Here is a 45331-nt window from a genome sequence, read left to right as displayed (position 1 = left end):
CACCGACTGGAGCCCGGCCGCCGGGCTGACCGCCTGCCTGACGCCGTCGGGCCACATGCTGGGCTCGGCCTTTGTGCGGCTGCGCAGCGCGCAGACCTCGGTGCTGTTTTCGGGCGACATCGGCCGGCCGCACGACCTGGTTCTGGCCGCGCCCGAAAAAATGGCGGGGGCCGATTACCTGGTCGTTGAGTCCACCTATGGCAACCGCCAGCATCCGCACACGGACCCGCTGGTCAAACTGGCCGAGGTCGTCAACGCGGCGGCGGCGCGCGGCGGGGCGGTGATCATTCCGGCCTTTGCCGTGGGCCGGGCGCAAACCCTGCTGTATTGCATGCATTTGCTCAAGGCCAAAGGGGCAATCCCCGATCTGCCGGTTTACCTGAACAGCCCGATGGCGGCCAATGCCACCGAGATTTACCGCCACTACCGCAGCGAACACCGGCTCACGCCGGCCCAGTGCGAGGCCATGTTCAAGGCCGCGCACATCGTCAACAGCCCCGAAGAGTCAGAGGCGCTGAACAAGAAAAAAGGGCCGATGGTGATCATTGCCGCCAGCGGCATGGCCACCGGCGGGCGCGTGGTGCACCACCTCAAGGCCTTCATGCCGCACGAGCGCAACACGATTTTGTTTGCCGGCTACCAGGCCGGTGGCACCCGGGGCGCGGCCTTGCTGGGAGGGGCAAAATCGGTGCGTATCCACGGCGCCGAGGTGGCGGTGCGGGCGCATATTGAGTCGCTGGACAGCTTTTCGGCCCACGCCGATGGCGGCGAGATCGTCGACTGGCTGCGCGGTTTTTCGGCGCCGCCGCAGCGCAGCTTTATTACCCACGGCGAGCCGGATGCCGCCGATGGCATGCGTCAGCGCATAGAGCGCGAACTGGGGTGGGCTTGCCAGGTGCCCGACTACCTGGAAACCGTCACGCTCGACTGAGTGGGTGTGTCCTGGCCTTTTCTACTGAAGAACGGAGTTCATCATGTACCACCATATTCTGGTGCCGCTGGACGGCAGCCCGACCTCGCGGCGCGGTTTGAGCGAGGCCATCAAGCTGGCCGGCCTGACCGGCGCGAAGCTCAAGCTGCTGCACTACATCGACCCTTTTTCCTACGTCGGCGGCTTTGAGTCACCCAGCGTCTACCTGGTGGACCTGCTGCCGGTGCTGCGCGAGTCGGGCAAGGCGATTTTGAAAGAGGGGCAGGCGCTGGCCGCGGCGCAGCAGATCACGGCAGACACGGTATTGATCGACGACGCCAATGACCGGCTGTGTGATCGGGTCATCGCCCAGGCCCAAGACTGGCCGGCCGACCTGATCGTGATGGGCACCCACGGCCGCCGCGGCGTCAACCGGGTGTTTCTGGGCAGCGACGCCGAGCAGATTCTGCGGCTGGCCCCGGTGCCGGTGCTGCTGGTGCGCGGTGTGGACGACGAGGCTGACGGCGCGGGCGACCGGGCGGTTTGAATCGTGACCGGCCCGGCGTGGCGCCGCGCCGCATGAAAAAAGCCACCCGAAGGTGGCTTTGCGCGGCAAGGCGGGAGGCTTATTTGAGGCCCGCCGCCGCACGCAGCGCCTGCGCCTTGTCAGTTTTTTCCCAGGTAAATTCCGGCTCGTCGCGGCCAAAGTGGCCATAGGCCGCCGTCTTTTCGTAGATCGGGCGCAGCAGGTCCAGCATCTGGATGATGCCTTTGGGACGCAGGTCAAAGAATTCGCTGACCAAGGCCGAGAGTTTTTCGTCAGAAATCACGCCGGTGCCTTCGGTGTACACCGTCACGTTCATCGGGTGCGCCACGCCAATCGCGTAGGCCACCTGGATCTGGCATTGCCTGGCCAGGCCCGCCGCCACGATGTTTTTGGCGACATAACGGGCGGCGTAGGCGGCCGAGCGGTCGACCTTGCTCGGGTCTTTGCCGCTAAAGGCGCCGCCGCCGTGCGGGCAGGCACCGCCGTAGGTGTCCACAATGATCTTGCGCCCGGTCAGGCCGCAATCGCCCTGTGGGCCGCCAATGACAAAGCGGCCGGTCGGGTTGATCAGGTACTTGGTGTCCTTGAGCCACTCCTTGGGCAGCACCGGCTTGATGATTTCTTCAATGATGGCTTCGGTGAAGCTGGCCTTCATCTTGTGCTGGGTCTCGCTCTGGTCGGGGCTGTGCTGGGTCGACAGCACCACGGTGTCTATGCTGTGTGGCTTGCCGTCGACATAGCGCATGGTGACCTGGCTTTTGGCGTCGGGACGCAGAAAAGGCAGGCGGCCGTCCTTGCGCAACTGGGCCTGGCGCTCGACCAGGCGGTGCGCGAAGTAAATCGGCGCGGGCATCAGCTCGGGCGTTTCGTCGCAGGCGTAGCCAAACATCAGGCCCTGGTCGCCGGCGCCGATGTTCAGGTGGTCGTCGCTGGCGTGGTCCACGCCCTGGGCGATGTCGTTGCTCTGCTTGTCATAGCAGACCATGACCGCGCAGCCCTTGTAGTCGATGCCGTAGTCGGTGTTGTCGTAGCCGATGCGCTTGATGGTGTCGCGCGCGACCTGGATGTAGTCGACATGCGCGTTGGTGGTGATCTCGCCGGCCAGCACCACGAGGCCGGTGTTGGTCAGGGTTTCGGCGGCGACGCGCGAGCGCGGGTCCTGCTTGAAGATGGCATCGAGAATGGCATCGGAAATCTGGTCGGCCACCTTGTCGGGATGGCCTTCAGAGACGGATTCGGACGTAAAAAGAAAATCGTTCGCCATTGCGTACACTCCATGAAGTTTGTCGGCGCGTTGCCGGCCTGGAATGCCTCGGCGAACGCTTTAGCAGTTTGGTTTAATGTCGCCCTGCAAGTTGTTCAGTAACTCGGCGACAGGCTCAATTATAAGGCACTGCGTTTTCAACCGGTTTCGCCTTTCAACACCCTTTACATGTTCTGGTTATTCCGATTTTTCTCCTTCTGGCCGCTGGCCGCCCTGCAGGCGCTGGGCGGCGCGCTGGGCTGGCTGGTGTGGGCCCTGAGCCCGCGCTACCGGGCGCAGTTTCGCGCCCATGTGGCGCAAGCGGGCCTGCCGTTTGAGCTTGCCCGCCCGGCCATTGCCGAGGCCGGGCGTTTTGTGGCCGAGTTGCCCCGGCTCTGGCTGCGGCCGCCGGGCGAGTCCTGCCTGCACCATGTCCGGGTTGAGGGCCAGGCCCATGCGGCGCAGGCCTTTGCGCAAGGCCGGGGCGTGATTTTTTTCGGGCCGCACTGCGGCAGTTTCGAGCTCGGGCCGCAGGCGCTGGCCGAGCTGTACGGCCCGGCGCAGGGCCCCATCACCGCGATTTACCGGCCGGCGCGCAAGCCCTGGCTGGCCCGGCTCGAGCGCATTGCGCGTGACCGCCCCTATTTGCGGGTGCTGCCGGCTTCCCTGAGCGCGATTCGCCAGCTGCACAAAACCCTCAAGTCGAATCAGGCGGTGGCGCTGCTGACCGACCAGGTGCCGCCCGAGGGGCTGGGCGTCTGGGCGCCGTTTTTTGGCAAACCGGCCTACACCATGACGCTGGCGGCGCGGCTGGCCCTGCAAAGCGGGGCGACCCTGCTGCCGGTGAGCTGCGAGCGCCTGCCGCAGGGGCGCGGCTATGCGCTGAAAATCTGGCCCGCCGTGACCGGCCCCGACGCCGCTGAAAAGGGCGAGCTGTTGTCGCTGGTAAGCCGTATCAACCAGGCCATCGAGGCGATTGTGCTGAGCCAGCCAGGCCAGTATCTGTGGGGCTATGCGCGCTACAAGACGCCGCGCGTTGAAGCCGCTTCGGCCCGGACGCCAGGCAAGGAGGCCGTTTGAAAACGCCTGGCCAGTGGCTCGGCCAGCTCACCACGCGGGCCGGCATTGCCCTGATGCAGGCGCTGGCCTTTTTGCCGCTGTCCTGGATACGCGCGCTGGGCAGCGTGCTGGGCTGGCTGCTGTATGGGCTGGTTGGCTCGCGCCGGCGCGTGGTGCAGGCCAATTTTGCGCTGTGCTTTCCGGCGCTTGACGAAGCCGCGCGGCGCCGGCTGACGCGCCAGACCTTTGTTTATTTTGCGCAAGCCTGGCTGGACCGTAGCTGGCTCTGGCACGCGCCCCAGGCCTGGGTGCGGCGGCGGGTGCGGCTGACCGGCGCGGTGCAGGAGCTGGCGGGCAACGAGCCGACGGTGATTTTTTTGCCTCATTTTGTCGGCCTGGACGCGGCCTGGGCCGGCGTGGCGCAGCAGCTGCCGCGCTCATCGACCACGATTTACACTGACCAGTCGAACAAGCTGGTCGATCAGTGGATACTGCGCGGGCGCCAGCGCTTTGGCCATCTGCGCCTGTTTGGCCGCGCCGAAGGCGTCAAGCCGATTGTGGCGGCGCTGCGCCAGGGCCAGCCGCTGTACCTGCTGCCCGACATGGACTTTGGCCCCGACGAGTCGGTGATGGTGCCGTTTTACGGGGTGCAGGCAGCCACCGTGCCGTCGCTCTCGCGCTTTGCCCGGCTCGGCCGCGCCAAGGTGCTGCCGTTGCTGCCGCGCATCACCGCCAGCGGCTACGAGGTGCAGGTGCTGCCGGCCTGGCCGGACTTTCCGTCGGACGACCCGGTGGCCGACACCGCGCTGATGAACGCCCGGCTGCAGGACTACATCGCCAGCATGCCGGCGCAGTACTACTGGGTGCACAAACGCTTCAAGACCCGGCCCGAGGGCGAGCCGTCGCTGTACTGAGCCCGTCAAGGCGGCTCATTGGCCCGGTTTTCAGGAAAAATTGGCCGCCAGCCCAAACAGAACGCGCATGAGCAGCTATTATTTTAATAGCATGTCAGTGCAGGAACTGCTGCAGGTAATCGGCCACCAGCGCCGGCTGCTCATGCACGATCCAGTGGGTCGCGCCCGCCACGCGCAGCAGCGTCATCCGCGGCACATGCTCGCCCAGGCCGTCCAGCAGCGCAGGCGGCAGGGCGATGTCGGCGTCGCCCCAGACCACCAGTGTCGGCAGGTCCACCCGCAGCATCGCTGGCGGTAGCGTCACGGCGGCGGCCGCCGGGTCGTGGTGCGGCGGGCCGGGACGCGGCGGGCGCAGCGGCGAGGCGCGGTAGTAGTTGCAGGGCCCGGTCAGGCCACGCTGCCAGATGGCGCGGTACTGCGCCCGCACGCTGTCCGTCAGCCAGGCCCGCGGGCCGGTGGTGGCGCCCATGCTGGTAAAAAACTCCCACAGGCGCCGAAAGTCATCCTCTGCCAGCAGCGCTTCGGCGTCGGGCCGGATCAGGAAGTTCATGTAGGCGCTGGCCGCCTGCTGCGCGGGCGAGTGCTGCAGCTCGCGCAAGAAAGTCCCCGGGTGCGGCGAGTTGATGATGGCCAGTTTCTGGATCAAGCCGGGCTGGCTCGCCGCCAGGTTCCAGGCCAGCGCGCCGCCCCAGTCGTGCGCCACCAGGCAGGCTATGTTGCCACCGTGCAGGTCAATCAGCGCGGCAATGTCCTGCACCAGCGCCTTGGGCCGGTAGGCCGCCACTTGAGCCGGCGCGCTCGATGCTTCGTAGCCGCGCAGATTGGGCGCGAGGCAGTAAAAGCCGCCGTTTTCGGGCCGGGCAAAGTGGGCCAAGAGGCCGTCCCAGACAAAGGCGGCCTCCGGGAAACCGTGCAGAAACATCAGCACCGGCCGGCCTGGGGTGCCCGCGCTGCGGCACGACAGGGTGATGCCGTGGGGCAGGGTGTGCAGGCGGGTGGTGATCATGTTGCTATTGTTTTAATAGCTGTTAGCACTCGTTATGCCTGGGCTACAGCCATTATTTACCCTTTATCGGCGCCATGGGGCGGGTTCTGGGCCGGTTCGGGGCTGGCCGGCTTTTCGGGCGGCTTTTCGGGCGGATGGGCCCAGTCCCACAAATGCTGGGCCACTTCTTCCACGCCGCGCTTTTTCAGCGCGGAAAACAGCTTGACGTCGCCGCCACCGGCCTGCAGCTTGACGATTTGCAGCGCCTTGGCGGCATCGGTCTTGTTGAGCTTGTCGGATTTGGTCAGCAGCACCAGAAACTTCAGGCCTTCTTCGACCCGGGGCCGGATCACGTCGAGCAGCACCTCGTCGAGCTCGGTCAGCCCCAGGCGCGGGTCGCACAGCAGCACCACGGCTTTCAGGTTGTCGCGGGTCTGCAGGTAGTTGCCCATGACCTGCTGCCAGCGGTATTTGGCTTCCTTGGGCACGGCGGCATAGCCGTAACCGGGCAGGTCGGTCAGCACCGCATCGGTCACGCCCTGCTTGCCCAGCGTGAACAGGTTGATGCTCTGGGTGCGGCCCGGCGTCTTGGAGGCATAGGCCAGCCGGTGCTGCTGCGTCAGGGTGTTGATGCAGGTCGATTTGCCGGCGTTGGAGCGGCCCACAAACGCGATTTCGGGCACATCGAGCCGCGGCAGGTGCTTGAGTTCGGGCGCGGTGGTCAGAAATTTGGCGGTGTGCAGCCAGCCCATGGCGATTTTCGGGTCGGGTTGGGCGGGGGGCGGCAGGGCGGAAGTTGAGGTCATGGCGGGCGGTCCCTGGGGTCGGAAGCAGGCAATTGCGGGCAGTGGGGGCACTGGCGCGCGGTGTCGGGCACGGGCCAGCGCAGGGTGGCTGGCGAGAAAAGCCAGGGGCAGACTGGCGCGGCAAGACCCGCATCGGCAGACCGGCCTCCAAGCCATTGTAAAATCAGAAAGTTATAAGTTTTGTGCGCCAACCAATTAAAAAACCGATATGAAGCTGTTTGTTCCTTCCCTCCTGGCCGCCTTGCTGGCAATGTCTGCCGTGTCGTCATTTGCCGCGGGCGAGGCCGCATCGGCCGCGCACGGCGCGGCATCCGCCCCGGCGGCAGCCCATGCTGCCGCACCGGCCAAGGCCGCCAAGCCTGACCTGGTCAAGGGCGGCGCCAGTTTTGCCGCCGTCTGTGCCAGCTGCCACGGCGCCGACGGCAACTCGGGCACGCCCGCCAACCCCAAGCTGGCGCAGCAACACCCCGAGTACCTGGTCAAGCAGTTGCAGGAGTTCAAATCCGGCAAGCGCAAAAACGCCATCATGCAGGGCTTCGCCTCGGCGCTGTCTGACAGCGACATGAAAAACATTGCCTACTGGGTCACCGCCAACAAGGCGAAAACCGGTTTTGCCAAGGACAAGGAGCTGGTCTCCCTGGGTGAGCGTATTTACCGCGGTGGCGTGGCCGATCGACAGATTGCCGCCTGTGCCGCCTGCCACAGCCCGAACGGCGCCGGCATCCCGTCGCAGTACCCGCGCCTGTCGGGCCAGCATGCCGACTACACCACGGCGCAACTGACGGCTTTCCGTGACGGCGGCCGCAACAACAGCCAGCCCATGAGCCAGGTCGCCGCCAGGCTCAACGACCGCGAAATCCGCGCGCTGGCCGACTACATCGCCGGCCTGCGCTGAGCACTCGGGCCGGCCGGGGAGGCAGGCCCTGATTGAACCTACGCCTACAAAAGCAATCACACCAAAGGCGGTCTTTCCGATGAAAGCCCGCCTTTTGTTTTTTTAACCGACACTTTCGGCTGCTGCAGACCGCCCCTATTTCAGGCCAGATCCAACACATGACAGTTTCCACCGAAGGCATGACAGTTCACTGGGGCTCCCGCACCTGGCGCGCCAGCGTCGAGTTGCTGTCGTCCATGCGCTTTTCGATCTCGCTGCTGACCGTGATCTGCATCGCGTCCATCATTGGCACGGTGCTCAAGCAGGCCGAGCCGCTGGCCAACTATGTCAACCAGTTCGGGCCGTTTTGGGCCCAGGTGTTCAGCCTGCTGAGCCTGAACACGGTCTACAGCGCCTGGTGGTTCTTGCTGATCCTGGCCTTTCTGGTCGTCTCTACCTCCCTGTGCATCGCCCGCAACACCCCCAAAATCCTGGTGGACCTGCGCCAGTTCAAGGAAAACCTGCGCGAGCAAAGCCTCAAGGCCTTTGGCCACCGCGCCGAAACCGAGCTGGCCGAAACACCCGAGGTGGCGGCCAGACGCGTCGGCCAGACGCTGGTGCACAGCGGCTGGAAGGTCAAGCTGCAGCACCGCGAGGCCTCGGGCGGCTGGATGGTGGCTGCCAAAAAGGGCGCGGCCAACAAGCTCGGCTACATCGCCGCGCACAGCGCCATCGTGCTGGTCTGCGTGGGCGGCCTGCTCGACGGCGACATGATGGTGCGGGCCCAGATGTGGCTGGGCGGCAAGTCGATTTACACCGGCGGCGGCCTGATTGCCGATGTGCCGGCCCAATACCGCCTGAGCGACAGCAATCCGACCTTTCGCGCCAATCTGCTGGTGGCCGAGGGCACGCGCGCCAGTACCGCCATCCTGAACCAGCCCGGTGGCGTGGTTCTGCAGGACCTGCCGTTCTCGATCGAGCTGAAAAAATTCATCGTCGAGTACTACTCCACCGGCATGCCCAAGCTGTTTGCCAGCGACATCATCATTCACGACAAGGAAAGCGGCGAGCAAATTCCGGCGCGCGTCGAAGTCAACCACCCGGCCCGCCACAAGGGCATAGAGATTTACCAGTCCAGCTTTGACGATGGCGGCTCCAGCGTGACGCTCAAGGCGGTGCCGATGAATGCAGCCAGCAAGCCGTTTGAAATCCAGGGCACGATTGGCGGCTCCAGCAACCTCTCCAACGGCCCGGAAAAGCTGACGCTGGAATACACCGCGTTGCGCGTCATCAACGTGGAAAACTTTGCCGCCGGCGGCAGCATGGGCAGTTCGCCGGACGGCTCGGGCGCCGACGTGCGCAAGGTCGACTTGCACCAGGCAATTGACAGCCGGCTCGGCGCCGCCAACAAGACCGTGACGCAAAAAGAGCTGCGCAACGTCGGCCCCAGCGTGAGCTACAAGCTGCGCGACGCGGCCGGCCAGGCACGCGAGTTTCACAACTACATGCTGCCGGTCAAGGTGGACGCCGCCGCCAGCAGCCCGGCGGTGTTTTTACTGGGCGTGCGCGAAAACCCGGCCGATGCGTTTCAGTACCTGCGCGTTCCGGCCGATGCGGAAGGCGGCATGCAGACCTTTTTGCGGCTGCGCGCGGCGCTGGCGAATCCGGCGCAGCGCGAAGCCGCGGTGCAGCGCTATGCGCGCCAGGCGGTGGGCGCAGACCGCCCCGATCTGGCCACGCAACTCGGCGCGTCGGCGTCGCGGGCGCTGGCGCTGTTTGCCGGCGCCGGCCCCGATGCCAGGGCTGACGCGGCGACTGGCGGGGCGGTCAAGACCGCGGCCGGCCTGCAGGCGGTGTCCGATTTCATGGAGGCCAATGTGCCCGAGGCCGAGCGCAACCGGGCCGGTGAGGTGCTGGTGCGCATCCTCAATGGCGTGCTGTTCGAGCTGACCCAGATGACGCGTCAGCAGGCCGGCCTCAAGCCGCTGCCGCTCGATGAAAGCACGCAGGCCTTCATGTCGCAGATGGTGCTGAGCCTGTCGGACGCGCATTTTTACCCGGCGCCCATGGCCTTTGAGTTGAAAGACTTCACCCAGGTGCAGGCCAGCGTGTTCCAGGTGGCGCGCGCGCCGGGCAAAACCATTGTCTACCTCGGCTGCGCCTTTTTGATTCTGGGCGTGTTTGCCATGCTGTATGTGCGCGAGCGCCGGGTCTGGGTCTGGCTGGCCCCGCACAATCCGGCAGATGGCGGCGCGGCGGATCCGCAGGGCAGCCACGCCACCATGGCGTTGTCGACCAACCGCAAAACCATGGACGGAGACAAGGAGTTCGAGATGTTGAAAACCAAACTGTTGAAGGTGGCCCCATGAACACGACGAGCATCACCACCACCACCACCCTGACGGCGCAGCCCCACGCCGAGCGCAGCGGCGGCGGCAGCACCACGCTGAGCCTGCATGAAGGCTATTTTTCCAGGCGCAACCCCTTTGACTGGGTCTTTGCGCTGGTCGTGGCTTCGGGCTTTTTGTATGCCTTGGCGCGTTACGGCGCGTTCATGGATGTCTACGAAAAAGGCATCTTGCTGGCCGCCATTCCGGCCGCAACGGCCATGGGCTGGTTCTGGCGCCCGCTGCGGCTGCTGATGCTGCTGGTGGCTGGTTTTGCGCTGCTGGGCATCGCGTCCTATCAAGGCGATCTGGCGCGGGCCGATCAGGTGTTCTGGCTCAAGTACTTCCTGTCCAGCCAGTCGGCGATTTTGTGGATGAGCGTGCTGTTTTTCATGAGCACGATTTTTTACTGGCTGGGCATGTTCAGCAAAGGCCAGAGCGGCACGCTGGAATCGCTCGGCTCCAGGATCGCCTGGGTCGCCGTCGGCATGGCGCTGACCGGCACCCTGGTGCGCTGGTACGAGAGCTACCTGATAGGCGCCGACGTCGGCCATATTCCGGTCAGCAACCTGTACGAAGTGTTTGTGCTGTTTTGCTGGATGACGGCGGCGTTTTACCTGTACTTTGAAGCGCAGTACAAGACCCGCGCGCTGGGCGCCTTTGTGATGCTGGTGGTCAGCGCGGCCGTGGGCTTTCTGCTCTGGTACACCGTGGTGCGCGAAGCCCATGAGATCCAGCCGCTGGTGCCGGCCCTGAAAAGCTGGTGGATGAAGCTGCATGTGCCGGCCAACTTCATCGGCTACGGCATGTTCTCGCTGGCGGCCATGGTGTCGCTGGCCTACCTGATCAAGCAGCAGGCGGCAGAAACCCGCTGGTACCGGCTTACGCCGCTGTGGCTGCTGGGCGTGGTGCTGTGTTTCGTGCCGATTGTCTTTCGCCAATCGCCGCTGCAAGCGGGCGGCAGCCATTACTGGGTCGGCTATCTGCTGGTCTCCGGCCTGATTGCCGCCGGCATCCTGCTGGGGCGCCAGCGCATTGCGGCGCGCCTGCCGAGCTTCGAGGTGCTGGACGACGTGATGTACAAGGCGATTGCCGTCGGCTTTGCGTTTTTCACCATCGCCACCGTGCTGGGCGCGCTGTGGGCCGCCGAGGCCTGGGGCGGCTACTGGAGCTGGGACCCGAAGGAAACCTGGGCGCTGATTGTCTGGCTCAACTACGCGGCCTGGCTACACATGCGGCTCATGAAAGGCCTGCGCGGCACGGTGGCGGCCTGGTGGGCGCTGACCGGCCTGGCCGTGACCTCTTTTGCCTTTTTGGGGGTCAACATGTTCCTGTCGGGGCTGCACAGCTACGGAACCTTGTAGCGCGGCGCTGAATCCTTGTAAGAAGTTGCTGCGTACCCAGACTAACCTTTAACGACATTGCAAGGACAGCACCATGCTCATCAAGACGAACGCCAGCGGCTTTGACCACCCGACGCCCAGTGAAATCACCGCGCGGGGCGCTTACCAGCGCCGCCGCGACCTGATCAAACTGATGGCGACCGGGGTGGCCGGCGCTGGCCTGGCCAGTTGGGCCGGCCGTCAGGCGCTGGCGCAAACCGTGCAAAAACCGGGCAAGCTGGCGGCGCTGGCGGCCGGCAAATCCGCCGTGCCCGGCGCGGTGACCATGGAAAAAATCACCGAGTACAAGGACGCCACCAGTTACAACAACTTCTACGAGTTCGGCACCGACAAGGCCGACCCGGTCAAAAATGCCCACACGCTGCTGACCAAGCCCTGGTCGGTGGCGATCGAAGGCCTGGTCAAGCAAGCCCGAAGCTACACGCTCGAAGAGCTGCTCAAGCTCAGCCCGCAGGAAGAACGCATCTACCGCCTGCGCTGCGTCGAAGGCTGGTCCATGGTGATTCCCTGGGTCGGCTATTCGCTGTCCGAACTGATCAAGAAGGTGGAGCCGCTGGGTAGCGCCAGGTACGTCGAGTTTGTCACCCTGGCCGACCCCAAGACCATGCCCTTCGTCGGCTCGCGCGTGCTGGACTGGCCCTATGTCGAAGCGCTGCGCATGGACGAAGCCATGCATCCGCTGGCAATGCTGACGTTTGGCATGTATGGCGAGGTGTTGCCGAACCAGAATGGCGCGCCGGTACGCATGGTGCTGCCCTGGAAGTACGGTTTCAAAAGCGGCAAGAGCATTGTCAAAATCCGCTTTACCGACAAGGAGCCCAAAACCGCCTGGAACAAGGCGGCGGCCAACGAATACGGGTTTTACTCGAATGTGAACCCCGAGGTGGACCATCCGCGCTGGAGCCAGGCGAGCGAGCGCCGCATTGGCGAGGACGGGCTGTTTGCCAAAAAGCGCAAGACCCTGATGTTCAACGGCTACGAAGCGCAGGTCGGCCAGCTGTATGCGGGCATGGATCTCAAGAAGAACTTCTGATGGCTGCCGCGCCCAAGCCCTTGCAGCGCTACCTGCTGCACCCGGCGGCCAAGCCCCTGCTGTTTGTACTGTGCCTGCTGCCGTTTGGCTGGCTTTTTTACGGCGCCTTCACCAACCAGCTGGGCGCCAATCCGCAAGAGGCACTGATCCGCGCCACCGGCGACTGGACGCTGCGCTTTCTGTGCCTGGTGCTGACGGTCACGCCGCTGCGGGTCATTAGCGGCACAGCGGCGCTGGCGCGTTTCAGGCGCATGCTGGGCTTGTTTGTCTACTTTTACGTCATCGTCCATCTGCTCAGCTACAGCTGGTTTGACATGGGCTTTGACGTACCCGACATCGCCAAGGACATTGCCAAGCGGCCCTTCATCCTGGTCGGGTTTTCCTCGTTTGTGCTGCTCACGCCGCTGGCCGCCACCTCGTTCAATGCCGCCATCAAGGCCATGGGCGCCCAACGCTGGCAACTGCTGCACAAGCTGGTGTACCTGATTGCCGGCCTGGCGCTGTTGCACTTCTTCTGGATGCGCGCCGGCAAGAACAACTTTGCCGAGGTGTTCGTCTATGCCGCCATCATCGCCGTGCTGCTGGGCTGGCGCTTGCAGCAATACTTGAAGAAAAAGAGGCCGCAGCCCACGGTTATCGCGCGCAGGCAGCTATCATAAAAATAGCAAACTGAGGCCCTGGCTTCAGACCAGCTGCTCATGGCGCATCTGGTCGGCAGCGCTCTCGCGGCGGCGAATCAGGTGGGCCTGGCCGCCATCCACCAGCACCTCGGCGGCGCGACCCCGGGTGTTGTAGTTGCTGGCCATGCTCATGCAATACGCGCCCGCCGACAACACCGCCAGCACATCGCCCGCGCTGACCGCCAGCTGCCGATCACGGCCAATCCAGTCGCCGCTCTCACAGACCGGGCCCACCACGTCGTAGCTTGCGGCTGGGGCCTGGCTACCGGGGACCACCGGCACGATGGCATGAAACGCCTGGTACATGGCCGGGCGCGGCAGGTCGTTCATGGCGGCGTCGATGATGCAGAAGTTCTTTTGCTCGCCGGGTTTGAGGTAAAGCACCTCGGTCAGGCAGACGCCGGCATTGCCGACCAGCGAGCGGCCGGGCTCTATCATCAGTTTTTTGCCGCTATGGCCACGCGCATCGAGTTTGGCCAGCAGTTGCCGCCACAGCGCGTCGGCCTCGGGCGGGGTGTCGTTGTTGTAATTGATGCCCAGTCCGCCGCCGAAGTCGATGTGCGCCAGCGCAATGCCGGCGGCTTCTATGCTGGCAACCAGGTCCAGCACCCGGTCCATCGCGTCCAGGTAGGGCGTGGTTTCGGTGATCTGCGAGCCGATGTGGCAGTCGATGCCCACCACCTGCAGGCCCTTGAGCGAGGCCGCATGCCGGTAAATGCGCAGCGCGTCTTCATGCGCCACGCCAAACTTGTTGCCCTTCAGGCCGGTGGAAATATAGGGGTGGGTTTTCGGGTCCACATTCGGGTTGACGCGAATGCTGACGGGGGCCTGCAGCGCCATCGCCAGGGCGATGTCGGACAGCACGTCGAGCTCGGCTTCGCTTTCGACGTTGAAGCAGCCTATGCCCGCCGCCAGTGCCTGGCGCATCTCGGCGCGGGTCTTGCCGACGCCCGAGAAAATGATTTTTTCGGCCTTGCCGCCCGCAGCCAGCACCCGCTCCAGTTCGCCGCCCGACACAATGTCAAAGCCGCAGCCGGCCTGGGCAAACACCTGCAGCACGCCGAGCGAGGAATTGGCTTTCATGGCGTAGCAGATTTGTGCATCGCGGCCGGCAAAACCGCGCTGGTAGGCGGCCAGCGCCGACAGCATGGCGGCCTTGGAATAAACAAACAGCGGCGTGCCATGCTGCTGGGCCAGGGCCGACAGGGCCACCTTTTCGAGGTGAAGCGAGCCCTCGCGGTAGGCGACAAACGGTTGGCCGGGGAGCGTTGCGGCCTCGACCTGAGGGGCTTGGGTGGAAAAGTGATTCATCGGGCGGCCGAGGCAGGGGAGGCAGGGGACGTGGGCGCGGCCGCAACGGGCGCCGGCGCGGTGGCGGGCGCGGAAACGGGAAGCTGGGGTGGCACCGGCAGGAACAGCGGGCCTTTTTGGCCGCAAGCCGCCAGCGCCGCGGCGCCCAGCGTCGCCGTGACAAGACCATGCCGGGGGCTACAGGCGCGAATGCGGCCTAAAATTTGATGCAGAGAAACCATGACAGGATTGTAATGACGGACCTTCAATACCAGGACCTGGCCGAGAGCGCGCTGAAGGCGGTCGAGGTGGCCTGCGACCGGATCAACGATGAAACCGATGCAGACCTGGACAACCAGCGCACTGGCGGCATGATCACGCTGACGTTTTCAAACCGCAGCCAGATCATCATCAACCTGCAAAAACCGCTGCAGGAAATCTGGATGGCCGCCAGAGCCGGCGGGTTTCACTATAAATTCAATAGCGGGCAATGGACGGATACCAAGGACGCCAGCGAGTTTTTTGCCAATTTGTCGCGCTATGCGAGCGAGCAGGCGGGGCAGGCGCTGTTGTTCAGGCCGCCCGGCAGCGAGCCATAAAAAAGGCCCGCATCGCGGGCCTTTTTCTACGCAGCCCCGGCGCTCTGAGCCTCAGTTCTTGAACAGGTCCAGAATGCGTTTCTTCTCCTCGGAGGGCTGTCCCGCCTCAGCCGCCGCGTTCGGGTCGGACGACTGGCCGGTGCTGGCCGCCGCCGGGTCTTGCGTGCCCACGCTGCTGACGCCGGCACCGCGGGCATATTCGTTGTAGTACCACTCGCCGCCAATGTTGACCACGCCTTCGGGCGCCGTGTACTCGGAGACCGGAATCCCCTTGAGCGCGTACTCCATGAAGTTGATCCAGATCGGCAGGCTCAGGCCGCCGCCGGTCTCGCGGTCGCCGAGTTTTTTCGGGGTGTCGTAACCCATCCAGACCGCTGCCGTCAGCGTCGGCTGAAAACCGACAAACCAGGTGTCGATCGAGTCGTTGGTGGTGCCGGTTTTGCCAAACAGGTCGGGCCGCTTGAGTGTGGCCTGGGCTTTGGCGGCCGTGCCCGAGCGCGCAACTTCCTGCAGCAGGCTGTCCATGATGAAGGCGTTGCGGGCATCAATGACCCGGGACGACTCGTCAAGCACCGGTGGTTGGGTGTCAAGCAGCACCTTACCGCGCTGATCGCTGATTTTGGTGATCAGGTAGGGGTTGACGTGGTGGCCACCGTTGGCAAAAACCGAATAGGCGGTGGCCATCAGCATGGGGGTGACCGAGCCGGCGCCCAGCGCCATGGTCAGGTAGGCCGGGTGTTTTTCTGCCTCGAAGCCGAAATGGGTGATCCAGTCCTGCGCATACTTGGCGCCCACCGACTGGAGGATGCGGATGGAGACCATGTTTTTGGACTTCTTCAGGCCGGTCCGCATGCTCATCGGGCCGTCGAAGTTGCCGTCGTAGTTTTTCGGTTCCCAGGGTTGGCCACCGGTGACGCCAGCGTCAAAAAACAAGGGGGCATCGTTGATCACGGTGGCCGGCGTGAAGCCCTTTTCGAGCGCGGCCGAGTAGATGAAGGGCTTGAAACTGGAGCCCGGCTGGCGCCAGGCCTGGGTCACATGGTTGAACTTGTTCTTCTGGAAATCAAAGCCCCCGACCAGCGCGCGCACCGCGCCATCGCGCGGGTCGAGCGCCACAAAAGCGCCCTCGACCTCGGGCAACTGGGTGATTTCCCAGGTGTTTTTCGGCGTTTTGGCCACGCGGATCAGGGCGCCACGGCGAATCCGGATGTTGGGGCCGGCCTTGTCGGCCAGACCGGACTGCGCGGGTTTGAGGCCTTCACCAGTGATTTCCACCGTTTCGCTGTTCTGGCGCATGGCCACAATCCGCCTCGGGCTGGCTTCCAGCACCACGGCCGACATCACATCGCCGTTGTCGGGGTTGTCGGCCAGCGCGTCGTCAATCGCATCTTCGGTTTCCTGCGGGTTGGCCGGCAGGTCGATGAATTTTTCCGGACCGCGGTAGATCTGCCGGCGCTCGTAATCCATGATGCCCTTGCGCAGGGCCTTGTAGGCCACCGTCTGGTCGGTGGCGCGCAGCGTGGTGTAGACATTCAGGCCGCGGGTGTAGGTCTCGTCGCCATACTGGTTGTAGACCAGCTGGCGCACGGTTTCGGCCACATATTCGGCGTGCACCCGGCCAGCGTCGGGCCCGGTCCTGACCTTCAGTTCTTCTTCCTTGGCCGTCAGCGCCTGATCGGCTGTGATGAAGCCGTTGGCCTGCATGCGCTCAATAATGTAGAGCTGGCGGGCGCGGGCGCGCTTGGGGTTGATGATGGGGTTGTAGGCCGAGGGCGCTTTCGGCAGGCCTGCCAGCATGGCGGCCTCGGCGATCGACACGTTTTTCAGGGGCTTGCCGAAGTAGGCCTCGGAGGCGGCGGCAAAGCCGTAGGCCCGGTTGCCCAGAAAAATCTGGTTCATGTAGATTTCCAGAATCTGGTCTTTGCTGAGCAGATGCTCGAGCTTGAAGGTCAGCAGGATTTCGTAGATCTTGCGGGTGTAGCTTTTTTCGGCCGACAGGTACACATTGCGTGCCACCTGCATGGTGATGGTCGACGCCCCCTGGCTCTTGGCCCGTCCCAGGTTGGCCATGCCGGCGCGCATCACGCCCATGTAGTCGACCCCGCCGTGCGAGAAGAAGCGGGCGTCCTCTATCGCCAGTACTGCATCTTTCATGACCTGGGGAATGTCCTTGATCGGGGTCAGGTTGCGCCGTTCTTCACCAAATTCGCCAATCAGAACGCCGTCAGAGGAATAAACGCGCAGGGGCAGCTTGGGCCGGTAATCCGACAGCTCGGAAATGTCGGGCAGGTTGGGGTAGGCCACCGCCAGCGCAACGGCCACAAACAGCACAACGCCGACGATTCCCGCCAGCAGCAGACCGACGCTCCAGGAGAAGGCTTTGAGCAGCCACCGCGACCAATTGGATTGCTGCACGGGAACGGATTTTGGCTCGGAAGAGGAAGGCGTGGAGGGCATGTAGGCAGTCGTGATGTCGCGCAGTTATTATAAAAATCCGGATGCCCAAAGGTATCAGGAATGGTCCAAAACTCGATACTTTTACGTTTGCAGGCAGTACTTTGCCTCAGCTTGCATTTTGCAGGAGGCGCTAAAAGCGTCTGCTTTTGACAACGCTGAAGGCGAAGAGGACGGGGAAAATCCTTACTGCACAAAGAGCTTACTGCTACTATTCAAGTGATTTCTTAAGTATGCAGGGCTACATATTAGCCGTCATTTGGGGACCGCCTTGATCTCTCTGGGATCGTTATTCAACCGCCAGGAACCCGCGCTGCTGGGCCTGGATATCAGTTCGTCCAGCGTCAAGCTGGTGGAGTTGAGCCGCGACAAGACCGGGCAGCTGGTGCTAGAGCGCTGTGCGATCGAGCCGCTGGAACACGGCTGGATCACGGATGGCAATGTCGAAAAGTTCGACGAGGTGGCCGATGCCGTGCGCCGGGTCGTCAAAAAGAGTGGAACCCGGACCAAAAGCGTGGCCATGGCCTTGCCGGCTTCGGCGGTCATCACCAAGAAAATCATCTTGCCTGGTGGCCTGACCGATGCCGAACTGGAAATCCAGGTCGAATCCGAAGCCAATCAATATATTCCGTTTTCACTCGACGAAGTGAGTCTTGACTTCTGCGTGGTAGGCCCAAGCGCCAACTCCAGCGGCGATGTGGAAGTGCTGATTGCCGCTTCACGCAAGGAAAAAGTGCAGGATCGCCAGGGGCTGGCCGAGGCGGCAGGGCTCAAACCCATTGTGGTCGACGTCGAGTCCTACGCCTCCCGGCTGGCGACGGCACGACTGATCGAAAACCTGCCCAACAAGGGTATGGATACCATGGTCGCCTTGTTCGAAGTGGGTGCGTTAACCACCAGTATGCAGGTGATACGCAATGATGATGTACTTTACGAGCGTGATCAGGCATTTGGCGGTGCGCAACTGACTCAATTGATTGTGCGCCAGTATGGCTTTTCATCCGATGAGGCAGAAAGCAAGAAGCGCAGCGGTGATTTGCCGGAAGACTATGAGTCCAGCGTGCTCAAACCTTTTGTGGAGAGCATGGCGCAGGAAATTGGCCGCGCCCTCCAGTTCTTTTTTACCAGCACGCCTTACAACAAGGTGGACTACGTGATGCTGGCGGGCGGGTCATCGGCATTGCCTGGCCTGTCCGATTCGGTCATTCAGCAGACTTCTTTTGCCTGCCTGCTGGCCAATCCTTTTGAGGGGATGGAAATCGGCAGCAATGTGCGGGAAAAGAAGATGCGGCGTGAGGCCTCCTCCTATCTGACCTCCTGCGGCCTGGCCCTGCGGAGGTTTGTTCAGTGATTCTTGTCAATTTGCTCCCGCACCGCGAAGCTGCGCGCAAGCGCAGGCGGGAGGTATTTTTCGCGACGCTGGGCATTGCCGCGCTGATTGGCCTGTTGATCTGTGCGGGGGTGTACTCCTGGTACCTGGCCCAGATTGAAAGCCAGCGAGGCAAGAACACCTTTCTGAAAACCGAAATCGCCCGGCTGGAAAGCCAGATCAAGGACATCGCGACCTTGCAGGCGGAGATTGCGGCACTGCGGGCGCGGCAAAATGCGGTGGAAGATTTGCAGGGCAACCGCAACCTGCCGGTCTACCTGCTCAGCGAACTGGTCAGGCAGTTGCCCGATGGGGTGTATATCAACAGCATGAAGCAGGACAACCAGACGGTCCTGCTCACCGGCGTCGCCCAGTCCAATGAACGGGTGTCGGAATTGCTGCGCAACTTGTCCAACAACAGCCCCTGGCTGACCAAACCCGAGCTGGTGGAAATCACGGCCAGCACGGTGGCGCTGAGTCAGCGCGATCAACGCCGCGTTTCCAATTTTTCCATGCGGGTAGGCCTGAAACGGGTCAGCGATCCAAAGGCTGCCAGCTCCGCCCCCGCAAATTCGGCGTCCGCTACCGCCATGCCCGCCGTCGCCGCCAAGCCTGCGGCTTCCGCCGCAGCCAAGATGTGACACGGGTTTGAACGAGACCGAACATGGCAAAAACTCCCAAAATTTCCATCGACTCCAGCGCCGTTCAGGCAAGACTGAAGGCGCAGTTTTCCGGACTGGACCCCAACGATCCACCGTCCTGGCCGGCCTTGCCGCGCTATCTGCTGTGCGTTGGCCTGGCCGTGTTTGTGGTGGTGGCGCTCTGGTTCGCATGGCTGAAATCTTCCGATGAGGAATTGACCGCCGAGCAAGCCACTGAAATGCAACTGAAGGAAGACTACAAGAAAAAACTGGTCCAGGCCGTCAATCTGGATGCCCTGAAGAAGCAGCGCGAGCAGGTGCAGCAGTACGTGACGCAGCTCGAAAAACAGCTGCCCAGCAAGGCTGAAATGGATGCCCTGCTGTCTGACATCAACCAGGCCGGCCTGGGGCGCAGTCTGCAGTTTGAACTGTTCCGGCCTGGCCAGGTCAGCGTCAAGGAATATTACGCCGAGTTGCCGATTGCCGTGCGGGTGACCGGTAAGTATCACGACATGGGGTCTTTTGCGGCCGATATCGCCAATCTCTCACGCATTGTGACGCTCAACAACATAAGCATCGTGCCCTTGAAGGATGGCAACCTGACCATGGATACCACGGCCAAGACCTTCCGCTACCTGGACAGTGACGAGGTCGCCTTGCAGCGCAAGACTGTGCCGGGAGCCAAAAAATGAGGCGTATTCACTATGCCGTCGCAGCGGGGCTGGTCTTGGTCCTGATCGGCATCTCCGGTTGCGGGTCGTCCGAGCAGGAGGAGTTGCAGCAGTGGATGACCGAGCAGCGCAATGCGACCAGGCCCCGGATCGAGCCATTGCCGGAGCCGACCAAATTTTCGCCGCAAGCCTACAACCAGGAGGCGTCGATTGAGCCCTTCAGCAACCAGAAGCTGACGCAGGCTTTGAAGCGCGATGCCAACCAGGTCTCTGCCAATGCGGCCCTGATTGCGCCCGAACTGAACCGCCGCAAGGAACCGCTGGAGGCGTCCCCGCTGGATGCCGTGGTGATGGTCGGCAGCCTGATCAAGGTGGGTCAGCCAGTGGCTCTGGTTCGGGTAGACAACCTGATCTACCAGGTGCGGGTCGGCAACTATCTGGGCCAGAACTATGGCCGCATCACCAAGGTCACCGAGACCGGGATCACCTTGCGGGAAATCGTGCAGGACGCGGCGGGCGAATGGACAGAGCGGCCGGCGACATTACAGCTTTTAGAGGGAACAAAATGAACAAGCAGACATGGGTATCAGAGGCGGGGTCGGTGCGCAGCGGCCTGCAACGTCTGCTTGGGCGAGTGGTCGGGAGCGCATCGCTGGTCGTGGCATTGTGCGCGGCCAGCGCGCCGACGCTGGCGCAGGCGCAGAATGCCATCGAGGCGGTTTCGGGTTCCATCCAGGGCGGCACCGAGGTGATCCGCATTGATCTGGCCCAGCCGCTGACCGCCTTGCCGACCGGCTTTACGATCCAGACCCCAGCGCGCATTGCACTTGATTTTCCGGGGGTCAGCAACTCCATGGGGCGCACGGCGGTGGACCTCAACCTCGGCAACCTGCGTTCGGCCAATGTGGTGCAGGCCGGCGAGCGCACGCGCGTGGTGCTTAACCTGAAAACCCCGACCGCGTACAAGGCCGAGATCCAGGGCAAGTCCTTGCTGATTACCCTTGAGCAGGCGACGGCGGCGGCCCCTTCCGTGGCTGCCGCGCCGGTATTTGCCGAAAGCCGCAACCGGGACACCCTGCCGCTCAAGGACATTGATTTTCGCCGCGGTGCCGATAGTGCGGGGCGCATTATTGTCGGACTGGCCAACAACCAGGTCGGGGTGGACATTCGCCAGCAAGGCCAGACACTGGTGGTCGAATTTCTGAAGACTGCCTTGCCCGAGGGCCTGCGTCGCCGTCTCGACGTGGCCGATTTTGGCACCCCGATTCAAACCGTGACCACTTTCCAGTCGGGCGACAAGGTCCGCATGGTGGTCGAGCCCAAAGGCGCGTGGGAGCACAGTGCCTACCAGAGTGACAACCAGTTTGTGCTGGAAGTACGCCAGCAAAAGGTCGACGCCAACAAGCTGACACAAGGTCCTGGCTACAACGGCGAGAAGTTGTCGCTTAATTTCCAGAACATTGAAATCCGCTCGCTACTGCAGGTGATTGCCGACTTCACCAACTTCAACGTCGTGACGTCCGACACCGTCACCGGTTCGGTCACCCTGCGCCTGAAAGACGTTCCGTGGGACCAGGCGCTGGACATTATTTTGCAGGCCAAAGGACTGGGCATGCGCAAATCCGGCAACGTGTTGCTGATTGCGCCCAAGGACGAACTGGCGGCCAAGGATAAGCAGGAACTGGAATCCAAAAATTCCATTCAGAGTCTCGAAGCGGTTCGTACCCAGGATTTCAAGCTTAATTACGCAAAAGCGGCGGATATAGCTGCAAGCTTGCAAGGAGCAGGCGGTCCGGGTGCCACCAAAATATTGTCTACTCGTGGCAGCGTGATTGCTGAATCGCGTACCAACCAGCTGTTCGTGACCGATATTCCATCCAAACTTGAGCAGGTGCAGGAACTGATCGCCAAGCTTGATGTGCCAGTGCGGCAGGTGCTGATCGAAGCACGCATCGTGGAGGCCAGCGATACCTTTGGAAAATCGCTGGGCGTAAGGCTCGGGGGGCACCCGTTTTCGCTCAATGGAGGAAAAAATAATTCTTTCGGAAGTAGCTATGTGAGTGGTGTTGCGGGAACCACGGGGGGCGATTTTGTACAGCTTCCCGGCGTAGGTCAAAACGGCTTTCCGGCGTCCACCTTCGCCATCTCGCTCTTCAACTCGGCGGTCACCCGCTTGCTGAACCTCGAGATTTCCGCCGCCGAGGCCGACGGCAAAGGCAAGATTGTCTCCAGCCCGCGAATCGTGACCGCCGACCAGGTCAAGGCGCTGATTGAACAGGGTACCGAACTGCCCTACCAGCAGGCGACCTCCAGCGGTGCCACTTCGATTGCCTTTCGCAAGGCCAATCTGAAGCTCGAGGTGACGCCACAGATCACGCCAGAGGGCAACATTATCCTGAATGTGGATGTCAACAAGGACAGCGTCGGCCGCTCCACGTCCAACGGTTTTGCCATCGATACCAAGCATATCCAGACGCAGGTGCTGGTCGAGAATGGCGGAACGGTAGTGATTGGTGGCATTTACGAGCAGAACGACAGGGAAGATGAAACCAAGGTGCCGTTGCTGGGCGATTTGCCGGCCATCGGCAACCTGTTCAAGACCCGGACCCGCACCGCCACCAAGACCGAACTGCTGGTCTTCATCACGCCTAAAATGCTGACCAACGGGGCGGCCCTGCGTTAAGCGATGTGGCGCGCCCTATGGGCGCTGTGGGCGAGCAAGGCGGCGTCGCGGAGCGGCGAGGTGTCTTTTTCTGCCGCGCTGCGTCACACCGGGGCAGGGCGGCTCTGTTACCCTCGCCTTGAGCCGACGACACCCAAACTCAAGTGACTGAACACCCGTTGAAAATCGCCTGCGTGGGCCTGCCCGGCTCCGGTAAATCCACCGTGGGCAGGCAATTGGCCCGGCGGCTGGGCTTGCGTTTTGTTGATTCGGACCAGGTCATCGAGCAGCGCATTGCCTGCTCCATCCGTGAGTTTTTCGAACGCGAAGGGGAGGCGGCTTTTCGCGATCTGGAACAACAAGTGATGGATGAGCTGACCCAGGAAGGGTCGTGCGTGATCTCCACTGGCGGCGGGGCGGTGCTGCGTCCCGCCAATCGGGCCCATTTGCGCGGACGCACCCAGGTGGTATATCTGCACTCTGCCCCGGAAGAGGTGTTTCGCCGCTTGCGCCATGACCAGAACCGGCCATTGCTGCAGGTCGCCGATCCGCTGAGCCGTTTGCGCGATCTTTACACGGCCCGCGACCCGCTTTATCGGGAAACCGCGCAGTTTGTGATTGAAACCGGGCGCCCTTCGGTCGCCACGCTGGTCAACATGATCGTGATGCAACTGGAGCTGGCGGGCGTGCTTTCTGCGCCTTGATGGCCGCCTATTCCCGGTAGCCGCGGCAAAGTCCGTTGTGCCCGCCGGGCTGGTTCGAGCCTCTACACTTGCAGCCATGCAAGCAAATCCTGATCTCCCGCCAGCCCAGGTCCAGATTGATCTGGCCGAGCGCAGCTATCCCATCACCATTGGTCCAAAACTGCTGGGCAATGCGCTGACTTATCAGTATTTACCCAAGGCGCAAACGGCGCTGGTGGTGACCAACACGACTGTCGCACCGCTGTATGCGGCGCAGCTCATGCAAACCCTGCAAGCGCGCTATGACAAAGTGCTGCTGGTGACCCTGCCCGATGGCGAGGCGCACAAGGACTGGCCGACCCTGCAGCTGATTTTCGACGCCTTGCTGGAAAACGGCTGTGACCGCAAAACCGTGCTGTTTGCACTGGGCGGTGGCGTGGTGGGTGACATGACTGGCTTTGCCGCGGCCAGCTACATGCGCGGCGTGCCCTTTGTGCAACTGCCCACCACCTTGCTGGCTCAGGTGGATTCCTCGGTCGGCGGCAAAACCGCCATCAACCACCCGCTGGGCAAAAACATGATAGGGGCGTTTTACCAGCCGCAGCTGGTGGTCTGCGACCTGGATGTGCTGCAGACCCTGCCGCCGCGCGAACTCAGTGCCGGTCTGGCCGAAATCATCAAGTACGGGCCGATTGCCGACATGGCGTTTTTCGGCTGGATCGAAGCCAATCTGCAAGCGCTGCTGGCCAGGGAACCGGCCGCGCTGGCGCATGCCATCCGGCGCAGTTGCGAGATCAAGGCCTGGGTGGTCGGGCTGGACGAACGCGAGTCGGGCCTGCGCGCCATCCTGAATTTTGGCCACACCTTCGGCCACGCGATCGAATCCGGACTCGGTTATGGCGAATGGCTGCATGGCGAGGGCGTGGGCTGCGGCATGGTGATGGCGGCGCAGTTGTCGCAGCGGCTGGGGCTGGTTGACACGGCTTTCGTCGAGCGCCTGACCCGGCTGGTGCAGGCGGCGGGTCTGCCCGTGAAGGGGCCCCGGCTGTCGGTCAGCGACAACGCTGGCCGCTATCTGGCGCTGATGCGCATCGACAAGAAATCCGAAGCCGGTGAAATCCGCTTTGTGCTGATTGAGGGTCCCGGCAAAGCTGTGCTGCGCCCCGCGCCCGACGCTCTGGTGCGGGAAGTCATTGATGCCTGCTGTGCCTGAGCCGAGGCAGCGGATTCCGATATTGATTGCTATTAAAACAATAGCTGTGTGTGCATGTTCTGTAAAGGCTGGCGGCCAGTTTGTTCACTAAATCATGACCCTGGCAGCCTATGCCTGTGACCCGGCTCTGTCGCGCGGCCGGCGCTACCCTGAACCCGCCGCGCCGACCCGCTCCGAGTTTCAGCGCGACCGCGACCGGATCGTGCATTCCACCGCGTTTCGCCGGCTGGTCTACAAAACCCAGGTCTTTCTGAACCACGAGGGCGATCTGTTTCGCACCCGCCTGACGCATTCGCTGGAGGTGGCGCAGCTCGGCCGTTCCATCGCCCGCACGCTGCGGCTCAACGAAGACCTGGTCGAGGCGATTGCCCTGGCCCATGACCTGGGGCACACGCCGTTCGGCCACGCCGGGCAGGATGCCCTGAACCAATGCCTGAAAAACCACAACCCCGACAGCGCCGGCTTCGAGCACAACCTGCAGAGCCTGCGGGTGGTCGATGCGCTGGAAGAACGCTACCCGGCCTACAACGGCCTGAACCTGAGTTTTGAAACGCGGGAAGGCATCCTCAAGCACTGCTCCCGCCGCAACGCCCGGCATATCGAGGCGCGCGAGCCGGGCGGCGTGGCGCAGCGCTTTCTGGCGCCTGCCACAACTGCCGGGCGGCCCAGGCCGCAGCAACCCAGCCTGGAGGCCCAACTGGCCAATCTGGCCGATGAAATTGCCTACAACGCTCACGACATTGATGACGGGGTGCGCTCCGGTTTGCTGAGCCTGGAGCAGCTCGATGAGGTGGAACTGTTCAGCCAGTACCGCCGCGAATCGCTTGGCGCGCATCCTGGTCTGCAGGGTCGGCGCCTGCTGTTTGAAACCATACGGCGCATGCTCAGCGCGCAGGTCTACGACGTGATGGATGCGACCGGATCGGCGCTGCGGCAGGCCGCGCCGTCCAGCGTGCAGGACGTTCGCCAACATGCTGCACTGGTCGGCTTTTCGGGCAGCATGGCGGTGCAGTCGGCGTCTCTCAAGCGCTTTTTGCTCCAGAATTTGTACCGCCATCCGCAAGTCATGCAGACCACCCAGGCCGCCAAACACGTCATGCGCGAGCTGTTTGAGGTTTACATGGCCGACCCGGCGCAAATGCCGCAGGCGCACACCGACCGCATCGACGGCATCGATATGCCCCCCACCGCGGGCGCCAAACCGGAGCGGGTGGTGGCCGACTACATTGCCGGCATGACGGACCGTTTTGCCACCAAAGAGCATGAGCGCCTCAAGGGCCGCGCGGCATTTCCGGGTTGAGGGCTGGCCTGCGCGGCCGACTTTGCCATTGCAAGCGGATCCCGATGACCACGAATGGCGTGATCGTGTTGCGGGTGTTTTCCATGCTGACTTTTGAAGGTTTACAGGCTACGCTGCGGGGCTTGCCCGCGAGAGTTACAGCCTTGACGATGTGGCAATCGCAAACATGCTTCGTCTATTAAAGGTTTTGTCATGGGTTTCAATCGACGTCAGTTTGTCGGGGGGGGTGTTGCAGGCGCAGCCGTCGTGGCGAGCCCCGCGCTATGGGGACAAGCCGCCAAGGGCCCGCGCAAGCTGGTGCTGGGCCAGTCGGTTCCGCTTACCGGCGCGGCCGACCAGATCGGTCTGGCCTACTTCAATGGCGCCAAAATCTATTTCGATGCGCTCAATGCCAGGAATGGTGTGGCGGGCTACAAAATTGAAGTCAAGACACTGGACGACGGCTACAACCCCGCCAAGGCTGCCGGCAATGCCCGGCAGCTGATGGAGCAGGGCGTGGACGCGCTGTTCGGCTCTGCCGGCACCGCCGGCTGCGACGCAGCCTTTGCCGTGGCCCAGACCACGGGCATACCATTTTTTGCGCCGTTTGCCGCGTCCGATGCGCTGCACGATCCTGCCTTGAGCAACGTGTTTCATGTGCGTCCGGCCCTGTCTGATGAAGCCTTCAAAATGGTGCGCCACTGCGCCACGCTTAACTGGGACCGCATTGCCGTCTTTGCCGAGGACGACGCCATGGGGCGCGCCGGGCTGGCCGCCGTCAGCCAGGCGCTGAGCGACCTCAAGCTCCCTCCGCTGGTGGCCAGCGCCATGTCACCGGTCAACAGCGACAAGGTCGATGCCGCCGTCTCGCAGTTGATGAGCGCCAAACCGCAGGCCATCATCCAGGTCAGCCTGTTCAATTCCTCGGCCGCCTTTATCCGCAAGATGCGCCGCACCGGTTTTGCCGGCCAGTTTTTGAATTTTTCGGTGGTCGGGATTGACCCCTTGTTCAGCGCCCTCGGCAAGGAGATTGGCGGCATCGTGATCTCCCAGGTGGTTCCGTCGCCGCGCAGCACCGGCACCTTGATCATCAAGGAGTACCTCGACGCGCTGAATGACACCGACCAGGCGCCGAGTTACGAAAGCGTCGAGGGCTATATTGCCGCGCGCAGCTTTGCCGAAGGCGTGCGCCGCAGCATGGCGGCCAACCCGGGAAGCAGCAAGCCCGACCGGGCGGCCCTGCAAAGAGCCTTCGCCTCGATGACCGATTACGACGCGGGCGGCTTTCGCGTCAACCTGCGCGCCAAAAAATACGAATCGGTTCGCGCGATTGACCTGGTCAGCATTACGCCGAACGGCAAGATCATCCGCTGATACGAACCCAGATATCTATTGGAAATCCTTATTGGGGTCAGACTCCAATTACCATGGAGCAAACTTCATTCCTTGCATCCCATGGCCCGTCTACCCCGCCTGACCGTTCCCGGCTACCCGCATCACGTCATCCAGCGCGGCAATAACCGGCAGGCCATATTTGCAGCCACGGCCGACTACCAGATGCTGCTGGACCTGCTGGCTGAAAACGCCCAAAAATTCGACGTGGCCGTGCATGCCTATGTGTTGATGAGCAACCATTTCCATTTGCTCGCCACGCCGCAAACGCCTGAGGGTCTGCCCCAGATGCTGCAGGCCGTCGGACGGCGTTACGTGCGTTACTTCAACGACAGGCAGGGCCGCAGCGGCACCTTGTGGGAAGGGCGCTACCGCTCCACCCTGATCGAAACCGACCGTTACCTGCTGGCCTGCATGGCCTATATCGACCTCAACCCGGTGCGCGCCGGCATGGTGGCAGAAGCCAAAGACTACCCCTGGTCCAGCCACGGCCACTACGCCGGCCTGCGCGCCGACAGCCTGGTAACGCCGCATCCGCTGTTCTGGACCTTGGGCAATACCCCGTTCGCACGCGAAGCGGCTTACGCCGAATTGGTGCGGGCCGGTATCAGCCCGGCCCAGCAAAGTGCGTTAACCCGTTCCGTCCTGAGCGGCTGGGCACTGGGTGATGAAAAATTCGTGGCCGATTTGCAGAAAAGAACTGACAGACGGGTTCAGAAGATCCGGCCCGGACGCCCGGCAGGCAAGCCGCAAACCTCCTGAAAAAACCATGGACGACCGAAAAATGATCCGAATATCATCGAAATTTAATATGTCCCCAATTAAATGTTGATTGATTTTATTGGGATTTAATTGGAATCTGACCCCAATTAAAGTACTTGGCATTCTTGTTGCAGTGCACTATGCTCACATTCCTGCGAAAAAACCTGAATCCACCGACGAGGAACTGCCATGACCACGGCTGCTGAAATCCAACACTTTGAACAACACGGTTTGTACTCGGGCGCCAATGAGCACGATGCCTGCGGCGTCGGCTTTGTGGCCCACATCAAGGGCCATAAAAGCCATGCGATCGTCCAGCAGGGCCTGAAGATCCTGGAAAACCTGGATCACCGGGGTGCGGTGGGGGCCGACAAGCTGATGGGTGACGGCGCCGGCATCCTGATCCAGCTGCCCGACGCGCTCTACCGCGAGGAAATGGCCAGGCAGGGCGTGCAACTGCCGCCGCCCGGCGAATACGGCGTGGGCATGGTGTTTTTGCCCAAGGAGCATGCCTCGCGCCTGGCCTGCGAGCAGGCGCTGGAGCGTGCCGTCAAGGCCGAGGGCCAGGTGCTGCTGGGCTGGCGCGACGTGCCGGTCAACCGTGACATGCCGATGTCGCCCACGGTGCGCGAAAAGGAACCCATACTGCGCCAGATTTTTATCGGCCGTGGCAACGATGTCATCGTGCAGGATGCGCTGGAGCGCAAGCTGTATGTGATCCGCAAAACCGCCAGCGCCGCCATCCAGAACCTGCAGCTGACGCACAGCAAAGAGTATTACGTGCCCAGCATGTCCAGCCGCACGGTGGTTTACAAGGGCCTGCTGCTGGCCGATCAGGTGGGTACTTACTACCTTGATCTCACTGACACCCGCTGTGTTTCTGCACTCGGTCTGGTGCACCAGCGCTTTTCGACCAACACCTTCCCCGAGTGGCCGCTGGCCCACCCCTACCGCTATGTGGCGCACAACGGCGAGATCAACACCGTCAAGGGCAACTACAACTGGATGAAGGCGCGCGAAGGCGTGATGTCCTCGCCGGTGCTGGGTGCCGACCTGCAAAAGCTCTACCCGATCAGCTTTGCCAGCCAGTCCGACACCGCCACCTTTGACAACTGCCTGGAACTGCTGACCATGGCCGGCTACCCCATCAGCCAGGCGGTGATGATGATGATCCCCGAGCCGTGGGAGCAGCACACCACCATGGACGAACGCCGCAAGGCCTTTTACGAGTACCACGCCGCCATGCTGGAGCCCTGGGACGGTCCGGCCTCCATCGTCTTCACCGACGGCCGGCAGATTGGCGCGACGCTGGACCGCAACGGTCTGCGCCCCTCGCGCTACTGCGTGACCGACGACGACCTGGTCATCATGGCGTCCGAGTCGGGCGTGCTGCCCATCCCTGAGCACAAGATCGTGCGCAAATGGCGTTTGCAGCCCGGCAAAATGTTCCTGATTGACCTGGAGCAGGGCCGCATGGTCGATGACGAGGAAATCAAGGCCACGCTGGCCCACAGCAAGCCCTACAAGCAGTGGATTGAAAACCTGCGCATCAAGCTCGACGATGTGGCTGACAAACCGACCGCCGCTGCCGCGCCGGCCAGCCGCCAGCATGACCTTGCGCTGCTGGACCTTCAGCAGGCCTTTGGCTACACGCAGGAGGACATCAAGTTTTTGATGTCGCCCATGGCCACCAATGGCGAAGAGGCTACCGGTTCCATGGGCAACGACAGCCCGCTGGCCGTGCTGTCCAACAAGAACAAGCCGCTTTACAACTACTTCAAGCAGTTGTTTGCGCAGGTGACGAATCCGCCGATAGACCCGATCCGCGAAGCCATCGTGATGTCGCTGGTGTCCTTCATCGGCCCCAAGCCGAATCTGCTCGACATCAACCAGGTCAACCCGCCAATGCGGCTCGAGGTCAGCCAGCCGGTGCTCAATGTGGCCGACATGCACAAGCTGCGCAACATCGAGGCGCACACCCAGGGCAAGTTCAAGAGCTACACGCTGGACATCACCTACCCGCTGGCCTGGGGCCATGAGGGCGTGGAGGCCAAGCTGGCTTCGCTCTGCGCCGAAGCGGTCGATGCGATCAAGGACGGCAAGAACATTTTGATCATCAGCGACCGCGGCGTCAGCGCCACCCAGGTTGCCATCCCGGCGCTGCTGGCGCTGTCGGCGATTCACCAGCATTTGGTGAAGGAAGGCTTGCGCACCACGGCCGGCCTGGTGGTCGAGACCGGTTCGGCGCGCGAGGTGCACCACTTTGCGGTGCTGGCCGGCTACGGCGCCGAGGCGGTTCACCCCTACCTGGCGATGGAAACCCTGGCCGAGCTGTTCACCGGCCTGCCGGGCGACCTGAGCCTGGAAAAAGCGGTTTACAACTACACCAAGGCCATCGGCAAGGGCCTGTCCAAGATCATGTCCAAGATGGGCGTGTCGACCTACATGAGCTACTGCGGCGCGCAACTGTTCGAGGCGATTGGATTGAGCCGCGACACGGTTGCCAAATTCTTCACCGGCACCGCCAGCCAGGTCGAAGGCATGGGCGTGTTCGAGATTGCCGAGGAAGCGCTGCGCATGCACCGCGCCGCCTTCAGCAACGACCCGGTACTGGCCAACACGCTGGACGCCGGCGGCGAATACGCCTGGCGCGTGCGCGGCGAAGACCACATGTGGACGCCCGACGCGATTGCCAAGCTGCAGCATTCCACGCGCTCCAACAACTGGAACACCTACAAGGAATACGCCCAGCTCATCAACGACCAGAACCGCCGCCACATGACCTTGCGCGGCCTGTTCGAGTTCAAGATCGACCCGAGTAAGGCGATTCCGATTGACGAGGTCGAGCCGGCCAAGGAAATCGTCAAGCGCTTTGCCACCGGCGCCATGTCGCTGGGCTCCATCAGCACCGAAGCGCACGCCACGCTGGCCGTGGCCATGAACCGCATCGGCGGCAAGAGCAACACCGGCGAGGGTGGTGAAGATCCGGCGCGCTACCGGCAGGAGCTCAAGGGCATCACGATCAAGCAGGGCGAGACGCTGAAAAGCGTGATCGGCCCGAAACAGGTCGAGGTCGACTTGCCGTTGCAGGCGGGCGATTCACTGCGCTCGAAAATCAAGCAGGTGGCGTCGGGCCGTTTTGGCGTCACCGCCGAATACCTGGTGTCGGCCGACCAGATCCAGATCAAGATGGCGCAGGGCGCCAAACCGGGCGAGGGCGGCCAGCTGCCCGGCGGCAAGGTCAGCGAATACATTGGCGCGCTGCGCTACTCGGTGCCCGGCGTCGGTTTGATCTCGCCGCCGCCGCACCACGACATTTATTCGATCGAAGACCTGGCGCAGCTGATTCACGATCTGAAAAACGTCAACCCGCGCGCCAGCATCAGCGTCAAGCTGGTCAGCGAAGTCGGTGTCGGCACGATTGCCGCCGGCGTGGCCAAGGCCAAGTCCGATCACGTGGTGATTGCCGGCCATGACGGTGGCACCGGGGCCTCGCCCTGGTCGTCGATCAAGCATGCCGGCTCGCCGTGGGAAATCGGCCTGGCCGAGACCCAGCAGACGCTGGTGCTGAATCGGCTCAGGGGCCGGATTCGCGTGCAGGCCGACGGCCAGATGAAAACCGGCCGCGACGTGGTGATAGGCGCGCTGCTGGGCGCCGATGAATTCGGCTTTGCCACGGCACCGCTGGTGGTCGAGGGCTGCATCATGATGCGCAAATGCCACCTCAACACCTGCCCGGTCGGGGTGGCGACGCAAGACCCGCTGCTGCGCCAGAAGTTCAGCGGCAAGCCCGAGCATGTGGTCAACTATTTCTTCTTTGTCGCCGAGGAAGCGCGCCAGCTGATGGCGCAACTCGGCCTGCGCACCTTTGACGAGCTGATTGGCCGCGCCGACCTGCTCGACACCCAAAAAGGCGTCGAACACTGGAAGGCCAGCGGCCTCGATTTCAGCCGCCTGTTTTACCAGCCCAATGTACCGGCCGATGTGCCGCGCATGCACATGAACCAGCAGGAGCATGGGCTTGAAAAAGCACTCGATGTGCGGCTGATTGAAAAATCCAGGGCCGCGCTGGAAAAAGGCGAGAAGGTCCAGTTCATCGAGGTCGCGCGCAATGTCAACCGTACCGTAGGCGCCATGCTGTCGGGCGAACTGACGCGCCTGCGGCCCGAGGGCCTTCCCGACGACACGCTGCGCATCCAGCTCGAAGGCACCGGCGGCCAGTCCTTTGGCGCCTTTCTGGCTAAGGGCATCACGCTGTACCTGATTGGCGACGCCAATGACTACACTGGCAAGGGCCTCAGTGGCGGCCGCATCGTGGTGCGTCCCAGCATCGATTTTCGCGGTGAGTCGCACAAAAACACCATCGTCGGCAATACCGTGCTGTATGGCGCGACCACCGGCGAAGCCTTCTTCAGCGGCGTGGCCGGTGAGCGTTTTGCGGTGCGACTGTCGGGCGCCACGGCGGTCGTCGAAGGCACCGGCGACCATGGCTGCGAGTACATGACCGGCGGCACGGTGGCGGTGCTGGGCAAGACCGGCCGCAACTTTGCCGCCGGCATGAGCGGCGGCGTGGCCTATGTCTATGACGAAGACGGGCAGTTTGCCAGCCGTTGCAACACCGCCATGGTGTCCATGGACAAGGTGATCAGCACGGCCGATCAGCACAGCCATGACAAGTCGGACTGGCATGCCGGCGAAAGCGACGAGGAAATCCTCAAACGCCTGCTGCAGGAGCACAACCGCTGGACCGGCAGCAAGCGCGCACGCGAACTGCTCGATCACTGGAGCGAAGCTCGGCTGAAGTTTGTCAAGGTGTTCCCGAATGAGTACAAGCGGGCGCTGATCGAGCGCAAGGAGCGCCGGCTGGAAGCGGCCACCGAAACCACGCGTTCGCAGGTCGCCACCAACCTGGAAGCGGTGGGGGCCAAATAAGGCCACCCCCGCCTGAATCGCTTCACGCTCATTAATTGCTATTGTTTTAATAGCTGCATGTGCCCGTTATTCATGGGCTGGCGGCATAAAATGCTTAAAAAATTGCACAGGACACGTCATGGGAAAAATCACCGGCTTCATGGACTACGAGCGTATCGAAGAGGGCTACAAGCCCATTCCCGAGCGCCTGAAGAACTACAAGGAGTTTGTCATCGGGCTGGACGACGCGCAGGCCAACCGGCAGGCGGCGCGCTGCATGGACTGCGGCACGCCGTTTTGCAACAGCGGCTGCCCGGTCAACAACATCATTCCCGACTTCAACGACATGGTGTTTCGCGCCGACTGGAAAAACGCGATTGACACGCTGCACAGCACCAACAACTTCCCCGAATTCACCGGCCGCATCTGCCCGGCGCCGTGCGAGGCGGCCTGCGTGCTGAACGTCAACGACGACGCGGTCGGCATCAAGTCGATCGAGCACGCCATCATTGACCGCGCCTGGGCCGAGGGCTGGGTCACGCCGCAGCCGCCCAAACACAAAACCGGCAAAAAGGTCGCCGTGGTCGGCTCCGGTCCGGCCGGCATGGCGGCGGCCCAGCAGCTGGCGCGCGCCGGCCATGACGTGACGCTGTTCGAGAAGAACGACCGCGTCGGCGGCCTGCTGCGCTACGGCATTCCCGACTTCAAGATGGAAAAAATCCATATCGACCGCCGGGTGGAACAAATGAAAGCCGAAGGCGTCATTTTTCGCTGCGGCGTGCTGGTCGGCAAGCTGCCCAAGGACTCCAAGGTCACCAACTGGGCCAAGGAGACGATTTCCGCCGAACAACTGCAAAAAGACTTTGATGCCGTCATCCTGACCGGCGGCGCCGAGCAGTCGCGTGATCTGCCGGTGCCCGGCCGCGAGCTGGACGGCGTGCATTTTGCGATGGAGTTTTTGCCGCAGCAGAACAAGGTCAACGCCGGCGACAAGGTCAAGGGCCAGCTGTCTGCCTCCGGCAAGCATGTCATCGTGATCGGCGGCGGCGACACCGGCTCGGACTGCGTCGGCACCAGCAACCGCCATGGCGCGGCCAGCGTGACCCAGTTTGAGCTGATGCCCCAGCCGCCGGAAGAAGAAAACCGTCCCATGACCTGGCCCTACTGGCCGATCAAGCTGCGCACCAGTTCCAGCCATGAAGAGGGCTGCGAGCGCGAGTTCGCCATTTCGACCAAGGAACTGATCGGTGAAAAAGGCAAGGTCACCGGCCTGAAAACCGTTCGCGTCGAATGGGTGGGCGGCAAGATGGTCGAGGTGCCGGGTTCCGAGCAGCTGCTCAAGGCCGACCTGGTGCTGCTGGCCATGGGTTTTGTCTCGCCGGTCGCCTCGGTGCTCGAAGCCTTCGGCGTCGAGCTGGACAACCGCGGCAACGCCAGGGCGCACACCGACTTCAACGGCGGCTACGCCACCAGCGTGCCCAAGGTGTTTGCGGCCGGCGACATCCGGCGCGGCCAGAGCCTGGTGGTCTGGGCGATTCGCGAGGGCCGCCAGGCCGCGCGTGCGGTGGACGAGTTCCTCATGGGGTTCAGCGATTTGCCACGCTGAAAGATACGCCTCGGTTGCTATTAAATTAATAGCTGTCTCCGCGCGTTATCCGTGGGCCGGAGGCACTTTTGACTGCAATTGAGGTGTTTTGGGCGTGGCTGGTGCGCGTGGGCCCGGGCGGCCGGCCGTGCCAAAGCCCTTATCATCAGGGCATTCCCTTACTCCTGCCGACATGCGCGTTGGCCTCTCAAGTCGTCCATGGCCACCACTGCTGCTTCTTCGCTGGTTGAATTCAAGGATGTCACGTTTTCCTACCCCGGTTCCGCCGGGGATCGCGTCATCCTGAACCGGGTCACGCTGTCGGTGCCCAGGGGCAAGGTCACCGCACTCATGGGCGCTTCGGGCGGCGGCAAGACCACGGTGCTGCGCCTGATCGGCGGGCAGCAACAAGCCAACAGCGGCCAGGTGCTGTTTGACGGCAAGAACGTCGCCACGCTGACCCAGCCCGAGCTGTACGCGGCGCGGCGCCGTATGGGCATGCTGTTCCAGTTTGGCGCGCTGTTCACCGACCTGAGCGTGTTTGACAACGTGGCTTTTCCGCTGCGCGAGCATACGGCGCTGAGCCCGGCGCTGGTTCGCGACATCGTGCTGATGAAGCTCAATGCCGTCGGCCTGCGCGGCGCGCGCGACCTGATGCCCAGCGAAATCTCGGGCGGCATGGCCAGGCGCGTGGCGCTGGCCCGCGCCATCGTGCTCGACCCCGAACTCATCATGTACGACGAGCCCTTTGCCGGGCTGGACCCGATTTCGCTGGGCACCGCGGCGCAACTGATTCGCCAGCTCAACGACACCCTGGGTATCACCAGCATCGTGGTGTCGCACGATCTGCAAGAAACCTTTCAGATCGCCGACCAGGTCATCATCCTGGCCAACGGTGGCATTGCGGCCCAGGGCACGCCCGACGAGGTGCGCCATTCCACCGACCCGCTGGTGCACCAGTTTGTCAACGCGCTGGCCGAAGGCCCGGTCAAATTCCATTACCCCGGCCCCGAGGTGGCGGCCGATTTTGGCAAGCAGGCGGCCAATGGGCGCGGAGGCCGCGCATGAGCGGCCCGAACCGTTTCAGCCCGGCGCGCCAGCTCTCCAGCCTCGGTTTTGCGCTGCGGCGCGAACTGGCCGAAGTCGGCTATGCCGCGCGGCTGATGGCACGGCTGCTGGCGCTGACCGGCCCGGCGCTGGCCCGCTTTGGCCTGGTGCGCGACCAGATTTTCTTTCTCGGCAACTATTCGCTGGCCATCATCACGGTGTCGGGCCTGTTTGTCGGCTTTGTGCTCGGGCTGCAGGGCTACTACACCCTGCAGCGCTACGGTTCCTCGTCAGCGCTGGGCCTGCTGGTGGCCCTGAGCCTGGTGCGCGAACTCGGGCCGGTGGTGACCGCCCTGCTGTTTGCCGGCCGCGCCGGCACCGCCCTGACCGCCGAAATCGGCCTGATGAAGGCCGGCGAACAGCTGTCGGCCATGGAAATGATGGCGGTGGACCCGGTCAGGCGCATACTGGCGCCGCGCTTCTGGGGCGGCGTGATCGCCATGCCGCTGCTGGCCGCCGTGTTCAGCGCGGTCGGCATCCTGGGCGGCTGGGTCGTCGGCGTGGTGATGATCGGGGTCGATTCCGGTTCCTTCTGGAGCCAGATGCAGTCGGGCGTCGATGTCTGGCGCGATGTCGGCAACGGCGTCATCAAAAGCTTTGTGTTTGGGGTCACGGTGACCTTTGTCGCCCTGCACCAGGGCTTTGAGGCGCAGGCCACGCCCGAAGGCGTGTCGCGCGCCACCACCCGCACCGTGGTGGTGGCTTCGCTGGCGGTGCTCGGGCTGGACTTTTTGTTGACGGCCTGGATGTTCAGCCTCTAGGGGCGCCAGCTTACCGCTTCACCCCAGCCATGCGAAAATGACTTCCCTGGGCCGCTGGCCGGCCTGAAGGCCACTGAAAGAAAAACGATGCAACGCTCAAAAAATGATCTGTGGGTGGGTTTGTTTGTGCTGATTGGGGGCGCGGCCATTTTGTTTCTGGCGCTCAAGTCGGCCAATTTGCTGACCCTGAATTTCGACACTTCCTACCCGATCACCGCCAAGTTCGACAATATTGGCGGGCTCAAGCCGCGCGCGGCGGTCAAGAGCGCGGGCGTGGTGGTCGGCCGGGTCGAAAGCATCACCTTTGACGACAAGGCCTACCAGGCCAGCGTCAATCTGGCCATGCAAAGCCGCTACGCCTTCCCCAAGGACAGCTCGCTCAAAATCCTGACCAGCGGCCTGCTGGGAGAGCAGTACATCGGCGTGGAGGCCGGTGGCGACGAGAAAAACCTCGCCGCGGGGGACGTGGTCAAGCAGACCCAGTCGGCCGTGGTACTTGAAAATCTGATCAGCCAGTTTTTATTCAGCAAAGCGGCGGACAGCAGTTCCAAATCAGAATCTGCACCGCCATCAGGAACCCCAGAAAAAAAATGACGACACGAATCACCATGAAATCTTCGCTATTGCTGACCGCCGCCGGGCTGGTGCTGGTGCTGCTGCAGGGCTGCGCCACCGGGCCCAATGCCAATCCGGCCGACCCGCTGGAGCCGTTTAACCGGGTCATGTTCAATTTCAATGACGGCGTGGACCGGGCCGTCCTCAAGCCGGTGGCCACCGCCTACCGCACCGTCACGCCGTCACCGGTGCGCACCGGCGTGACCAACTTCTTCGGCAATATTTCCGATGTCTGGTCGCTCGTCAACAATGTGCTGCAACTCAAGCCCAAGGAGTCGGTGGAGACCCTGATGCGGGTCAGCATGAACACCTGGCTCGGTTTGGGCGGCCTGATTGATATTGCCAGCGAAATGCGGCTGGAAAAGCACAAGGAAGATTTTGGCCAGACCCTGGGTTACTGGGGCGTCAAGACCGGCCCCTACGTGGTGCTGCCCCTGCTGGGCCCGTCCACGGTGCGCGACTCGGTGGGCTCGCTGGTGGACTCGTACGGCGATCTGGTCACGCAGATTGACAAAACATCCGTGCGCAATTCCCTGGTCATCCTGCGCGTGGTCGACAAGCGGGCCCGATTTCTGAACGCCGGTGACGTGCTGGAGGATGCCGCGCTCGACAAATACACCTTCACGCGTGACATTTACCTGCAGCGCCGCAGCAGCCTGGTGGGTGTTGAACCCCCGGCCAGGGAAGAGCGCTACGACCTGCCCGAGGTCACGCCAGGCGCGCCGGCCGAGCCGCCCGCACCGCCCCAGTCAGAGCCCTCACCCGTGCCGCCGGCAGCGCCTGCCAACTAAGGCGCGCTTGCAAACATTATTTACACGCCGGTCATAAAACTTCATGACGGGCCTGAACCTAAACCTGAAAATAGTGGTCGAATGCTGCTGATGCCTGCACCTTGGCGTGCATTGGCGTGTTTCACCCTTGAAAGACAACCATGAACCGTAGAACCTTTGGCCGCCTGTTGACTGCTTCGCTCAGCCTGTCCCTGCTCCTGTCCGCTCCCTTGGCGCAGGCCGCTGACGAGGCGCCGGATGCGCTGATCAAGCGCGTCTCCAGCGATGTCCTGGACAACATCAAGGCCGACAAGACAGCGCTGGTTGGCGATATGGGCAAGATCATCGCGCTGGTGGACAGCAAGGTCATGCCCAACGTGAACTTCACGCGCATGACCGCCTCGGCCGTGGGGCGCAACTGGCGCCAGGCCACGCCCGAGCAGAAAAAACGCCTGCAGGAAGAATTCAAAACCCTGCTGATTCGCACCTATTCCGGCGCGCTGTCGCAGGTCAGGGACCAGAGCATCAGCGTCAAGCCGCTGCGCGCCGCGCCCGCGGACACCGAAGTCGTGGTCCACACCGAAGTGCTGGGCCGCGGCGACCCGGTCCAGCTCGATTACCGCATGGAAAAAACGCCGTCCGGCTGGAAAATCTATGACCTCAATGTGCTGGGTGTCTGGCTGGTCGAAACCTACCGCACCCAGTTTGCCCAGGAAATCAACGCCAAAGGCGTGGACGGCCTGATCGCCTCGCTGGAGCAGCGCAACAAGTCCAACGCCAGCGAAAAGAAATCCTGAGTCACCCGGCCGCAAACCCTGCCATGCTGACACTTCCTGCCGTTCTGACCCACGCCGTGGCGGCCGAATTTGCGCTCGGCCTGACGCAGGCGGTGCGCGCGCAGCCGGCAGAGGTCGTGGCCGATGCCCGCGCGCTGCAGGCGTTTGACTCGTCCGCACTGGCGGTGTTGCTGGCCTGCCGCCGCGAGGCGTTGGCCGCCGGCAAGACGTTTTCGGTGCAGGGGCTGCCCGCTCGCCTGCGCCAGCTGGCCGGCCTGTACGGCGTGGCCGAGCTGATTCCGGCCGCGGCCTGAGCGGGTTGCCCGTTTATCTGGCAGGGCGTCTTGAGGGCACCCGCCGTACAAGGCCGCGCCAGCCCTTAAAATAGCCGGTTCATGCCCGCCATTTCATTCCAGTCCGTCTCCAAAACCTATTCATCCGCACGAAATCACACCGGCCCGGTGGTCCGGGCGCTGGATGACGTGAGCTTTGACATCCAGCCCGGTGAGTTTTTTGGCCTGCTCGGCCCCAATGGCGCCGGCAAAACCACCCTCATCAGCATTCTGGCTGGCTTGGCGCGCGCCAGCAGCGGCCGCGTCACCGTGCATGGCAGCGATGTGCTGACCGATTACGCCCATGCCAGGCGCAAACTCGGTGTCGTGCCGCAGGAACTGGTGTTTGACCCGTTTTTCACCGTGCGCGAGGCGCTGCGCATCCAGTCGGGCTATTTCGGCATCAAACACAACGACGCCTGGATCGACGAACTGCTGGACAGCCTTGGGCTGGCCGACAAGGCCAACGCCAACATGCGCCAGCTCTCGGGCGGCATGAAGCGCCGGGTGCTGGTGGCACAGGCGCTGGTGCACAAACCCCGCGTCATCGTGCTCGACGAACCCACCGCGGGGGTTGATGTGGAGCTGCGCCAGACCCTGTGGCAGTTCATCGCCAGGCTCAACAAGCAGGGCAGCACCGTGCTGCTGACCACCCATTATCTGGAAGAAGCCGAAGCCCTGTGCAGCCGCATCGCCATGCTCAAGCAGGGGCGGGTGGTGGCATTGGCGCAAACCTCGGAGCTGCTCAAGGCGGCTTCATCGAATGTGCTGCGCTTCAAAATTGATAGCGAACTACCCAGACAACTGGCGGATCAGGCCCGGATTACGGGTCGCATCGTGCAGTTTCCGGCAAACAACGCGCGTGAAATCGAGCAATACCTGGCCGCCATTCGCGAGGCGGGCCTGGTGGCCGAAGACGTGGAAATCCGCAAGGCCGACCTGGAAGACGTGTTTCTGGACGTGATGGCGGAAAAAGCCGTGGAAGAGCCTCTGGAATTGAGCCTGGTGGGAGTCGCGAGATGACGGGTTGGCAAACGCTTTTTTACAAGGAAGTCCTCCGCTTCTGGAAAGTCGGTTTTCAGACCGTCGGCGCCCCGGTGCTCACGGCCGTGATGTACATGCTGATTTTTGGCCATGTCATGCAAGGCAGGGAGCTGGTCTACGGCCAGGTCAGTTACACCGCTTTTCTGGTGCCCGGTCTGGTGATGATGAGCGTGCTGCAAAACGCTTTTGCCAACAGCTCGTCGTCACTGATCCAGAGCAAGATCATGGGCAGCCTGGTGTTTGTGCTGCTCACGCCGCTATCGCACTGGCACTGGTTTTTCGCCTACGTCGGCTCCTCGGTGGCGCGCGGCCTGCTGGTTGGCGCGGGCGTATTTGCGGTCACGGTGTTTTTCGGCCAGCCTGGTTTCGTGGCGCCGCTGTGGATTGTGATTTTTGCGATTCTGGGCGCCGCCATGCTGGGCGCGCTGGGGGTGATTGCCGGCCTGTGGTCCGAAAAATTCGACCAGATGGCGGCCTTTCAGAACTTCGTCATCATGCCCATGACGTTTTTGAGCGGCGTGTTTTACTCGATTCACTCGCTGCCGCCGTTCTGGCAAAAAGTCAGCCACCTGAACCCGTTTTTTTACATGATTGACGGCTTTCGCTACGGATTTTTTGGCGTCAGCGATGTCTCGCCCTGGCTCAGCCTGGGTCTGGTGCTGACGGCCACGCTGTTGGTCAGCGCAGTCGCCGTCAATATGCTGCGCACCGGCTACAAAATCCGCCATTGAACCGCATTGAAAAAAACACCATGACCCGCGAAGAACTCCACTCCATCATTGCGCAAGGCCTGGCCTGCGAACATCTTGAGCTGACGGGAGACGGCCGGCACTGGTATGCCACCATTGTCTCCAGCGCCTTCGAGGGACAGCGTTTGATCCAGCGCCACCAGCGGGTCTACGCCACGCTGGGCGGCCGCCTGCAGACCGACGAGGTGCATGCGCTGTCGATGAAAACCTTCACGCCCGCCGAATGGGCAAGCAACCAGGCCGAATAAAAACCATGGACAAGTTACTCATTAAGGGCGGCCGGTCGCTGGCCGGCAGCGTCGACATTTCAGGCGCCAAAAATGCCGCGTTGCCCGAACTCTGCGCGGCGCTGCTGACGGCCGATAGCGTGACGCTGGAAAACGTGCCGCGCCTGCAGGACGTGGCCACCATGCTTACGCTGATCCGCAACATGGGCGTGAGCGCCGAGCGCAGCGCGCCCGGCACCGTGACCCTCAACGCCGGCGCCCTGAGTTCGCCCGAAGCGCCTTACGAGCTGGTGAAAACCATGCGCGCCTCGGTGCTGGCGCTGGGGCCACTGCTGGCGCGTTTTGGCGAGGCCACGGTGTCTTTGCCCGGCGGCTGCGCCATTGGCTCGCGGCCGGTGGACCAGCACATCAAGGGCCTGCAGGCCATGGGCGCCGAGATCGTGGTCGAGCATGGCTACATGATTGCCAAACTGCCGGCCGGACGCACCCGCCTGAAGGGCTGCAGCATCACCACCGACATGGTGACCGTGACCGGCACCGAAAACTTCCTGATGGCCGCCAGCCTGGCCGAAGGCGAAACCATTCTCGAAAACGCCGCGCAGGAGCCCGAGATCGGCGACCTGGCCGAAATGCTGATCAAGATGGGCGCCCGGATTGAAGGCCACGGCACGCGCCGCATCCGCATCCAGGGCGTCGAACGCCTGCACGGCTGCACGCACCAGGTGGTGGCCGACCGGATAGAGACCGGCACCTTTTTGTGCGCCGTGGCCGCGGCGGGCGGCGATGTGGTGCTCAGGCATGGCCGCGCCGATCACCTGGAAGTGGTGATTGACAAGCTGCGCGAGGCCGGCGCCGTCATCACGGCGGGCGACGGTTTCATCCGCGTGCAGGCCCAGGGCCGCATGAGGGCCCAGTCCTTCCGCACCACCGAGTACCCCGGTTTTCCCACCGACATGCAGGCCCAGTTCATGGCGCTCAACGCGATTGCGCAGGGCACCAGCACCGTGACCGAAACGATTTTTGAAAACCGCTTCATGCACGTCAATGAAATGGTGCGCCTGGGCGCCAGGATTCAGATTGAGGGCAAGGTCGCCATCATGGAAGGCGTTGAAAAGCTCTCGGGCGCCACCGTCATGGCCACTGATTTGCGCGCCTCCGCCAGCCTGGTGATTGCCGGACTTGTCGCCGAGGGTGAAACACTGGTGGACCGCATTTACCACCTGGACCGCGGCTACGACCAGATGGAAGCCAAGCTGCGCGGTATAGGCGCCGACATTGAGCGAGTCAAAGCATGATTACGCTGGCTCTCTCCAAAGGCCGAATTTTCGACGACATCCTGCCACTGCTCAAAACGGCCGGCATAGCGGTGCTGGACGACCCCGAAAAATCACGCAAGCTGATTCTGAGTACCAACCAGAGCGACCTGCGCGTGGTGCTGGTGCGCGCCACCGATGTGCCGACCTATGTGCAATACGGCGGCGCCGACATCGGCGTGGTCGGCAAGGACACGCTGCTCGAATCGGGAAACCAGGGCCTGTACCAGCCGCTGGATCTGCAAATCGCGAAATGCCGCATCAGCGTGGCGGTGCGCGAAGGTTTTGACTATGCGGAGGCCGTGAAGCAGGGCTCACGCCTGAAAGTGGCGACCAAGTATGTGGCGATTGCCCGCGACTTTTTTGCCTCCAAGGGCGTGCATGTGGACCTGATCAAGCTCTACGGCAGCATGGAACTGGCGCCGCTGACCGGCCTGGCCGACGCGATTGTGGACCTGGTGTCCACCGGCAACACGCTCAAGGCCAACCACCTGGTCGAAGTCGAGCGCATCATGGACATCAGTTCGCACCTGGTGGTGAACCAGACCGCGCTCAAGCTCAAGCAGGCGCCGATCCGCCAACTGATCGACGCGTTTGCCCTGGCCGTGGCCCGATAACCTATTTCTTTTACGTGCTATGAATTTAATAGCTGCTCCCGCGCGTCTTTCAACGGCTGAGGCCACTTTTGATGCCGACTTCAAGGCGCGCCTGCACTGGTCGGCCGATACCGACGCGGCGATCGAGCAGCGCGTGGCCGACATCCTGGCCGACGTGCAACAGCGCGGCGACGCGGCGGTGCTCGAGTACACGGCGCGCTTTGACGGCTTGAGCGCCGCCTCCATGGGCGCGCTCGAACTCACTCAGGCTGAATTGAAGGCCGCGTTCGAGGCGATTCCCGCCGCCCAACGCGATGCGCTTGAGGCCGCAGCCCGCCGGGTGCGCAGCTACCACGAGGCGCAGAAAAAGGCCAACGGCGAAAGCTGGAGCTACCGCGACGAGGACGGCACCCTGCTGGGCCAGAAGGTCACGCCGCTGGACCGCGTCGGCATTTACGTGCCGGGCGGCAAGGCCGCCTACCCCTCGTCGGTGTTGATGAACGCGATTCCCGCCCATGTGGCCGGTGTCGGCGAAATCATCATGGTCGTGCCGACGCCCAAGGGCGAAAAGAATTCGCTGGTGCTGGCCGCCGCCTACGTCGCCGGCGTCAGCCGCGCCTTCACGATTGGCGGCGCGCAGGCGGTGGCGGCGCTGGCTTACGGCACGGCGACGATTCCCGCCGTCGACAAGATCACCGGCCCCGGCAACGCCTATGTGGCCGCCGCCAAGCGCCGCGTCTTTGGCACGGTGGGCATAGACATGATTGCCGGGCCGTCCGAGATTCTGGTGCTGGCCGATGGCAGCACGCCGGCCGACTGGGTCGCCATGGATTTGTTCAGCCAGGCCGAGCATGACGAGCTGGCGCAAAGCATTTTGCTGTGCCCGGATGCGGCTTATATCGACCAGGTGCAGGACGCCCTTAACCGTTTGCTACCGCAGATGCCGCGCGCCGAAATCATCGCCAAGTCGCTCAATGGCCGCGGTGCGCTGATCCACACCCGCAGCATGGAAGAGGCCTGCGCCATCAGCAACCGCATCGCGCCCGAGCACCTGGAAGTCTCCAGCCAGGAGCCGCAGCGCTGGGAGCCGCTGCTGAAACACGCCGGCGCGATTTTTCTGGGCGCCTACACCAGCGAATCGCTGGGCGACTACTGCGCCGGCCCGAACCATGTGTTGCCGACCAGCGGCACCGCGCGCTTCAGCTCCCCGCTGGGCGTCTACGATTTTCAAAAACGCTCCAGCCTGATCGAGGTCAGCGAGGCCGGCGCCCAGGTGCTGGGCAAGATAGCGGCCGAGCTGGCCTACGGCGAAGGCCTGCAGGCCCACGCCCGCGCCGCCGAGATGCGTTTGCACACCGTTCCCGACATGAGAGGCAAACCATGACCGCGCTGGACCCGAAACTCCAAAAACTGATTCGCAATGACGTGCAGTCCATGCATGCCTACGCGATTCAGGACTCGGCCGGCATGGTCAAGCTGGACGCGATGGAGAACCCGCACCGGCTGCCGGCCGAGCTGCAGGCCAAACTCGGCGCGCGGCTGGGCGCGCTGGCGCTGAACCGCTACCCCGATGGCCGCGTCAACGACCTGCGCCGCGCGCTGGCGGCCCACGCGCTGATGCCCGAGGGCTTTGACATCATGCTGGGCAATGGCTCGGACGAGCTGATTTCGCTGCTGGCCCTGGCCTGTGATGTGCCGGGCGGCTCTGTGCTGGCCCCGGTGCCGGGCTTCGTGATGTACGCCATGAGCGCGCAGCTGCAGGGCCTGAAATTCATCGGCGTGCCGCTGACGGCCGACTTTGAACTCGACGAGGCCGCGATGCTGGCGGCCATTGCCGAGCACCAACCATCGATCACCTACCTGGCTTACCCGAACAACCCGACCGCCAATCTGTGGGACGACGCGGTGATCGAGAAAATCATTGCTGCCCTGGGCCAGCAGGGTGGCCTGGTGGTGATGGACGAGGCCTACCAGCCGTTTTCCAGCAAAAGCTATATCGACCGCATCACCCGGCACGGCCATGTGCTGTTGATGCGCACCCTGAGCAAATTCGGCCTGGCCGGCGTGCGCATCGGCTACCTGATGGGCCCCAAGGCCCTGATTGCCGAGATCGACAAGGTGCGCCCGCCCTACAACATCAGCGTGCTGAATTACGAGTGCGCCCTGTTCGCGCTCGGCTACCAGGAGATGTTTGCGGCGCAGGCCCAGGACATACGGGCGCAGCGTGCTATTGTTTTTGCAGCGCTGCAGGCGCTGCCCGGTGTTAAAGCCTGGAAAAGCGACGCCAACATGATGCTGGTCCGGGTCCCGGATGCAGCCAAAACCTTCGAGGGCATGAAGGCGCGCAAGGTGCTGGTCAAAAACGTTTCTAAAATGCACCCATTGCTGGCCAATTGTTTGCGCCTGACGGTAGGTACCGCCGACGAAAACGCGCAACTGCTGGCGGCGCTTGAAGCCTCCCTATGACTACCCCCACCACCGCTCCCCCAATGGCCCCCCTGGCACCGAGAACCGCCGAGGTTTCGCGCAACACCGCCGAGACCCAGATCACCGTCAGGCTCAACCTGGACGGTACCGGCCAGGCCAAGCTGTCCACCGGCATTGGTTTTTTTGACCACATGCTGGACCAGATCGCCCGCCACGGCCTGATCGACCTGGACATTCATGCCGTCGGCGACCTGCACATCGA

General features: G+C 62.9%; 41 protein-coding genes and 1 pseudogene. 36 read left to right on the top strand and 6 right to left on the bottom strand.

The window, feature by feature from the left end; all coding sequences use genetic code 11:
* Together RMO23_RS02600 and RMO23_RS02595 are read left to right on the top strand one after the other, a co-directional pair.
* Window positions 1–931 (top strand): MBL fold metallo-hydrolase (locus RMO23_RS02600; RefSeq protein ID WP_309678539.1); only part of this gene is annotated, 931 nt, incomplete at its 5' end.
* 43 nt (window positions 932–974) lie between these two features.
* The gene (locus tag RMO23_RS02595; RefSeq protein WP_309678538.1) at window positions 975–1457 is read left to right on the top strand and encodes a universal stress protein; all 483 of its coding nucleotides are present in this window, start codon (window positions 975–977) and stop codon (window positions 1455–1457) included.
* Window positions 1458–1536: 79 nt separating this feature from the next.
* Here RMO23_RS02595 and metK read toward each other — a convergent pair whose 3' ends face one another.
* Complete coding sequence (metK, locus tag RMO23_RS02590; protein ID WP_309678537.1) at window positions 1537–2721, bottom strand: methionine adenosyltransferase; 1185 nt, start codon at window positions 2719–2721, stop codon at window positions 1537–1539.
* Between the two features lie 168 nt (window positions 2722–2889).
* On the opposite strand from metK, the gene RMO23_RS02585 reads away from it, so the two are divergent.
* Together RMO23_RS02585 and RMO23_RS02580 are read left to right on the top strand one after the other, a co-directional pair.
* The gene (locus RMO23_RS02585) at window positions 2890–3780 is read left to right on the top strand and encodes a lysophospholipid acyltransferase family protein (RefSeq protein ID WP_309678536.1); all 891 of its coding nucleotides are present in this window, start codon (window positions 2890–2892) and stop codon (window positions 3778–3780) included.
* Window positions 3777–4673, top strand: a complete 897-nt coding sequence (locus RMO23_RS02580) for a lipid A biosynthesis acyltransferase (RefSeq protein ID WP_309678535.1) — start codon at window positions 3777–3779, stop codon at window positions 4671–4673. The genes RMO23_RS02585 and RMO23_RS02580 overlap by 4 nt, the downstream gene beginning before the upstream one ends.
* A gap of 94 nt (window positions 4674–4767) precedes the next feature.
* Here RMO23_RS02580 and RMO23_RS02575 read toward each other — a convergent pair whose 3' ends face one another.
* Window positions 4768–5679: an alpha/beta fold hydrolase gene (locus RMO23_RS02575; RefSeq protein ID WP_309678534.1), complete on the bottom strand. Its 912-nt coding sequence runs from the start codon at window positions 5677–5679 to the stop codon at window positions 4768–4770.
* Window positions 5680–5735: 56 nt separating this feature from the next.
* Entirely contained in the window at window positions 5736–6464 is a 729-nt protein-coding gene (gene yihA / locus RMO23_RS02570) for a ribosome biogenesis GTP-binding protein YihA/YsxC (protein ID WP_309678533.1), read from the bottom strand.
* Window positions 6465–6672: 208 nt separating this feature from the next.
* Here yihA and RMO23_RS02565 point away from each other — a divergent pair, with 208 nt between their 5' ends.
* The 5 genes from RMO23_RS02565 to RMO23_RS02545 all read left to right on the top strand — a co-directional run bounded on the left by RMO23_RS02565 (window position 6673) and on the right by RMO23_RS02545 (window position 12820).
* Complete coding sequence (locus tag RMO23_RS02565) at window positions 6673–7359, top strand: c-type cytochrome (RefSeq protein WP_309678532.1); 687 nt, start codon at window positions 6673–6675, stop codon at window positions 7357–7359.
* A gap of 158 nt (window positions 7360–7517) precedes the next feature.
* On the top strand, window positions 7518–9707 hold the full coding sequence (locus RMO23_RS02560) for a cytochrome c biogenesis protein ResB (protein ID WP_309678531.1): 2190 nt from the start codon (window positions 7518–7520) through the stop codon (window positions 9705–9707).
* Window positions 9704–11089, top strand: a complete 1386-nt coding sequence (ccsB, locus tag RMO23_RS02555; protein WP_309678530.1) for a c-type cytochrome biogenesis protein CcsB — start codon at window positions 9704–9706, stop codon at window positions 11087–11089. The genes RMO23_RS02560 and ccsB overlap by 4 nt, the downstream gene beginning before the upstream one ends.
* Window positions 11090–11162: 73 nt before the next feature.
* A complete protein-coding gene (msrP, locus tag RMO23_RS02550) occupies window positions 11163–12161 on the top strand; it encodes a protein-methionine-sulfoxide reductase catalytic subunit MsrP (protein WP_309678529.1) in 999 nt (332 codons plus the stop codon).
* Window positions 12161–12820, top strand: a complete 660-nt coding sequence (locus RMO23_RS02545) for a protein-methionine-sulfoxide reductase heme-binding subunit MsrQ (RefSeq protein WP_309678528.1) — start codon at window positions 12161–12163, stop codon at window positions 12818–12820. The genes msrP and RMO23_RS02545 overlap by 1 nt, the downstream gene beginning before the upstream one ends.
* Before the next feature lie 24 nt (window positions 12821–12844).
* Here the strand turns inward: RMO23_RS02545 and lysA are convergent, their stop codons facing one another.
* Both lysA and RMO23_RS02535 read right to left on the bottom strand, forming a co-directional pair.
* A complete protein-coding gene (gene lysA, locus RMO23_RS02540) occupies window positions 12845–14152 on the bottom strand; it encodes a diaminopimelate decarboxylase (protein WP_309678527.1) in 1308 nt (435 codons plus the stop codon).
* Window positions 14149–14373, bottom strand: a complete 225-nt coding sequence (locus tag RMO23_RS02535; RefSeq protein WP_309678526.1) for an LPS translocon maturation chaperone LptM — start codon at window positions 14371–14373, stop codon at window positions 14149–14151. The genes lysA and RMO23_RS02535 overlap by 4 nt, the downstream gene beginning before the upstream one ends.
* A gap of 12 nt (window positions 14374–14385) precedes the next feature.
* Between RMO23_RS02535 and cyaY the strand changes: the two genes are divergently transcribed.
* Window positions 14386–14730, top strand: a complete 345-nt coding sequence (gene cyaY / locus RMO23_RS02530; protein ID WP_309678525.1) for an iron donor protein CyaY — start codon at window positions 14386–14388, stop codon at window positions 14728–14730.
* A gap of 51 nt (window positions 14731–14781) precedes the next feature.
* Here the strand turns inward: cyaY and RMO23_RS02525 are convergent, their stop codons facing one another.
* Window positions 14782–17187, bottom strand: a complete 2406-nt coding sequence (locus RMO23_RS02525) for a penicillin-binding protein 1A (protein ID WP_309678524.1) — start codon at window positions 17185–17187, stop codon at window positions 14782–14784.
* 268 nt (window positions 17188–17455) lie between these two features.
* Here RMO23_RS02525 and RMO23_RS02520 point away from each other — a divergent pair, with 268 nt between their 5' ends.
* From RMO23_RS02520 to RMO23_RS02395, 26 genes and pseudogenes are all read left to right on the top strand, one after another.
* A complete protein-coding gene (locus tag RMO23_RS02520; RefSeq protein WP_309678523.1) occupies window positions 17456–18535 on the top strand; it encodes a pilus assembly protein PilM in 1080 nt (359 codons plus the stop codon).
* On the top strand, window positions 18532–19194 hold the full coding sequence (locus tag RMO23_RS02515) for a PilN domain-containing protein (protein ID WP_309678522.1): 663 nt from the start codon (window positions 18532–18534) through the stop codon (window positions 19192–19194). Before RMO23_RS02520 ends, RMO23_RS02515 begins: the two co-directional genes overlap by 4 nt.
* Before the next feature lie 23 nt (window positions 19195–19217).
* On the top strand, window positions 19218–19886 hold the full coding sequence (locus RMO23_RS02510) for a type 4a pilus biogenesis protein PilO (protein WP_309678521.1): 669 nt from the start codon (window positions 19218–19220) through the stop codon (window positions 19884–19886).
* Window positions 19883–20434, top strand: coding sequence for a pilus assembly protein PilP (locus RMO23_RS02505; protein WP_309678520.1), 552 nt, complete (start codon window positions 19883–19885; stop codon window positions 20432–20434). The genes RMO23_RS02510 and RMO23_RS02505 overlap by 4 nt, the downstream gene beginning before the upstream one ends.
* On the top strand, window positions 20431–22548 hold the full coding sequence (pilQ, locus tag RMO23_RS02500; protein ID WP_309678519.1) for a type IV pilus secretin PilQ: 2118 nt from the start codon (window positions 20431–20433) through the stop codon (window positions 22546–22548). The genes RMO23_RS02505 and pilQ overlap by 4 nt, the downstream gene beginning before the upstream one ends.
* A gap of 158 nt (window positions 22549–22706) precedes the next feature.
* The gene (locus RMO23_RS02495) at window positions 22707–23231 is read left to right on the top strand and encodes a shikimate kinase (protein ID WP_309678540.1); all 525 of its coding nucleotides are present in this window, start codon (window positions 22707–22709) and stop codon (window positions 23229–23231) included.
* A gap of 76 nt (window positions 23232–23307) precedes the next feature.
* Window positions 23308–24423, top strand: coding sequence for a 3-dehydroquinate synthase (gene aroB, locus RMO23_RS02490; RefSeq protein WP_309678518.1), 1116 nt, complete (start codon window positions 23308–23310; stop codon window positions 24421–24423).
* Between the two features lie 94 nt (window positions 24424–24517).
* The gene (locus RMO23_RS02485) at window positions 24518–25723 is read left to right on the top strand and encodes a deoxyguanosinetriphosphate triphosphohydrolase (protein ID WP_309678517.1); all 1206 of its coding nucleotides are present in this window, start codon (window positions 24518–24520) and stop codon (window positions 25721–25723) included.
* A 192-nt stretch (window positions 25724–25915) separates the two neighbouring features.
* Window positions 25916–27076, top strand: a complete 1161-nt coding sequence (locus RMO23_RS02480) for an ABC transporter substrate-binding protein (protein ID WP_405041552.1) — start codon at window positions 25916–25918, stop codon at window positions 27074–27076.
* A gap of 81 nt (window positions 27077–27157) precedes the next feature.
* On the top strand, window positions 27158–27856 hold the full coding sequence (locus RMO23_RS02475) for an REP-associated tyrosine transposase (protein ID WP_309678515.1): 699 nt from the start codon (window positions 27158–27160) through the stop codon (window positions 27854–27856).
* A gap of 189 nt (window positions 27857–28045) precedes the next feature.
* On the top strand, window positions 28046–32788 hold the full coding sequence (locus tag RMO23_RS02470; RefSeq protein ID WP_309678514.1) for a glutamate synthase-related protein: 4743 nt from the start codon (window positions 28046–28048) through the stop codon (window positions 32786–32788).
* A 118-nt stretch (window positions 32789–32906) separates the two neighbouring features.
* The gene (locus RMO23_RS02465; RefSeq protein WP_309678513.1) at window positions 32907–34373 is read left to right on the top strand and encodes a glutamate synthase subunit beta; all 1467 of its coding nucleotides are present in this window, start codon (window positions 32907–32909) and stop codon (window positions 34371–34373) included.
* A 198-nt stretch (window positions 34374–34571) separates the two neighbouring features.
* Window positions 34572–35420, top strand: a complete 849-nt coding sequence (locus RMO23_RS02460; protein ID WP_309678512.1) for an ABC transporter ATP-binding protein — start codon at window positions 34572–34574, stop codon at window positions 35418–35420.
* Window positions 35417–36220 carry a lipid asymmetry maintenance ABC transporter permease subunit MlaE gene (mlaE, locus tag RMO23_RS02455; RefSeq protein ID WP_309678511.1) on the top strand — a complete coding sequence of 268 codons (804 nt, stop codon included), beginning with the start codon at window positions 35417–35419 and terminating at the stop codon, window positions 36218–36220. Before RMO23_RS02460 ends, mlaE begins: the two co-directional genes overlap by 4 nt.
* A gap of 87 nt (window positions 36221–36307) precedes the next feature.
* On the top strand, window positions 36308–36814 hold the full coding sequence (gene mlaD, locus RMO23_RS02450) for an outer membrane lipid asymmetry maintenance protein MlaD (protein ID WP_309678510.1): 507 nt from the start codon (window positions 36308–36310) through the stop codon (window positions 36812–36814).
* A gap of 14 nt (window positions 36815–36828) precedes the next feature.
* Window positions 36829–37626, top strand: coding sequence for a VacJ family lipoprotein (locus tag RMO23_RS02445; RefSeq protein WP_309678509.1), 798 nt, complete (start codon window positions 36829–36831; stop codon window positions 37624–37626).
* Between the two features lie 140 nt (window positions 37627–37766).
* Entirely contained in the window at window positions 37767–38402 is a 636-nt protein-coding gene (locus RMO23_RS02440; RefSeq protein ID WP_309678508.1) for an ABC transporter substrate-binding protein, read from the top strand.
* Window positions 38403–38425: 23 nt separating this feature from the next.
* Window positions 38426–38695 carry an STAS domain-containing protein gene (locus RMO23_RS02435; protein ID WP_309678507.1) on the top strand — a complete coding sequence of 90 codons (270 nt, stop codon included), beginning with the start codon at window positions 38426–38428 and terminating at the stop codon, window positions 38693–38695.
* Window positions 38696–38776: 81 nt separating this feature from the next.
* Entirely contained in the window at window positions 38777–39736 is a 960-nt protein-coding gene (locus RMO23_RS02430; RefSeq protein WP_309678506.1) for an ABC transporter ATP-binding protein, read from the top strand.
* Window positions 39733–40488, top strand: a complete 756-nt coding sequence (locus tag RMO23_RS02425; protein WP_309678505.1) for an ABC transporter permease — start codon at window positions 39733–39735, stop codon at window positions 40486–40488. The genes RMO23_RS02430 and RMO23_RS02425 overlap by 4 nt, the downstream gene beginning before the upstream one ends.
* A 20-nt stretch (window positions 40489–40508) precedes the next feature.
* The gene (locus tag RMO23_RS02420; RefSeq protein WP_309678504.1) at window positions 40509–40754 is read left to right on the top strand and encodes a BolA family protein; all 246 of its coding nucleotides are present in this window, start codon (window positions 40509–40511) and stop codon (window positions 40752–40754) included.
* 5 nt (window positions 40755–40759) lie between these two features.
* Window positions 40760–42028 (top strand): UDP-N-acetylglucosamine 1-carboxyvinyltransferase, encoded by a 1269-nt coding sequence (gene murA, locus RMO23_RS02415; RefSeq protein WP_309678503.1) that lies wholly within the window; start codon window positions 40760–40762, stop codon window positions 42026–42028.
* Window positions 42025–42663: an ATP phosphoribosyltransferase gene (gene hisG / locus RMO23_RS02410; protein WP_309678502.1), complete on the top strand. Its 639-nt coding sequence runs from the start codon at window positions 42025–42027 to the stop codon at window positions 42661–42663. Before murA ends, hisG begins: the two co-directional genes overlap by 4 nt.
* A gap of 19 nt (window positions 42664–42682) precedes the next feature.
* Window positions 42683–44026 carry a histidinol dehydrogenase gene (gene hisD, locus RMO23_RS02405; RefSeq protein ID WP_309678501.1) on the top strand — a complete coding sequence of 448 codons (1344 nt, stop codon included), beginning with the start codon at window positions 42683–42685 and terminating at the stop codon, window positions 44024–44026.
* Window positions 44023–45108, top strand: coding sequence for a histidinol-phosphate transaminase (hisC, locus tag RMO23_RS02400; RefSeq protein ID WP_309678500.1), 1086 nt, complete (start codon window positions 44023–44025; stop codon window positions 45106–45108). The genes hisD and hisC overlap by 4 nt, the downstream gene beginning before the upstream one ends.
* A pseudogene (locus tag RMO23_RS02395) lies at window positions 45105–45331 on the top strand (imidazoleglycerol-phosphate dehydratase); the annotation flags it as partial. The gene hisC and the pseudogene RMO23_RS02395, both read left to right, overlap by 4 nt.

Source organism: Polaromonas sp., from assembly GCF_031411155.1.
GTDB lineage: Bacteria > Pseudomonadota > Gammaproteobacteria > Burkholderiales > Burkholderiaceae_C > Polaromonas.
This window is presented reverse-complemented; position numbering and strand designations above follow the sequence as displayed.

Coding starts and splice junctions, on each gene's coding strand:
- ccsB (WP_309678530.1), top strand. CDS start 9,704: ATGAACACGACGAGCATCACCACCACCACCACCCTGACGGCGCAGCCC.
- RMO23_RS02470 (WP_309678514.1), top strand. CDS start 28,046: ATGACCACGGCTGCTGAAATCCAACACTTTGAACAACACGGTTTGTAC.
- RMO23_RS02535 (WP_309678526.1), bottom strand. CDS start 14,373: ATGGTTTCTCTGCATCAAATTTTAGGCCGCATTCGCGCCTGTAGCCCC.
- metK (WP_309678537.1), bottom strand. CDS start 2,721: ATGGCGAACGATTTTCTTTTTACGTCCGAATCCGTCTCTGAAGGCCAT.
- mlaE (WP_309678511.1), top strand. CDS start 35,417: ATGAGCGGCCCGAACCGTTTCAGCCCGGCGCGCCAGCTCTCCAGCCTC.
- hisG (WP_309678502.1), top strand. CDS start 42,025: ATGATTACGCTGGCTCTCTCCAAAGGCCGAATTTTCGACGACATCCTG.
- RMO23_RS02425 (WP_309678505.1), top strand. CDS start 39,733: ATGACGGGTTGGCAAACGCTTTTTTACAAGGAAGTCCTCCGCTTCTGG.
- RMO23_RS02475 (WP_309678515.1), top strand. CDS start 27,158: ATGGCCCGTCTACCCCGCCTGACCGTTCCCGGCTACCCGCATCACGTC.
- RMO23_RS02595 (WP_309678538.1), top strand. CDS start 975: ATGTACCACCATATTCTGGTGCCGCTGGACGGCAGCCCGACCTCGCGG.
- RMO23_RS02465 (WP_309678513.1), top strand. CDS start 32,907: ATGGGAAAAATCACCGGCTTCATGGACTACGAGCGTATCGAAGAGGGC.
- hisC (WP_309678500.1), top strand. CDS start 44,023: ATGACCGCGCTGGACCCGAAACTCCAAAAACTGATTCGCAATGACGTG.
- RMO23_RS02440 (WP_309678508.1), top strand. CDS start 37,767: ATGAACCGTAGAACCTTTGGCCGCCTGTTGACTGCTTCGCTCAGCCTG.
- RMO23_RS02485 (WP_309678517.1), top strand. CDS start 24,518: ATGACCCTGGCAGCCTATGCCTGTGACCCGGCTCTGTCGCGCGGCCGG.
- msrP (WP_309678529.1), top strand. CDS start 11,163: ATGCTCATCAAGACGAACGCCAGCGGCTTTGACCACCCGACGCCCAGT.
- cyaY (WP_309678525.1), top strand. CDS start 14,386: ATGACGGACCTTCAATACCAGGACCTGGCCGAGAGCGCGCTGAAGGCG.
- RMO23_RS02545 (WP_309678528.1), top strand. CDS start 12,161: ATGGCTGCCGCGCCCAAGCCCTTGCAGCGCTACCTGCTGCACCCGGCG.
- RMO23_RS02510 (WP_309678521.1), top strand. CDS start 19,218: ATGGCAAAAACTCCCAAAATTTCCATCGACTCCAGCGCCGTTCAGGCA.
- RMO23_RS02435 (WP_309678507.1), top strand. CDS start 38,426: ATGCTGACACTTCCTGCCGTTCTGACCCACGCCGTGGCGGCCGAATTT.
- RMO23_RS02420 (WP_309678504.1), top strand. CDS start 40,509: ATGACCCGCGAAGAACTCCACTCCATCATTGCGCAAGGCCTGGCCTGC.
- hisD (WP_309678501.1), top strand. CDS start 42,683: ATGAATTTAATAGCTGCTCCCGCGCGTCTTTCAACGGCTGAGGCCACT.
- RMO23_RS02575 (WP_309678534.1), bottom strand. CDS start 5,679: ATGATCACCACCCGCCTGCACACCCTGCCCCACGGCATCACCCTGTCG.
- RMO23_RS02430 (WP_309678506.1), top strand. CDS start 38,777: ATGCCCGCCATTTCATTCCAGTCCGTCTCCAAAACCTATTCATCCGCA.
- murA (WP_309678503.1), top strand. CDS start 40,760: ATGGACAAGTTACTCATTAAGGGCGGCCGGTCGCTGGCCGGCAGCGTC.
- RMO23_RS02525 (WP_309678524.1), bottom strand. CDS start 17,187: ATGCCCTCCACGCCTTCCTCTTCCGAGCCAAAATCCGTTCCCGTGCAG.
- aroB (WP_309678518.1), top strand. CDS start 23,308: ATGCAAGCAAATCCTGATCTCCCGCCAGCCCAGGTCCAGATTGATCTG.
- mlaD (WP_309678510.1), top strand. CDS start 36,308: ATGCAACGCTCAAAAAATGATCTGTGGGTGGGTTTGTTTGTGCTGATT.
- pilQ (WP_309678519.1), top strand. CDS start 20,431: ATGAACAAGCAGACATGGGTATCAGAGGCGGGGTCGGTGCGCAGCGGC.
- RMO23_RS02460 (WP_309678512.1), top strand. CDS start 34,572: ATGGCCACCACTGCTGCTTCTTCGCTGGTTGAATTCAAGGATGTCACG.
- lysA (WP_309678527.1), bottom strand. CDS start 14,152: ATGAATCACTTTTCCACCCAAGCCCCTCAGGTCGAGGCCGCAACGCTC.
- RMO23_RS02585 (WP_309678536.1), top strand. CDS start 2,890: ATGTTCTGGTTATTCCGATTTTTCTCCTTCTGGCCGCTGGCCGCCCTG.
- RMO23_RS02480 (WP_405041552.1), top strand. CDS start 25,916: ATGGGTTTCAATCGACGTCAGTTTGTCGGGGGGGGTGTTGCAGGCGCA.
- yihA (WP_309678533.1), bottom strand. CDS start 6,464: ATGACCTCAACTTCCGCCCTGCCGCCCCCCGCCCAACCCGACCCGAAA.
- RMO23_RS02445 (WP_309678509.1), top strand. CDS start 36,829: ATGAAATCTTCGCTATTGCTGACCGCCGCCGGGCTGGTGCTGGTGCTG.
- RMO23_RS02565 (WP_309678532.1), top strand. CDS start 6,673: ATGAAGCTGTTTGTTCCTTCCCTCCTGGCCGCCTTGCTGGCAATGTCT.
- RMO23_RS02505 (WP_309678520.1), top strand. CDS start 19,883: ATGAGGCGTATTCACTATGCCGTCGCAGCGGGGCTGGTCTTGGTCCTG.
- RMO23_RS02560 (WP_309678531.1), top strand. CDS start 7,518: ATGACAGTTTCCACCGAAGGCATGACAGTTCACTGGGGCTCCCGCACC.